This window comes from Capnocytophaga sp. oral taxon 412 str. F0487, from assembly GCF_000271925.1.
Lineage (GTDB): Bacteria > Bacteroidota > Bacteroidia > Flavobacteriales > Flavobacteriaceae > Capnocytophaga > Capnocytophaga ochracea.
Map to the genome: position 1 here is coordinate 1 of NZ_AJZR01000032.1, position 57,671 is coordinate 57,671.

At 40.8% G+C, this 57,671-nt stretch carries 52 protein-coding genes, 7 tRNA genes and 1 pseudogene (1 of these 60 running past the window's edge); 22 read left to right on the forward strand and 38 right to left on the reverse strand.

Features of this window, described 5'->3' with window-relative positions; translation table 11 throughout:
* The 7 genes from HMPREF1321_RS05290 to HMPREF1321_RS05320 form a co-directional block, all read right to left on the reverse strand.
* Positions 1–869, reverse strand: an 869-nt coding sequence (locus HMPREF1321_RS05290) for a hypothetical protein (RefSeq protein WP_009421769.1), incomplete at its 3' end; no start/stop codon positions are given.
* A 15-nt stretch (positions 870–884) separates the two neighbouring features.
* Positions 885–2,936 carry a fibronectin type III domain-containing protein gene (locus tag HMPREF1321_RS05295; RefSeq protein ID WP_009421720.1) on the reverse strand — a complete coding sequence of 684 codons (2,052 nt, stop codon included), beginning with the start codon at positions 2,934–2,936 and terminating at the stop codon, positions 885–887.
* Between the two features lie 6 nt (positions 2,937–2,942).
* Positions 2,943–7,394: a hypothetical protein gene (locus HMPREF1321_RS05300; protein ID WP_034575748.1), complete on the reverse strand. Its 4,452-nt coding sequence runs from the start codon at positions 7,392–7,394 to the stop codon at positions 2,943–2,945.
* A 366-nt stretch (positions 7,395–7,760) separates the two neighbouring features.
* Positions 7,761–7,836: transfer RNA gene (locus tag HMPREF1321_RS05305), tRNA-His, on the reverse strand.
* 177 nt (positions 7,837–8,013) lie between these two features.
* Entirely contained in the window at positions 8,014–8,562 is a 549-nt protein-coding gene (gene rfbC, locus HMPREF1321_RS05310) for a dTDP-4-dehydrorhamnose 3,5-epimerase (RefSeq protein WP_009420421.1), read from the reverse strand.
* On the reverse strand, positions 8,543–9,787 hold the full coding sequence (locus HMPREF1321_RS05315; RefSeq protein WP_034575750.1) for an alpha/beta hydrolase-fold protein: 1,245 nt from the start codon (positions 9,785–9,787) through the stop codon (positions 8,543–8,545). Before HMPREF1321_RS05315 ends, rfbC begins: the two co-directional genes overlap by 20 nt.
* Positions 9,788–9,991: 204 nt before the next feature.
* Entirely contained in the window at positions 9,992–10,816 is an 825-nt protein-coding gene (locus tag HMPREF1321_RS05320; RefSeq protein WP_009410566.1) for a thymidylate synthase, read from the reverse strand.
* 716 nt (positions 10,817–11,532) lie between these two features.
* On the opposite strand from HMPREF1321_RS05320, the gene HMPREF1321_RS05330 reads away from it, so the two are divergent.
* From HMPREF1321_RS05330 to purB, 4 genes are all read left to right on the forward strand, one after another.
* Positions 11,533–13,395 (forward strand): M1 family metallopeptidase, encoded by a 1,863-nt coding sequence (locus HMPREF1321_RS05330; protein WP_009421711.1) that lies wholly within the window; start codon positions 11,533–11,535, stop codon positions 13,393–13,395.
* A 1-nt stretch (position 13,396) separates the two neighbouring features.
* Positions 13,397–13,768: a hypothetical protein gene (locus HMPREF1321_RS05335; RefSeq protein WP_009421734.1), complete on the forward strand. Its 372-nt coding sequence runs from the start codon at positions 13,397–13,399 to the stop codon at positions 13,766–13,768.
* Positions 13,769–13,808: 40 nt separating this feature from the next.
* Positions 13,809–14,930 (forward strand): ATP-binding protein, encoded by a 1,122-nt coding sequence (locus HMPREF1321_RS05340; RefSeq protein WP_009421727.1) that lies wholly within the window; start codon positions 13,809–13,811, stop codon positions 14,928–14,930.
* 307 nt (positions 14,931–15,237) lie between these two features.
* Positions 15,238–16,569 (forward strand): adenylosuccinate lyase, encoded by a 1,332-nt coding sequence (gene purB, locus HMPREF1321_RS05345; protein ID WP_009421729.1) that lies wholly within the window; start codon positions 15,238–15,240, stop codon positions 16,567–16,569.
* Positions 16,570–16,648: 79 nt separating this feature from the next.
* On the opposite strand, the gene sufD is transcribed toward purB, so the two are convergent.
* The 8 genes and pseudogenes from sufD to HMPREF1321_RS05385 all read right to left on the reverse strand — a co-directional run bounded on the left by sufD (position 16,649) and on the right by HMPREF1321_RS05385 (position 23,083).
* Complete coding sequence (gene sufD / locus HMPREF1321_RS05350; protein WP_009421770.1) at positions 16,649–17,950, reverse strand: Fe-S cluster assembly protein SufD; 1,302 nt, start codon at positions 17,948–17,950, stop codon at positions 16,649–16,651.
* Positions 17,951–17,962: 12 nt separating this feature from the next.
* The gene (sufC, locus tag HMPREF1321_RS05355) at positions 17,963–18,703 is read right to left on the reverse strand and encodes a Fe-S cluster assembly ATPase SufC (RefSeq protein ID WP_002675160.1); all 741 of its coding nucleotides are present in this window, start codon (positions 18,701–18,703) and stop codon (positions 17,963–17,965) included.
* Between the two features lie 57 nt (positions 18,704–18,760).
* A complete protein-coding gene (locus HMPREF1321_RS05360) occupies positions 18,761–19,702 on the reverse strand; it encodes a hypothetical protein (protein WP_009421722.1) in 942 nt (313 codons plus the stop codon).
* A gap of 214 nt (positions 19,703–19,916) precedes the next feature.
* Positions 19,917–20,333 (reverse strand): EamA family transporter, encoded by a 417-nt coding sequence (locus tag HMPREF1321_RS05365; protein WP_009421714.1) that lies wholly within the window; start codon positions 20,331–20,333, stop codon positions 19,917–19,919.
* 56 nt (positions 20,334–20,389) lie between these two features.
* Positions 20,390–21,175: an SDR family NAD(P)-dependent oxidoreductase gene (locus tag HMPREF1321_RS05370; RefSeq protein ID WP_009421753.1), complete on the reverse strand. Its 786-nt coding sequence runs from the start codon at positions 21,173–21,175 to the stop codon at positions 20,390–20,392.
* Between the two features lie 24 nt (positions 21,176–21,199).
* Entirely contained in the window at positions 21,200–21,724 is a 525-nt protein-coding gene (locus tag HMPREF1321_RS05375; protein ID WP_009421755.1) for a hypothetical protein, read from the reverse strand.
* An 11-nt stretch (positions 21,725–21,735) separates the two neighbouring features.
* Positions 21,736–21,996 (reverse strand): annotated as a pseudogene (locus tag HMPREF1321_RS05380) (hypothetical protein); the annotation flags it as partial.
* A gap of 256 nt (positions 21,997–22,252) precedes the next feature.
* On the reverse strand, positions 22,253–23,083 hold the full coding sequence (locus HMPREF1321_RS05385; RefSeq protein ID WP_009421713.1) for a TerC family protein: 831 nt from the start codon (positions 23,081–23,083) through the stop codon (positions 22,253–22,255).
* A gap of 691 nt (positions 23,084–23,774) precedes the next feature.
* Between HMPREF1321_RS05385 and HMPREF1321_RS05390 the strand changes: the two genes are divergently transcribed.
* The 8 genes from HMPREF1321_RS05390 (at position 23,775) to HMPREF1321_RS05425 (ending at position 28,624) form a co-directional block, all read left to right on the forward strand.
* A tRNA-Arg gene (locus HMPREF1321_RS05390) sits at positions 23,775–23,846 on the forward strand.
* A gap of 98 nt (positions 23,847–23,944) precedes the next feature.
* Complete coding sequence (locus HMPREF1321_RS05395; protein WP_009421733.1) at positions 23,945–25,312, forward strand: SPOR domain-containing protein; 1,368 nt, start codon at positions 23,945–23,947, stop codon at positions 25,310–25,312.
* A gap of 4 nt (positions 25,313–25,316) precedes the next feature.
* The gene (locus tag HMPREF1321_RS05400; RefSeq protein ID WP_015782391.1) at positions 25,317–25,844 is read left to right on the forward strand and encodes an acyl-CoA thioesterase; all 528 of its coding nucleotides are present in this window, start codon (positions 25,317–25,319) and stop codon (positions 25,842–25,844) included.
* A 57-nt stretch (positions 25,845–25,901) separates the two neighbouring features.
* A complete protein-coding gene (locus HMPREF1321_RS05405) occupies positions 25,902–26,594 on the forward strand; it encodes a metal-dependent transcriptional regulator (RefSeq protein WP_002675151.1) in 693 nt (230 codons plus the stop codon).
* Positions 26,563–26,817, forward strand: a complete 255-nt coding sequence (locus HMPREF1321_RS05410) for a hypothetical protein (protein ID WP_002676515.1) — start codon at positions 26,563–26,565, stop codon at positions 26,815–26,817. The genes HMPREF1321_RS05405 and HMPREF1321_RS05410 overlap by 32 nt, the downstream gene beginning before the upstream one ends.
* The gene (locus HMPREF1321_RS05415; RefSeq protein WP_034575757.1) at positions 26,807–27,118 is read left to right on the forward strand and encodes a type II toxin-antitoxin system RelE/ParE family toxin; all 312 of its coding nucleotides are present in this window, start codon (positions 26,807–26,809) and stop codon (positions 27,116–27,118) included. The genes HMPREF1321_RS05410 and HMPREF1321_RS05415 overlap by 11 nt, the downstream gene beginning before the upstream one ends.
* 2 nt (positions 27,119–27,120) lie before the next feature.
* On the forward strand, positions 27,121–27,915 hold the full coding sequence (locus HMPREF1321_RS05420) for a DUF3298 and DUF4163 domain-containing protein (protein WP_009421767.1): 795 nt from the start codon (positions 27,121–27,123) through the stop codon (positions 27,913–27,915).
* A 4-nt stretch (positions 27,916–27,919) separates the two neighbouring features.
* Entirely contained in the window at positions 27,920–28,624 is a 705-nt protein-coding gene (locus tag HMPREF1321_RS05425) for a phosphoadenylyl-sulfate reductase (RefSeq protein WP_009421716.1), read from the forward strand.
* Positions 28,625–28,683: 59 nt separating this feature from the next.
* On the opposite strand, the gene HMPREF1321_RS05430 is transcribed toward HMPREF1321_RS05425, so the two are convergent.
* From HMPREF1321_RS05430 to HMPREF1321_RS05445, 5 genes are all read right to left on the reverse strand, one after another.
* Positions 28,684–29,487, reverse strand: coding sequence for a TrmH family RNA methyltransferase (locus HMPREF1321_RS05430; RefSeq protein WP_034575777.1), 804 nt, complete (start codon positions 29,485–29,487; stop codon positions 28,684–28,686).
* A 44-nt stretch (positions 29,488–29,531) separates the two neighbouring features.
* Positions 29,532–29,729, reverse strand: coding sequence for a hypothetical protein (locus tag HMPREF1321_RS05435; protein ID WP_002675145.1), 198 nt, complete (start codon positions 29,727–29,729; stop codon positions 29,532–29,534).
* 94 nt (positions 29,730–29,823) lie between these two features.
* Positions 29,824–31,596: a signal peptide peptidase SppA gene (gene sppA / locus HMPREF1321_RS05440; RefSeq protein ID WP_009421756.1), complete on the reverse strand. Its 1,773-nt coding sequence runs from the start codon at positions 31,594–31,596 to the stop codon at positions 29,824–29,826.
* 33 nt (positions 31,597–31,629) lie between these two features.
* Positions 31,630–31,764, reverse strand: a complete 135-nt coding sequence (locus HMPREF1321_RS12345; RefSeq protein ID WP_009421735.1) for a hypothetical protein — start codon at positions 31,762–31,764, stop codon at positions 31,630–31,632.
* A gap of 157 nt (positions 31,765–31,921) precedes the next feature.
* A complete protein-coding gene (locus tag HMPREF1321_RS05445; protein WP_009421749.1) occupies positions 31,922–34,648 on the reverse strand; it encodes a calcium-translocating P-type ATPase, PMCA-type in 2,727 nt (908 codons plus the stop codon).
* Positions 34,649–35,502: 854 nt separating this feature from the next.
* Between HMPREF1321_RS05445 and HMPREF1321_RS05455 the strand changes: the two genes are divergently transcribed.
* Positions 35,503–36,219, forward strand: coding sequence for a LytR/AlgR family response regulator transcription factor (locus HMPREF1321_RS05455; RefSeq protein WP_034575761.1), 717 nt, complete (start codon positions 35,503–35,505; stop codon positions 36,217–36,219).
* A gap of 32 nt (positions 36,220–36,251) precedes the next feature.
* On the opposite strand, the gene gldA is transcribed toward HMPREF1321_RS05455, so the two are convergent.
* From gldA to HMPREF1321_RS05540, 17 genes are all read right to left on the reverse strand, one after another.
* Positions 36,252–37,151, reverse strand: a complete 900-nt coding sequence (gene gldA, locus HMPREF1321_RS05460; RefSeq protein ID WP_009421730.1) for a gliding motility-associated ABC transporter ATP-binding subunit GldA — start codon at positions 37,149–37,151, stop codon at positions 36,252–36,254.
* Positions 37,152–37,280: 129 nt separating this feature from the next.
* Positions 37,281–39,050 carry an aminopeptidase P family protein gene (locus tag HMPREF1321_RS05465; RefSeq protein WP_009421736.1) on the reverse strand — a complete coding sequence of 590 codons (1,770 nt, stop codon included), beginning with the start codon at positions 39,048–39,050 and terminating at the stop codon, positions 37,281–37,283.
* A gap of 3 nt (positions 39,051–39,053) precedes the next feature.
* Positions 39,054–39,344: a type II toxin-antitoxin system RelE family toxin gene (locus HMPREF1321_RS05470; protein ID WP_009421728.1), complete on the reverse strand. Its 291-nt coding sequence runs from the start codon at positions 39,342–39,344 to the stop codon at positions 39,054–39,056.
* Positions 39,334–39,567, reverse strand: coding sequence for a hypothetical protein (locus tag HMPREF1321_RS05475; protein WP_009409936.1), 234 nt, complete (start codon positions 39,565–39,567; stop codon positions 39,334–39,336). The genes HMPREF1321_RS05470 and HMPREF1321_RS05475 overlap by 11 nt, the downstream gene beginning before the upstream one ends.
* Positions 39,568–39,570: 3 nt before the next feature.
* Positions 39,571–40,047, reverse strand: a complete 477-nt coding sequence (locus HMPREF1321_RS05480; RefSeq protein WP_009421746.1) for an S-ribosylhomocysteine lyase — start codon at positions 40,045–40,047, stop codon at positions 39,571–39,573.
* A gap of 86 nt (positions 40,048–40,133) precedes the next feature.
* The gene (locus tag HMPREF1321_RS05485) at positions 40,134–40,418 is read right to left on the reverse strand and encodes a virulence protein (protein ID WP_009421763.1); all 285 of its coding nucleotides are present in this window, start codon (positions 40,416–40,418) and stop codon (positions 40,134–40,136) included.
* Complete coding sequence (locus tag HMPREF1321_RS05490) at positions 40,406–40,615, reverse strand: hypothetical protein (RefSeq protein ID WP_009421741.1); 210 nt, start codon at positions 40,613–40,615, stop codon at positions 40,406–40,408. The genes HMPREF1321_RS05485 and HMPREF1321_RS05490 overlap by 13 nt, the downstream gene beginning before the upstream one ends.
* Before the next feature lie 446 nt (positions 40,616–41,061).
* Positions 41,062–41,132 (reverse strand) — tRNA-Trp (locus tag HMPREF1321_RS05495).
* A gap of 77 nt (positions 41,133–41,209) precedes the next feature.
* Positions 41,210–42,397: an elongation factor Tu gene (tuf, locus tag HMPREF1321_RS05500; RefSeq protein ID WP_034575764.1), complete on the reverse strand. Its 1,188-nt coding sequence runs from the start codon at positions 42,395–42,397 to the stop codon at positions 41,210–41,212.
* A gap of 65 nt (positions 42,398–42,462) precedes the next feature.
* Positions 42,463–42,534, reverse strand: a tRNA-Thr gene (locus HMPREF1321_RS05505).
* Between the two features lie 12 nt (positions 42,535–42,546).
* Positions 42,547–42,619, reverse strand: a tRNA-Gly gene (locus HMPREF1321_RS05510).
* A 21-nt stretch (positions 42,620–42,640) separates the two neighbouring features.
* Positions 42,641–42,722, reverse strand: a tRNA-Tyr gene (locus HMPREF1321_RS05515).
* Positions 42,723–42,758: 36 nt separating this feature from the next.
* Positions 42,759–42,832, reverse strand: a tRNA-Thr gene (locus HMPREF1321_RS05520).
* A gap of 554 nt (positions 42,833–43,386) precedes the next feature.
* Complete coding sequence (locus HMPREF1321_RS05525; RefSeq protein WP_009419836.1) at positions 43,387–44,310, reverse strand: M48 family metallopeptidase; 924 nt, start codon at positions 44,308–44,310, stop codon at positions 43,387–43,389.
* A 154-nt stretch (positions 44,311–44,464) separates the two neighbouring features.
* On the reverse strand, positions 44,465–45,028 hold the full coding sequence (locus tag HMPREF1321_RS05530; protein WP_034575766.1) for a LemA family protein: 564 nt from the start codon (positions 45,026–45,028) through the stop codon (positions 44,465–44,467).
* Between the two features lie 27 nt (positions 45,029–45,055).
* A complete protein-coding gene (gene rfbD, locus HMPREF1321_RS05535) occupies positions 45,056–45,892 on the reverse strand; it encodes a dTDP-4-dehydrorhamnose reductase (RefSeq protein ID WP_009421747.1) in 837 nt (278 codons plus the stop codon).
* A 6-nt stretch (positions 45,893–45,898) separates the two neighbouring features.
* Entirely contained in the window at positions 45,899–46,114 is a 216-nt protein-coding gene (locus HMPREF1321_RS05540) for a hypothetical protein (RefSeq protein WP_002675130.1), read from the reverse strand.
* Positions 46,115–46,406: 292 nt separating this feature from the next.
* On the opposite strand from HMPREF1321_RS05540, the gene HMPREF1321_RS05545 reads away from it, so the two are divergent.
* Positions 46,407–47,366 carry a ribonucleotide-diphosphate reductase subunit beta gene (locus HMPREF1321_RS05545; RefSeq protein ID WP_002675128.1) on the forward strand — a complete coding sequence of 320 codons (960 nt, stop codon included), beginning with the start codon at positions 46,407–46,409 and terminating at the stop codon, positions 47,364–47,366.
* 42 nt (positions 47,367–47,408) lie between these two features.
* Here the strand turns inward: HMPREF1321_RS05545 and HMPREF1321_RS05550 are convergent, their stop codons facing one another.
* A complete protein-coding gene (locus HMPREF1321_RS05550) occupies positions 47,409–48,269 on the reverse strand; it encodes a glycerophosphodiester phosphodiesterase family protein (protein WP_009421748.1) in 861 nt (286 codons plus the stop codon).
* Positions 48,270–48,883: 614 nt separating this feature from the next.
* Between HMPREF1321_RS05550 and HMPREF1321_RS05555 the strand changes: the two genes are divergently transcribed.
* The 8 genes from HMPREF1321_RS05555 to HMPREF1321_RS05590 all read left to right on the forward strand — a co-directional run.
* The gene (locus tag HMPREF1321_RS05555) at positions 48,884–50,137 is read left to right on the forward strand and encodes a sigma-54 interaction domain-containing protein (RefSeq protein ID WP_009421744.1); all 1,254 of its coding nucleotides are present in this window, start codon (positions 48,884–48,886) and stop codon (positions 50,135–50,137) included.
* A gap of 128 nt (positions 50,138–50,265) precedes the next feature.
* On the forward strand, positions 50,266–51,537 hold the full coding sequence (locus tag HMPREF1321_RS05560; protein WP_009421761.1) for a nucleotide sugar dehydrogenase: 1,272 nt from the start codon (positions 50,266–50,268) through the stop codon (positions 51,535–51,537).
* A gap of 56 nt (positions 51,538–51,593) precedes the next feature.
* A complete protein-coding gene (locus HMPREF1321_RS05565) occupies positions 51,594–52,538 on the forward strand; it encodes a transporter (RefSeq protein WP_009421723.1) in 945 nt (314 codons plus the stop codon).
* A complete protein-coding gene (locus HMPREF1321_RS05570) occupies positions 52,519–53,649 on the forward strand; it encodes a GNAT family N-acetyltransferase (protein WP_198003459.1) in 1,131 nt (376 codons plus the stop codon). The genes HMPREF1321_RS05565 and HMPREF1321_RS05570 overlap by 20 nt, the downstream gene beginning before the upstream one ends.
* A gap of 7 nt (positions 53,650–53,656) precedes the next feature.
* Entirely contained in the window at positions 53,657–54,346 is a 690-nt protein-coding gene (locus HMPREF1321_RS05575; protein ID WP_009421712.1) for a ZIP family metal transporter, read from the forward strand.
* A gap of 30 nt (positions 54,347–54,376) precedes the next feature.
* Positions 54,377–56,698 (forward strand): glycoside hydrolase family 20 protein, encoded by a 2,322-nt coding sequence (locus HMPREF1321_RS05580; protein ID WP_009421717.1) that lies wholly within the window; start codon positions 54,377–54,379, stop codon positions 56,696–56,698.
* A gap of 38 nt (positions 56,699–56,736) precedes the next feature.
* A complete protein-coding gene (locus HMPREF1321_RS05585) occupies positions 56,737–56,979 on the forward strand; it encodes a hypothetical protein (protein ID WP_002675120.1) in 243 nt (80 codons plus the stop codon).
* A gap of 289 nt (positions 56,980–57,268) precedes the next feature.
* A protein-coding gene (locus HMPREF1321_RS05590) for a dipeptidase (RefSeq protein ID WP_009421721.1) crosses the window boundary here: on the forward strand, positions 57,269–57,671 show its 5' end (the start). 998 nt of this gene lie beyond the right edge of the window; only the first 403 of its 1,401 coding nucleotides appear in the window; the start codon lies at positions 57,269–57,271; its stop codon lies off the right edge, out of view.

Sequence of the window (57,671 nt, forward strand, 5' to 3'; positions counted from 1 at the left end):
AACTTCGGCGCTTCACAATGAGAGACTAAATCAAAGTAAAAAGTCTCGGAATTGCCGTTGTTTTTAAAGTACGACTGTTCGTTAGGGTTATTGGGGTTATTTGTAAAAGCTCGTACCTGCCATACGTAGCGCTTGTTTTCCAACAGTATAGGCATCATATTAGTGTATGCCAAAGCTGGTGAAAAGGTTTTAGTTTGGTACACCAATCGTCCCGTCATAAACGCCTCTTCTGGCACCAATGCCGAGTCCCATACTTCTTTGAGGGTGAACTCATACTGCATAAAGGGGGCTACATCGCGAGGCATCCATTGGAAAACAATATGCTGAAAAGCGTTCTTTTTGGTAAGCACTTCGCCTTTTTGAGGCATCGTAAGCACAGGGGGTGAGTAGCGGCGCACTTGTATCATCGCGCGTCCTTTATTGGACACGGGGCGTCCAGTAGCTACATCGTAAAGCGACAAGCCAATAAAATAAGTACCCTCAGGAAGTAGTCCGTTATAAGTCGCCTCATTAATACCGTAGAGGTTTTCGTAGTGCAGTAGGGTTTTGAAATCTATATTGGTAAGTGTGCGTCGTACACCTGGGGAGAGGTTTACCAAATAGGGGGTAATATAGTCGGGTGTTTGGGCAATGACTTGTCCTTGGAAGTCCTCTAACGAGAAGCGAAGCACAAAGGGGCGTCCGCCGGTAGAGAGGTCTTTAAGCAGAAAGTGTGCTTGTATCTTCTGTTCAAAGGTGTCGGCATACCCTCTCAGACTCTGTGGATAAGGCGGAGTGACAAACACTTGCACGTCCACAGGGTACTGCTGACCTTGCAGAGTGAAACTCAGCAAGGTGCAGAAAAAGAGTATGTAACGACGTAAGAACACAGTAATTATGAATTGTTAATTATTAATTGTTTTGACTTCTATTTTTTCAGTAGGGGTAGGTGAATTGTCTTTTAATATGACTTTAAAAAGGTAGAGATAAGTGTTATCAGGTTGTATGTCGGAATCTTCAACCGAGGTAACAGGCGTAGTAAAACTTCGCCACAACATAGGTTTATCTCCATTGATAGCTTTGTAAATTATCATTTCATTAAAGCCATCTTTTATAGGTAACCACTGCAAAGTAACTTTTCCTTTTTTAACACGACTTTGAAGTCCTCGTAATACTCTATCATCGGTTTTAGGTTTGTGATTGATTTGTATTATAGGGGAGTAGTCGGAAAAATTATTGCTATCGTCTTTTGCACGTACGGTATACTCATAAACTCCTGATATATTAGGAGGAACAGTATAAGTATAGAATTCTTTTTTGCTATTATTTTCAGAGTGAATGAGTTTCCAATCGGTAACTCCCTTTTCTCTTCGGTAGAGCAAATATTGGGTTACATCGTCACTAAAGCTCTTACGCCAAGTAAGTTTCCACCCACTTTTGTCATCAGTATACTCAGTGAAAATAGGGGTGGTAGGAGGAACTTTATCGGGTTTGGTGAGTTCTAACAATACGGAGGGAGCAGATTCATTCTTACGAAAATCGATAGCAGTTACCCAATAATACACTTTAGCGTTTAAACTTTTGAGAACTACGGTATCTTTTAGGGAGGTATCAGTGATATGAGAGCCTGTGATACGCATCATCTCTTCACCTTTTTGGGTACCTCTAAATACGTAATACCCCATTAGGTCAGCATCTGTATTGGCTTTCCATTGCAAAGTTACGACCCCTAAAGTATCTATAGTCCCAGTGAGTTGTTGTACTCTTTCAGGAGGGGTTTCGTCATCGGGCTGCACTAACATCGCGAATGAATCGAAAGTAGTACCATTTTTGGCATACGTACGCACTTTGTAGTAATTAGAGGGCATTGTAGGGGTTATAAGTATTTGTCTATCACTTACAGCAATAGGAGTTTTTATCTCTTTATAAGCCTTGTCGTCAGGCGAGTGCAAGAGAGAAAAGTGTGTAATCTCATTCTCGTTTTCCTTAGAGAAATCCCAACGCAATCGGTATTGTTTTTCATCTATAGGAACTACCTCAGTAAGTTGTGCTATTTGAGTAATAGCCTTAATACCCTTGCCTTTTATCTCTTGAGAATACGGACTATAAGTTCCAAAGATTGTTTTTCCTTTTAGGCGATAGCGGTATTCCTTATCATTTTGAGCTAATGAATCTACATAAATCATCGCTGTGGAACGACTATTCTGATTCATATTTACCACGGGGTGTTCAGTTATTGGAGCAAAAGGAGCGTCGCCTTCTGCCTTTTCAATAAAGTAATAACTATAGAGTTGGCTAAGGGTTTGATAGTCCCACGTGAGAGTTACTTTCCTATCTTCAAAATGTCCTCTAAAACCGAAAGGAGCTGGTAATTCTTGAAAATCTTTGAGCCCTGCTACTACCCCTCCTTCTTTTACACTAAGCTTATCATTAGGTAATAGCTTTACTTTATAAAGGTAATTTTCATTGGGTAATACCTCATTGTCTACATATCCCCACCCTGCAAAGCAAGCTACTGAGAAGTCTAAATCGGCTGCCATTAGAGCAAAAGAAAAACGGTCATCTATTTCGCGCACTTTATTAGCAATGCCTTCTATAGGGTTTTGGTTATTAGAAATCTCAGTTTCAAAAGTTTCACCATAAATAGCTTGTGCTACAATAGCTGCATTATCGTTCTTTTCTACCCATTCTTGCCACTTTTCTAACGGAGGGGTTTTGAAGGTGCCTAACACTTTGGTTTCGGGGGTAGCGAGCACTTTACCATTGCGAAGATATGTAGTCCGTTCCAACTGAAAACCTATATTATTGGCTTTCTGCCACGCTACAGGAGCATCTACTGCCCAACGTAAGGCAATGCTGTTTTTTCGTACCTCCTTACTCATTTGCAAAGAAGGATTTTCTTGTGAAAAGGCAAGAAAAGTAATGCTATATATAACTATAAATAAAACTCGTTTCATTTTCTCTTAAAACTTATATTTGTAAGGTGTTTCGGAAGTAATCTTCCCGTCAGGCAATCGGTATTTTAACACTGCTTTGTAGTTCTTAGTAGGAAGCACAGGAAAATAGAGCTCCATAAACTCATTATACAAAGGATTTTTAGCCAGTTCATTTAAATGATTGGCAAAGTAATAATGCTGGGCATCCCAGTCTCTTTGATAATACATAAACACATCATATCGATAAGGGAATACCCGTTTTACATCGTAACTACTCCATTTAAGTTCCTCAGGATAGAACGGAAAAACAGTGATAGCCTCTTTAGGAGGATAGCCTACGGTGTTAGTATGTCTGCTAAACCAGGGTTGTCCTTGAGAGTTATTGTATAAATATTTAGTAAATAAAGCGTCAAACTTATCGTCTAATACAGCTTCAGCTTTTATGAGAGGAATTCCTGAATAAGTAGTTCCTATGAGTTCAGCTTCTTCAAAAGGTTCATCAGTATTCATATCGTTCTGTAGCAAGGCAACTGCCGAGTTGTATTTTATCCATAAGTGCTCAATTTTGAATTTTTTCATCTTGTCGCTCAGGCGCTCGTATTTACTAGTGTTAAATTGGTACGACAAACGTTCAAAGCCTCCTCTATCCACATTGGCTTGTGCTTTCTTGTTTTCAAAGGTGTAAGAAGTTTCATCTTCTCCTTTGTCAAAATCACCTTCTGAAACTTTAATGTTATTTTTCTTCTGCTGTGTTTTACCTGTGGCACTTACTTTTGCCCCTTGCTTACTATAGCTCACAATAGAAAGCCCATATTTAGTAGCTTTCGAGAGTTTAGGCATTGTAAAGGAAACTTTATTCTCTGCTTTTAAGTAAGTCGGGTTGAGCTCAAGAGTTTTTCCTCCTCCTTCGGGCTCTATAAACAAGCGGGTATTCCAATGCGCATCCTCAAACAAATAAGACTGTCCTTGCTTTAACTGCACAAAGCCCTCATTACTTTCTCCTATGAAATAATTCTTTTGGTCTAACACAGGATAAGCGTATTTTATATTCTTATTAGGGATATACTCAGGTGCTTCGCCTGTAGTAAAGGTTCGCTCTTCAGTTTCTACGGCTTTTTTACCATCTACCATCACAGTCTGGTAACTTCCTCCTTTAAGTTCTTTAAAGCTTACACTTACTACTGCTTTTAGTTTTTGATGAGAAGGAAGCACCTCTATTGGGGTAAAGTTGAGTTCATCCTGACTCTTCCCATAAGTTAGTTTTCCTTCTATGGTATTCCCTTGTGCATCGAGTACTTCAAATTTTTCTAAGTTCACGATATACGTATGGTCGCGGTCATCTTCGGGAATTACAATAGGTTTCTCTAATTCTAAGTTGAAAGTAGCTTGAGGCGATAGGAAGACATCTACCCCTTCACTACGGTCAGAAGGGGATACGTCCGAGATAATTTTCATACCTCCTAACACTTGATCGTTTGCCAATTCACATTGTTCTCCAAATTCCATTTTCAAACGGAAACGTCCTTTTACTAATCCTCCTAGTACGTTGTAGTAGCCTCCTAAATAACCTCGTGCCCAGAAAGGATTAGGTCCCGACCCTTGTAGTAAAGCCGCTACTCCAGCACTCAGTATTGGGATGCGTTTGCGAATAAAGAACAGTTTTATTTTAATACCTAACTCCCCTTGTAAGTAAACATACGTTTGTCCGTTAGCATACCATCCGTTGATTCCTAGTTCTCCGCTTCTGCCCTTGCAATGGGCATTGCCGTAATTCTTTAACATTAAGTCTGAACCAAAGCCTGCTGCAAAACTCGCATAGAGGAAACCTACATCAAATTTAGTATCGAAGTCCAAATGCGCTCCAAAAGCAAACCCTTTGCCTTCTTTTATCTGGTTAAGACTCTTCATATAACCGATCTCGTCAGGATTGAGTTTTAGTATTTCGGCTACCTTCGCAGGAGGCTGAGGTGCTTCGCCTATTTTAGTACCCACCATAAAGTAGGTTTGCGCTTTGATATTTAGGAAATCACCAAAACCCACTTGTAATCCCATCATCTCACGAGTAGTCCCCAAGTGATAATACCAATCTTGTGGGTCTATATGCAATACTGCACGTCCTGCCAATCCACTATTGCCAGTCCCTCGTATTACTCCACCTGCTACATTCACGTATACTTCCATATTAGAGTGATAGGCTTTTTGGACAAAGTCGTAACTCACATTTAGCTGTGCAAAGATAGGTGCTTTTTTGCTTTCATTGCTTTTATCTATGGTGAAATCATCAGGGATATCTGCTTTCCCTGAGTTATCTAAATATTTGTATTTCTCATTTTTAGCCAACTCTTCCATTTTTACCACTTTCTGCACATTGTCAGCAAAGCCTTTTTGTACAGTAGCAAATGGATTGGATAGCTTATCTTGTAAAGCGTACATTACCGTTGCATTGCCATAAAAACCAATTTTCGAGAGACCTCCTCCTTTATAGGTTTGAATGTCTAACAAGGCTATAAAGGAAATCACTCTTTTGTCCTGAAAAGCTCCTAATACTCCTGCTTTGAGTCCTAACCCTATCTTTTCATCGGGAACTAACGAAAAGGCTTCTAATGCCTCTTTATCTTTAGGATTCCCCAAAGGACGCATTTGGTAATACGCTCCTCCTATAAATCCTGTTATTTTTACGTATTGGGTGTTGATATTTAGTCCGTCTACCATAGCTTCAAAGCCCCAATAGCGGAAGTCTTTACTACCAAATACAGCGTTAGCATTAACATCTACATCTAAAGATGTAATCTTAGTTGAAAGTTTTGCCTTAAACCCATTGCCGTACACTGGGTCGTTCTTCATTAGGTTTAACTCTCCACTTACTTTAGCTACTACTATATCTACATCCTCCAATTTGAGTCGGTTGATTTCAAATTTGTCGTAACTCCAGTGTTCATCGGTATTTTTAGCGTAGATATTAAAATCACCTTCGGCTGAAAACTTATCTTTTTGTAAGCCCACCCGTATACCGAAATGTAATTGGGCTCGTTCTTCTCTGAAAGCTACACTTACATCTTTGATACTCACAGGAAAACCTGCTATTTTCTGCTCTCCTTCACAGCCAAAATACTCAGCTGATATGTAAGGTGCTTGTGTTTGTAAGGTGAATTTTTGGAAGTTAATACCTTCTAATCTGTAAAGGTTTTTATCGCTCTTAGGAGCTTCTAAAACCATCGAGCCATCAAGTACTACTTTAGGAAGAAATTCTTTATTTTTTACTTGCAATTCAACATAAGAAGAAGGGAGAATTACAGCCTTTGCTTTCCACATATCAAAGGAAATAGAGTCCAACGACGAAACGCGAAGCATATAGTTATCTTCAGAAAAACTACCGTCAAAATGAATCCCGCGTGAATCGTCTTTCTCTATCGGAATCCGAAAAGCCCCTGAGAGAGCCCCTCCTTTGAGTTTAGAAGCTACAAAATCAGCTTGTATATGGTGTATGGCATATTTCCAACCTTTCTTTTTATCCTCTGACGTACGTCCTTCTTTAAAGCTAATGATATTGTCTGCCGATAAGCTCCCCGAAAAACCATAAGCGTCCAAAAGGAAGTTAGTCGCCTTTAAACTTACTCTCCCCTCCGTTTTTTTGAACTCTTCAGGCAAGGTAACCGTGAGTTCTTGGATATAAAAACCTCGCCAACTCTCTTGTCCTGCTACTAAATACTCGTCATATCCTTGAGGGAATACCATTGCTGGAGCATTATTAGTATCACTCATATCCAAGACCATTCGCTCAGGGTGAAAGATAAAAGCTCCTTTATCTTTGTTTTGTATCTGCCTTGTGAGGGCAAAAGCAGGTAGTTTAAGCTCTACTAACAAGTTGTTAAAATCTTCAGCTTCTATAGCTACCTCGCTTTCTACATAGCCATTGGCTATAGGTTGTAACTTATTGTCAACTGGTACTATAAGTTCATTAGAGATGCGTATTATCCCTCTTAAAGCAATTTTTTTCAATCCGTTACAATCTACCTCCACGTATGTTTGGTCGTCTACCGTTTCCCCTTTTACATTTCTACCTCCTTTGAGTAAAAACGACCAGTTTTTGGTATTGCTAAGGGTTACATCACCCAATAACGACAAGTGTACATCGCCTACTAACTGACCTTCATACGAAAAAGGAATTTCAGTAGCTCCAAAGTACAGTTCCCTTTTGCCTGAAGGATTTTGGGTGTCAGGGAAAGTAATACGAGCGTAAATATTTACCCTCGTTTCGTTAGGAGAAAAAGTAGCTTTGGTAACCATCATTGCATACTCTACCCCATTCTTATTTTCCCTAATTCCCACAGGAAGTTCTGTAATATCTTGGATTTGGTTTACCCAATGGGTCTTATTTTCTAATGAAGTGAAATTTTCTTGCTCTTGTGCCATTAAACCACCATAGCACAATAGCAAAAGTAGTAAATAAATGCTTCTTATCTTCATAGCAATAGTCATTTTAAAGCTACAAAAGTAAATATTATTTTTCGAATTAGCAACTTTATTTATATCAAAAGCAAAAATGCACTTATATCCATCAGTGAATAGAGGTTTATTTTAACATCATTTCAATATATAATACTGATTTATAATAGTTGTGTTTACATTGTAATCTGTGCGAGACTTTCAGGTAGCTTGTTTCCTATTTGTTTGATTTGTGAAGATTTATAAGATTTCTGTAGCGTAAGCTACACTTTCCTTACGTCGAAATTAAGCTAATTAATAAAAAGCTAAAAGTCGTTTTTCAGAAATATACTAGCTTTGTATAAGCCATAGCGTATGAGCATAAAAAAAGCGCCTTAAAAGGCGCTTTTTTTATTAATAGGGTGGAATATGGGGCTCGAACCCACGACCTTCGGAACCACAATCCGACGCTCTAACCAACTGAGCTAAGACCACCGTCTGTATTTTCGGGTGCAAAAGTAACTCCTTTTTCCCAATCTACCAAATATTTAGACAACTATTTTTTAGCTAAGTGTTAAGTGTTAAGTGTTAGGAACATTTAGCTCTTTGATTTTCAATCTCTTTTCACCTTTCACTCACATACCCAGTTACGAGCCCTCACTGGCTTTCCCTTTTATCTTTTACCTTTTGCTTCTACCAGCAATGGCGCTTTCTTGTCTTTCTCCGAAAGTTGTATCACCTCAGCTGGTAGTCGCCAATCAATACCTATGGTAGGGTCGTCCCAACGCACACTACCCTCACTCTCGGGAGTGTAGTAATTGTCGCATTTGTATTGAAAAATAGCTTCTTCGCTCAATACAGCAAAACCGTGAGCAAAACCTCTCGGGATAAAAAACTGGCGCTTGTTTTCTTCGTTTAGTATCACAGACTCATACTGCCCAAAGGTAGGTGAGTCTTCTCGCAAATCCACTGCTACATCAAGAACTTCTCCTTTTACCACTCTCACCAATTTAGCCTGTGCAAAAGGTGGTTTCTGAAAGTGTAATCCGCGCAATACCCCATAGGTCGATTGCGATTCGTTGTCTTGTACAAATACAGTGGGGCTTACTAACTCATTAAATCGCTGTTGCGAGAACGATTCAAAAAAGTAACCTCTTCCGTCAAAAAACACCTGTGGCTCAATAATCACCACGCCTTCTATCTTAGTTCTGATTACTTTCATCGGTAGGATTTTGTTCTTCTTGTGCAGGTGCCACTTCTTCTGCTGGCTCTATAGGTTCTACTACTTTTGTGCGTTTGCTCTTGCGTTTAGTGGCTTGCAAATGCGTGATACGTTCATTTATCAAGTCTCCTGTGATGAAATCTATATTAGGCTCAGTATACGCTTTCTGATACGTTTTCAGTGCCTTTTTATCGTCGCCCATCTTTTCGTAATATTCAGCTAAAAAGAAGTTGGGCATAGCAGTTTTTAAGTAGCCATTGCTCTCTACGTATTTCGCCAATTTCTTAAGCGATTCCCAGTCTTGCGACGAATTAATAGCTGTATAAGTAGCCATCACATCGTTTAGTATAGGCACTTTCTTTACGCCTAACTGTTTATAAATAGTGTTATATTTGTTCTCCAAATATTCATAAATCCCCGTTTCAAGAGTCTCCATTTGGGTCTTAAACTCCTTGCCTCCTATGGGTTTATAAATGTCAAAACACATATCAAGTGCCTGCGCTATCCCTTGCAGTTTAGTAGCGTTTACTGAGCTTCCTTTAAAATCAACAAAGTGATATTCTACCGATTCGTGCACGGGCGCCGAGCGCATCGCTCTTTCAAACTGAATTGCCTTGTCGTACACTACTTTGTTTTCCACATCGGCAGTAGCCATATAGTAAAATAAACGGTTAGGTACTCCCGCTGCCAAAGCGTGCGAAAACTCTTCTCCCATACGTGGAAGAGCCACTGGATTAAGGCTTACTATCATATTAAAAGTAGGTTTCTTCTCGGCAAGCATATAGTAATTAGCCAAAAAACCCGCCTCTTCCGAAGCAATAACCCCTTTTAGGTCAGCTATCGGGTATTTCCCTTGTATGTAAGGCACTAATTCTGCCGATACAAACTCAAAGAAACGAGCCGACTCATTAATAGGGCGACCCACCTCTTCTACCACCGTTACATCTTCTTGTTTGGGTTCATACACACCCACCACTATACACTTAGGCATTTCACCAAACTGTTCGTAATAACGCACCATCGAAACAACAGGTTCCATCAGCGTTTCCGCATTGAGCACTACTATCAGCGGATATGCCTGTCTATCCGTGTACTTTTCAGGCTTGTAGATACCTATCTTCTGTTTTCTATTGAGTCTCCCTGACGAAAAAGTCTCCGAAATAACCTGTGAAAACGCACTTTGTAAGGTTACCAAAGCGATAACGATTGTAAGAAATTTCTTCATTTTTTTATAGTATTTACTTGTTAAAGTCATTTTTGCATCACCACATTCCCCCTTTGAAGGGGGCGTAGGGGGATGTTTTTAAAACAATTACTATAACTCTATTTAATTCTTGATTTATAGTATTTACTTTATTTTAAACGCACAAATGAAACAAAAAAGCTCCATATAGCAAAATTTTAAGCATTTTTTAACGAAATTTTAACTTTATACCGATACCTGCGCTTTAATCGTAGGGTAAGGGTCATAGCCTTCTAAACGAAAATCGTCATAATCAAAGGCAAACAAATCCTTCACTGCCCGATTCAAGTGCATCGTAGGCAAAGGGCGTGGCGTCCTGCTGAGCTGTAAAGCTACCTGCTCACGATGATTGTTATAGATGTGCACATCACCAAAAGTATGCACAAAATCTCCTAATTGCAAATCGCATACTTGCGCAAGCATCATCGTGAGTAACGCATATGAAGCAATGTTAAAAGGCACTCCTAAAAACACATCGGCACTGCGTTGGTATAACTGACAAGACAATTTCCCATCGGCTACGTAAAACTGAAACAGTGCGTGACAAGGAGGCAATGCCGCTTTACCATTGGCTACGTTCTCCGCAAACGATTTTCCTGTATCAGGCAATACCGACGGATTCCAAGCCGAAACGATAATTCGTCGGCTTTCAGGATTTTGTTTAAGGGTCTCTACCACCGTTTTTATCTGGTCAATCGCCTCGCCATTCCAGTGGCGCCATTGCGCTCCATAAACAGGACCGAGGTCGCCGTTCTCATCTGCCCATTCGTTCCAAATGCGCACCCCGTGGTCAGTGAGATATTTAATATTTGTATCTCCTTTTAAAAACCAAAGTAATTCATAGATAACCGATTTTAAGTGTATCTTTTTAGTCGTTACCAGCGGAAAACCCTTATTGAGGTCAAAGCGCATTTGGTAACCAAATACACTAGTCGTTCCCGTGCCGGTACGGTCATCTTTAGAATAGCCATTATCGAGGATATGGCGCAAGAGGTCGTGATATGTTTGCATTTTTAGTTAAGTGTTAAACCTAAGAAGTTAAATCGGTGCAAAGATACAACAATAATAAAAAATACCAATACCCTAACCCCTCTCATTCTATCAACCCACTTATTTCCAATTTTTTATATAGCTTATCTTTGTCTTATATATCACTGCGCTTCATCTTTCCGTCACCACACTCCCACTAAACTCCTCCCACAAATTTGCTAATTTCCAAATTTTCTAATTTATTAATCCTCTTTCCCGTCGCTACATTCCCCCTCTCCTTGGGAGAGGGACGGGGTGAGGATTCTTTTTCTTTCGCCTCGAAACCCCGTTTTTGCCATTTTTTGCATCGTCGTATCATATTATGAATCAACTTTTTATATACCCTTCCTATACCAATCGTCCAAGATTCGTATAAGCTTCCTATAAGCTCTCTATAAGCTACCCCCACCCATCTTACACCCTTTTTTCATCAAAATTTCTCTCAGTCCTCTTCCGAACTTTTCCGTTTCCTTCCGAATCCTCCAATGTGTCACTTTTTACGGCACACACTTTGCCAAAGTTTCAAACTTTGGCAAAGTTGATTAGTGGTATTATTGACATTTACTCCATTTATTAATCTGTTAATTTCCTCATTTCCTCATTTCCTCATTTTCCACCTGCCCGTCGTGCCACGACTTGTTAATTTGCTAATTACTTCGTACCTTTGCACTTTCAATAACTATCAATAGAATATAATAATGAGAAAAATACTCTTAGCACTCTCTGTTTTCGCTTTTACGCTGAATGCAATAGCCCAAGATAACCCTTGGCAACAACAAGCTGATTACCAAATGAACGTAACGATGGACGTGAAAAACTTTCAGTATAAAGGCACCCAAAAACTCACGTATACCAATAACTCTCCCGATACCCTCCGCGTAGTATTCTATCACCTCTATTTCAACGCTTTTCAGCCAAATAGCGAAATGGATAGCAAACTGCAATCCATCCCCGACCCCGATAGACGTATGGCTAACAATCTCGGCACCGATAAAAATCCCATTTACGAGAGTCGTATAGCCAAACTCTCACCTTCTGAAATCGGACTATTGCGCATTACGGCTATGAGCCAGGACGGACAAAAAGCTACCTTCTCTCACGAAAGTACAATCCTAAAAGTAACCCTCCCCACCCCTATTCTACCTCACAGCAAAACAGTACTCGATATGACCTTTGAAGGTCAAGTGCCCGTAATGATACGTCGTGCAGGTCGTAATAGCCCCGATGGCGTAGCGCTTTCAATGGCACAATGGTACCCTAAAATGGTAGCTTACGACCATCAAGGTTGGCATACTACCGAATACTTAGGTCGTGAGTTCTACGGCGTTTGGGGTAACTTCGATGTAAAAATCACCCTCGACAAAACCTATGTGGTAGCAGGTTCAGGCGTGTTGCAAAATCCTAACGAAATGGGCTGTGGTTATGAAGATAAGGGCGTAAAAATACCCCAAACCAAAGCTAAAACCAAAACGTGGCACTTTGTAGCCGAACGTGTACACGATTTCACTTGGGCTGCCGACCCTCAGTTTACTCACGATAAGCACACTCTCACCGACGGTAAGACCATACACTTCTTCTATAAAAAATATCCAGAGAATTGGAAGCGTATTCAGCCCGATATGCTCAAAGTATTCGATTATTTCAATACACTTATAGGCAAATATCCTTGGGCTCAATACTCTTTCATTCAAGGAGGCGATGGTGGTATGGAGTATGCAATGTGTACCCTTATGGAAGGCGGTAAGAAATACGAGAGTTTAATAGGCACCGCCACCCACGAACTGGCTCACGCTTGGTTTCAACACCTCTTAGCTACCGATGAGGCAGCTTATCCGTGGATGGACGAAGGGTTTACCTCCTATATCCAAACACTTGCCGAACAACAAGTGTTGCACCTCATTCCTGCAACCAACTATCCCTTTACTAAAGCCTACAACGGCTACCTAAACTTAGTAAAATCGGGGTTACAAGAACCTACCATCACTCATTCCGACCGTTATGCGACGAACTACGCTTATAGTATTGCCGCTTACTACAAAGGGCAGCTCTTCCTCACTCAGTTAGATTATCTAATGGGTAACGAAGCACTGATGAAAACTCTCAAACGCTACTACCGAGAGTATGCTTTCAAGAATCCAACCCCCAATGATTTTATTCGCATAGCCGAAAAAGTATCAGGAATGCAATTGCAATGGTTCCTCAATGAGTTTATGCAAACTGACCACGTAGCCGATTACGCTATCGACAAGGTAGAAGCCAAAGGAAATAAAACGGCAATTACCCTCAAACGCTTAGAACGCCTGCCTCTTTCTATCGACCTTTTTGTAACCGATAAAGCTGGTAAAACCCAATACGTATATGTGCCCTTGCGAATGACTTACGGCGAAAAACCAAACACTTACCCTAATTATCCCCGTACGGTAGTTCCTGCTTGGGGTTGGGGTAACCTTACCTACACTTTTGAACTCGATATGCCATTGAACAATATCCAGAGTATAGTATTAGACCCTAATAACAGAAGTGTAGATATCAATAGGGAGAATAATATTTATAAGAAATAGAATGTATACTGTTATTATCTTTTTAGGATTTTATAATTTGCTCTTTGCCCTCTTCCATTTGTTGTTTTGGAGACTTTTTAAATGGAAAGAAGAGGTACATAAACTCAGTTTTGCCAATCGCGGAATTATCCAAATTCTCAATATACAAATAGTTTATTATTTTGTAGCAGTAGCAATAGTTTGTTTTTGTTTTACTAACGAACTTCTCACTACTGATTTAGGTAAGGTTTTCTTACTTGGCAACTCGTTGTTCTGGGCAATACGTTTGGTACAACAATATATATTTCTGAGGAAAAATAGTTTTGTAATTCACTTTTTGGCAGTACTATTTTTGTTAGGAACAGTATTATTTTTATTACCTTTGCTTTATTAAAATCAGTATATACTAACTCCTAACATCTAACACCTAAACAATGGACAATATTTTAGGATACGATACAATAAAGAACTATTTACAAGCCAGTGTGGAAGCAGGTCGCATTCCACACGCTCAATTATTTGTGGCAGGCGAAGGACAAGGCGCTCTGCCAATGGCAATCGCCTACGCAACTCTCATTCTTTCGCACGATAACCCCAAGGCAAAGGCTCAATGCGCCCAACTCGCTCACCCCGACCTTCATTTTGCTTTCCCCACAGCTATTAATGACAAGGTGAAAAAAGACCCTATTAGTGCTCTCTTTATGGACGAATGGCGCGCTTTTGTAAAAGAACAGCCTTATGGTTCCCTTTTTGATTGGCTCGTGTTCTTAGGTATAGAGAAGAAACAAGCCAACATAGGGGTAAATGAGGCTAAAGAGATTACCAATAAGTTAGCTCTGAAATCATTTGAAGGTGGTTATAAGGTAATGATTATCTGGATGGCAGAGAAGATGAATGCCGAAGCCTCTAACAAGCTTCTTAAACTCCTCGAAGAACCCGCCGACAAAACAGTCTTTCTCTTGGTGGTAGAAGATGAAAATGCCCTATTAGACACTATCAAATCACGTTGCCAAATCCTGCGTTTCCCGCCCCTAAGTGAGAATGCTATCAAAGAAGCCCTCGTAGAACGTGGTTTAGCTGATGCCGAAGCGACCAAAATAGCTCTACGCGCTCAAGGAAACTTCAACAAAGCCCTCCAACTGATGAACAACAAAGAAAGCGAAGAAGCGATTTTTGAGCGTTGGTTTATTGCGTGGGTGCGTACAGCTTACCGCGCACGTGGCAACAAAGCCTCCATACAAGGACTTTTGCAGTGGAGCGATGAAATCAATACTGTTGGGCGTGAGGCGCAAAAACAGTTTTTGCAGTACTGCGCTGAGGTATTCCGTCAGGCATTCCTGCTGAACTATACCGCCTCTGGTTTGGTATATATACAATTCGCCGACCCTACTTTTCAGCTTGCCAAATTCGCCCCTTTTATTCACGGCGGTAATATCGAGACAATACACAACCTCCTCGAAGAAGCCCAGTTACACGTAGAGCGCAATGGCAATGGCAAAGTTATTTTCACCGATTTAGCCATCAAACTCACCCGACTATTACACACTAAGCAATGAGACAATTTACTAATTTTCTAATTTAACGTCAGTTCTATATATACAATACTGATTTACAATTGTCTTTTCATTACTATTCTGTGAAATCCAGCAACGCAGTTGCCAATTCGTGCCCATCACATTTGTCAATTATCAATTTTCAATTGAAAGACTATCTGTGTAATCCGTGAGATCTGTGCGAGACTTTTAGGTAGCTTACTACCTATTTGTTTGATTTTTTTTTAAGATTTGTAAGATTTCTATAGCATAAGCTACATTTTTCTTACATCAAACTCACGTTAATTCACTAATTTTCTAATTTGAAATTATGTTAACCGCAATTTCCCCCATCGATGGTCGTTATGCCGATAAAACGACCTCCCTTGTGCCTTTCTTCTCCGAAATGGCACTTATTCGTTATCGTGTGCAAGTGGAAATAGAGTACTTTATCGCTCTATGCGAACTCCCCTTGCCTCAACTCGCCAATTTCCCTAAGGAAAAATACACCGATTTGAGGAAACTCTACCAAAATTTCACTGAAGAGGAAGCTCTAAAAGTAAAAGAAATAGAGCAAACTACCAATCACGATGTAAAAGCGGTTGAATATTTCATTAAAGAGGCTTTTGATAAACTGCAATTAGAAAAATACAAGGAGTTTATCCACTTTGGTCTCACCTCTCAGGATATCAACAATACCGCTATTCCACTTAGCATCAAGGAAGCTGTACAACAAGTGTATTTGCCTGACTTGGAGCAATTGCTCAGCAAACTGAGAAGTTTAGTAACCCAATGGAAAGATATCCCTCTACTGGCGCGCACTCACGGTCAGCCGGCATCCCCTACACGTTTAGGCAAGGAGTTCGAGGTGTTTGTCGTTCGTATAGAACAGCAGTTACAAACCCTTATAGCAGTGCCTTATGCTGCCAAGTTTGGGGGAGCTACCGGTAACTACAACGCTCATAAAGTAGCCTATCCTAATATCGATTGGAAGGCTTTCGGCACCCGCTTTGTAGAGGAAATATTAGGCTTACACCATTCTTTCCCCACTACCCAAATCGAGCATTACGACCATTTAGCCGCTCTTTTCGATGCTCTCAAACGCATCAATACGATTCTCATCGATTTGAACCGCGATATTTGGACGTATATCTCTATGGATTACTTTAAACAACAGATAAAAGCAGGCGAAGTAGGCTCTTCGGCTATGCCTCATAAAGTAAACCCTATTGATTTTGAAAACTCTGAAGGTAATTTAGGCATTGCCAATGCTCTTTTAGAGCATCTATCGGCAAAATTACCTATTTCCCGCTTACAGCGCGATCTCACCGATAGTACTGTATTGCGCAATGTAGGGATGCCTTTTGGTCATATACTCATAGCCCTGCAATCTACCCTCAAAGGACTCAATAAACTCCTTTTAAATGAGGATAAAATCCGTGAAGACTTGCAAGACCATTGGGCAGTAGTAGCCGAGGCTATCCAAACGATTTTGCGTCGTGAAGGCTATCCTAATCCGTATGAAGCCCTCAAAGCCCTCACCCGCACCAATACCGCTATCACTGCCGAGACTATTAGCAGTTTTATCGATACCTTGGAAGTAAATGAAGATATAAAGGCAGAACTAAAAGTTATAACGCCCGAAAACTATACGGGAGTTTAAAACAACAGCCACAATATCCAATAAAAAAGCCTACTTAAAATTTCAAGTAGGCTTTTCTTTTTTATTAATACTTCATCTATTAAAAATCTACTGTTACCCCTAACTTCTCAGCAATAATCGCATTAATATACTCCGAAAGGGCTGGAATGCTTACGCTCTCCAATACGGTATTTGCAAAAGCATAGGTGAGTAAGGCAGAAGCTTCTTTTTTGCCTATCCCACGTGTTTGTAAATAGAATAAGGAGTCTGCGCTGAGAGAGCCTACGGTACAGCCGTGTGAGCACTTCACATCATCGGCGAAGATTTCGAGCTGAGGCTTGGTGTATACCGTTGCCTTATCGGAGAGGAGGATATTGTCGTTCTGCTGATAAGCATTTGTTTTCTGGGCGATTTGCTCTACCATTATCTTACCGTTGAACACATTGGTTGCTTCATCACTTACGATACTCTTATAATCTTGATGACTCTCACAGTTAGGATATGCGTGGTTCACCAGCGTATAATGGTCGGTGTGCTGTGTGCCTTGCAAAATGCTCAACCCTTTGAGAGTAGATTCTAAGTGCTCGCCTTGGTGATAGAAATTGAGATTGTTGCGAGTGAGTGTGCCCCCAAACGAGAAGGTATGCACGCTGGCGTGACTGTTTGCCTCTTGCGAAATATAGGTGTTATCAATAAGGGAAGCCGTCAGGCTATCGTTTTGCAATTTGTAATAATCAAGGAAAGCATCTTTGGCTACAAATGCCTCGGTTACTACATTGGTAAGGATAGCCGTAGCAGTATCTGATAAGTTTTGGTGTACTTCAATGACTTTGAGCTGTGCATTCTCACCCACTGCAATAATATTGCGCGGTTGGTAGCAAGTGGTTTCTTTTCTGTCGTTGAAATACAGTAACTGTATGGGTTTATCTACTACTTTTGCCTTGGGTACTTCTATATAAATCCCTTCTGAGGCAAAAGCCGTGTTGAGGGCTGTGAATACATCACCCTTTTCGGTATTGGCGTTGAAGTATTTTTTGATAAAGGCTTCTCCGCCCTTGTGCAACGCCTCTAATAGGGGCGTAATGGTAGCGCCGGCAATCTCTTTGCTCGACATTTCGGGACTGTAATAGCCGTTTACAAATACAAGCACATAACAATCCGCGATAACGTACTTGTGTAACACTTCGGGTGAGAGGGTTGTTTTATTGTGAATAGGTTGCCACAAGCTGTAATCAGTAGCTTGGAGGTTAGAGAGTGAGGTGTATTTCCACGCTTCTACTTTCTTATGTGGGAAACCTTTTTCAGCAAAGAAACTAAGGGCTTCTTTGCGAATATCTTTTAATATATCGCCTTTATGTGGGAACTGCTCAAAAGTAGCTACCCATTTGTCTTTTAAATTCATAGTCTAATTTGCTTATCCTTTCAGCCAATCATAACCTTTTGCTTCCAATTCTAAGGCGAGGTTTTTGTCGCCTGTTTTTACGATTTTACCGTCGGAAAGCACGTGTACGTAATCGGGGACGATGTAGTCTAAGAGGCGTTGGTAGTGGGTGATGACAAGAACCGCATTGTTTTCGTTTTTGAGTTTATTCACCCCATTAGCTACAATGCGTAGGGCGTCGATATCAAGACCAGAGTCGGTCTCGTCTAAAATAGCTATTTTAGGTTCGAGCATTGCCATTTGGAAGATTTCGTTGCGTTTCTTCTCACCGCCAGAGAATCCTTGGTTGAGGGAACGCGAAAGGAAGTCAGGATTGATTTCTAGAAGGGCGGCTTTTTCGCGTATTTTTTTGAGAAGTTCAGCAGCAGGCATATCGGGTAATCCTTGTGCCTTGCGACTCTCATTGATAGCAGTTTTGATGAAGTTGGTTACTGATATTCCAGGTATTTCCACTGGGTATTGGAAAGACATAAAAATGCCTTTATGTGCGCGCTCTTCGGGGGCATCTTCTAACAGACTTTCGCCATTGAGGAGGATATCACCCTCTGTTACCTCAAAGTTTTCGTTACCAGCAATCACCGCCGAAAGGGTAGATTTGCCCGCTCCATTAGGTCCCATAATAGCGTGTACTTCGCCTGCTTTTATTTCTAAGTCAATTCCTTTAAGGATTTCTTTGCCGTCCACACCTGCGTGGAGATTTTTTATTATTAACATTCTTAATTGAGTTTAGTGATACTTCTCTTCTAACTATAAAGTATGACACAGCTTGTATTAGTACTCATATTTCTCAATAGTACCATCATTTCCGTCCGTCACTTTGGTAATTTTAGTAGCGTAACCTTGCGGGTTATTAGCTTCATTTTTATATTCTGTACTTAAGTATGGGCTACCTTTAGTAAGTCCTAAGCTAGGGTTGTTAGAGTCTTCTAGTTGTTGGGTTCGTTCGAATACTTTCACTACAAGGTTTTTGCTATTAGTGGCTTCATAAAGCTCATAAAAGGTGTAATTTTCTAAAGGAGTGTTTGCTAACGTGATAAGTTGTATTTGCAAGTTTCTCTTGGGGTTTTTCTTCTGTAAGTCATACTCATATAGATAGGTCTTTCTAAAAGAAACTACTCCGTTTGTGAGATTATCGTATACCTTCTTTATCAAGTTGCCTTCTGGACTAAAAGTATAGATATATGTGTCGTATCCAGAATCACCCGTTGCCACCACAGTATGGGCATCTGGGTAGGTAAGATTGTAAACTACTGAAGGGATAGGGGCAAATTTACTTAGCTTCCCATCTTTGTAGTCAAAAGTAATAGACATAGAAAACTTTCCTAATTCACTTTTTTTAATTTCAGTAACTTGGTCTTGGTCATTAAAGCTAAATTCTACAACTTCTTGAGCTATACCGTCTTTATCAATATCTATTCTGGCAGGAAGCTTTTTACCTTTTAGGGGTTTAATAATCAAATGTTTGACCTCCTTTCGTTCTGATCCTGAAATTTCGTACTCTTTTGCTTCTTTAATAAAACCATCCTCTACGGTGTAAACCATTTCGGTGGAACTATCTGCTGAATATTCTATGATGTACTTAGTAGGTAATATAACCTTTTCTTCCCACGGGTCAGGAGTTTTTTTATTGTTATTATTGTTATTGTCATCATCACTTTTGTGGCAAGCAACTCCAATGAGAGCAAGGCTTGCTAAAATTAACAGCTTTCTCATAACGGTTTTTTTAATTAAATTAGGGAGCAAAGGTAGTCTTTTTTGACGTAACGAACAAAAAATATTTCTCCTATCTCCTCCTTATATTCGTGCCACATACGTGGTTTAGGTGTGGTACAGACACCCTATACCTATCGTAAATAACCTAATTTCTTTAAAAACCTCTCTATGGGAAAATTTAGCCCGCCCTGCTAGTGGCGTTTCGTTCCTACTCTCACCATATCATCACTAAGGTACCTATGGTAATGAGTGAGGCACCTATCACCGATTTAAGGGTGAAGTCCTCGTGTAGGAAGATAATAGCCAAAACAAAGGTAATGGCGATACTTAGTTTATCTACCGAAACAACTTTGGTAGTTTCACCCATTTGCAGGGCTTTGTAATAGCACAACCACGATGCCCCCGTAGCAACTCCTGAGAGGATAAGAAAGAGCCAACTGCGCTGGCTTATCTGGGCAATATTATGCTGACTTTGGGTGATAAAAACCATTGCCCACGCCAGCAACACAACTACCACTGTGCGGATAGCGGTCGCTACATTAGAATTGACCCCTTCAATGCCTATTTTGGCAAGAATAGCGGTAAGAGCAGCAAAGATAGCCGAAAGTAGTGCAAAAACGAACCACATCATACGTTATTTTGTGACAAAGGTAAGTATAATTTACTAATTAGCAATTAGCAAATTATCTAATCTGCTAATTTATAAATATGTAAGGCATCCGCTTGGTGGAGCGGGGTAACAGTAATATCGGTGATTTGAACTTTATCTGGCAGATTGACGATATAGGCTATGGTGTCGGCTATATCTTCGGCATATAGGGGCGTGATACCCTTATACACATTCTCAGCTTTTTGTTCGTCACCTTTGAAACGCACCTTGCTGAAATTGGTCTCTACCAACCCTGGTTTTACGGTCGTTACCTTCAGCTTCTTGTCCATTAGCTCTATGCGCATCGCATCGCTGAGGGCTTTTACGGCAAACTTGGTCGCACAATAAACACTGCCATTGGGGTAAGCTATCTCACCCGCTACCGACCCGACGTTCACTATCGTCCCTACCTTGTCGGTGGCAATCATTAGCGGGATCACACTGTTGGCTATATAGGTAAACCCTTTGATGTTGGTGTCAATCATCTGGTCTATATCTTCTATGGCGTAAGTATAGAGGTGTTGCAATCCTATTGCCAAGCCCGCATTGTTGATGAGTATATCTATTTGTCGCCATTTTTCGGGTAAGGACTGGATATTTTTCGCCACCTCTTGATAGTTTCTCACGTCGAAAGCTAAGGTAATGACCTCCACAACGTGTTCTTTTTCGAGTTGGGCTTTCAGTTCCGCCAATATCTCAGTCCGACGAGCACAGAGAATCAAATTGACGCCCATTTGTGCCAACTTTTCAGCTACTGCTTTACCTATCCCGCTGCTTGCACCCGAGATAAAAGCTATTTTTCCTTTGATACGATTTAGTTCCATTTGTTTAGATATTTAAGTGTTAGGTTATCTCCATATCTTTTTCATTACCTCTTCTACAGTAGGTTGGTGATAATTACCCTCTTTATCTTTTGTGGTATTGAACACAGTAGGGTCAAAGTGCGGACAGTTGAGTGCTAAAAACTGAAAGAAGTAGCCATCGCTGTAAAACATATAAGGCATAAACTCCCTTTGAAAATCGTTTTCGAACTCAAATTCATTGTTTATGATGATACGCACAAAAGCTGCGATGTCCTCTCGGGTGAGGTTGTTGTGTTTTACAGGGTCAGGCATAGCCAAATCAAAGGCAAAGACTTCAATGCCATTGCTTTCCCACCATTCCCATAGCCAAGTGTTGGAAAGGTCTTTACCGGTGAGCTCACTGAGGTATTGCTCCATCGCCTTGTATTCTTTATCAAATACTTCCTCAGGAGTGTCTTCACTTTGGGCATCATAAAAGGCTTCGTAATCTTGCAGACGTTTTAGCACGAGGGGGTATAACCTTTCTGCGGTTGCAAAATCGGGGCGCAGTTCTTTTCTAAGGTTTTTCATATTCGTTAGTTTTAATCATCATACGAAGTGTAATCCCATTGCAGACCATAACTTCTTAAATCATTTAATAGTTTATCAAAAAGAGCTTTTTGGGTAGTCCCTATAAAGATAGCTGTGGGTTTTCCAGTATCTCGGTGTATAGAGAGTATTATCACAAGCTTAAAATCCTCATCGGTAAAGGTGCGTTGTCCTTCCCAACTGAGAGAGGTAAGTTCGGTATATTGTTTTTCTATATGGGCAACTGCTCCTGTGAGTACTTCAAAGTCTTCCATTGTAGCTCGCACCCTGTCTTGGTACGACCTTTGTAAAAGTTGATTACCTTATAATCACTCGCCTTTTCGGTATGCGTAGGGGCGATTGGCAAATCGTCCTCTAAGAGATAAGCCCATTCATTTACAATCTATTTTCGTTTGACTCTAAAAGGACAAAGCCTTTATTTTTGCTTATTTTTTATCGAATTTCTATAACCTAAGCTATACTTCCTCTTATCACTAATTTCGTGCATTTGCATTAATCACTAACCATTCATCATTTTTCTACCTCTTTTTCACTTTGCTCCTCTGTACTTGGGAGAGAGGCTGGAGGTGAAGCCTTCCTCATTCTCATATTCAGAAACTCTACCCCTAACGAAAACGCTATCGCAAAGTACAAGTATCCCTTAGGCACAGCACCCACCGTTTGCCCTGCCAATACCGCTTCCGATAGGTGCATACTCTCAGTAATAAGCATAAAACCAATGAGTATCAAGAACGAAAGTGCCAATATCTGAATCGAAGGATTGCGGTTTACAAAGTTGCCCACAGGGTTCGCAAAAAGCATCATTATACCCACCGAAAGCACTACCGCTGTAATCATTATATAAATTGCTCCTGTCAGCCCGCTGGTCATTCCCACCGCTGTAAGAATACTATCCATCGAGAAAATAAGGTCTATCAACAGTATTTGTACAATAGTTCCCCCGAAAGAAGCGTGTTGTCGCCCCTTAGGGTTATCCGATTGTGTAACGTGTTCTATATGATTCACTTTCGCGTGAATTTCCTTAGTCGATTTATAGAGCAGGAAGATACCCCCCGCAAGCAGTATGAGAGCCTGCCCGTTAAAATGAGCTGAAAACCACCCCCAGTCAAGGCTGATAAGCGGGTCTTTCAACCTAATCAGAAACGAAATGCCCAATAAAAGAGCAATGCGCAAAAACATCGCCAAAAAAAGCCCTAAGCGTGTAGCGCGCTTACGTTGATGTTCGGGCAGTTTACCCGTAACGATAGAGATAAATATCACGTTATCAATCCCCAATACAATTTCGAGGAACGTAAGAGTAATAAGCGCCACAAGGGCATCAGCAGTAAAAAGAAAATCCATTTTATTCTTAGTTTTTAAAACGCAAAGATAAATCAAAAATTGAATATGAATACAACCCAAAGCCTAAAATGATAAAATTCTTATTCAATTAGACCTCATTATAAGAAAAGTTTCCTATCGCCACACTCCCCCTAAACTCCTCCCACAAATTTGCTAATTTCCCAATTTTCTAATTTTCTAATTCTCTTTTCTGTCACACTTCCCCCTAGTGCCTATGGCCTAAGGCCTATCACCTCTTCCTCTTTCTTTCGCCTCGAAACCCCGTTTTTACCATTTTTAGCCTTGTTGTATCACACTATTAATCAACTTTTTATACACCCTTTCTATACCAATCGTCCAAGATTCGTATAAGCTTCCTATAAGCTCTCTATAAGCTAACCCCACCCTCCTTACACCCTTTTTTCACCAAATCTTCTCTCAGCTCTCTTCCGAACTTCTCCGTTTCCTTCCGAATACTCCAACGTGTCACTTTTTACGGCACACACTTTGCCAAAGTTTTTGCCTGTGTGGCTCGCACCTTTGGCAAAGTTGAATAAACTGACAAACTCTCTGCTAGCGCGTTTCTTGTAGCCAATACCCTATTCTCTCATTCTCTCATTTTCTAATTTTCTAATTTCTTAATTTTCTCATCTTTCATCACATTTTTTCGTAGTTTCAAAAAAAGTCGTACCTTTGCAAAAAATTAATCACAGGTCTTGTAGTTCAACGGATAGAATAGAAGTTTCCTAAACTTTTGATCCAAGTTCGATTCTTGGCAAGACCACTTTTTTATCAAAAAACTTGGTCGGTATAAAAAATTATCGTACCTTTGTTGTTTCAAAAGGCAAATCCATCATTTTAATAACTTAAAATATCGGAATTATGAAAGACCTAAATGTATACATCGAAGAATTGCTCTACAAACACCAATGCGTGATTATCCCTAAGTTTGGAGCATTTATATCTAATAGAAAATCAGCCCAAATGGCTGAAGATAAAACGTTCGACCCTCCTAAACGAGAGCTCAGTTTCAACCCAAGCCTCACTTCTAATGACGGCTTGCTCATCAAGCATATATCCGAACAAACAGGTATCGAGTATAACTTGGTAGAAGATTACGTAAACTTAGCCGTCGAAGGGTGGAAACGCATCTTGCAACAAGACCAAACCTTAAACCTCGAAAAAATCGGGGCTCTTAGGTTAGTCGGCGAAAATCGTATCTCTTTCGAACCCGCTGACGACGTGAATTTCCTTACCGATTCTTTCGGTATGGCGCCTTTCGTACCTCACGAAGTAACCGCCTCCGATTTGAAAATAGAAGAAAATCAAATCCGTCCTACACTCGACCATTCAAATACCGATACCGGCATTCCTAACCTTCCCCCAGAAGAAGATGCCGTAGTAACTCCTACTGAAAGTCCTGTGAGTCAAGTTACAGCTCCTGTGGTAACCAATACTCCTAAAACCCACAGAGGGACTACCCCACCGCCAGCTAAGGAAAAGAAACCTGCTAAAATAATGCCGTATGTAAAATATACAGCAGTAGCCTCAGTAGGCTTAGCCTTTTTGGCTTATGGAGCTTACCTGCTCTTCGGCGAAAGAGTAGTAAACGATGGCAATAACGAACAACAGTTTGCAATTACTGACAGCTTAGTACAAGAACGTCTTAACCAAAAACTCAGCGAAGCAGCCGTGTTCACCCCGCCTATTACTATCCCTGCAATTCCTTTGCAAGTAGAAAAAGTAAAGGCTAAAAAGCCCGAACAAGTAAAACCTGAGCAAGTAAAGCCTGAACAAAAACCTACTCAGTCCACTAATCAAGCTGCCACTACGGTAGCGACAACCAAGCCCGCTAACACGCCTGTACAAGCTACTGCTACGCCTAAGCCAGCGCAAACCAGCACCGCGCCCAAACCTGCACAAACCACTACAACACCTAAGCCCGCTCAAACCAATACCTCAGGTGTAGCCTCTACCCCTGTACGTACAAATTCGGCAATGGCAGCTAAAAAATATCAAGTGATTGCAGGGGCTTTTAAGGACGAGAAAAACGCAGAAACCCGAGTGAAACAACTCCAAAAGTTAGGGTATAAAAACGCTTTCGTATTAGGAATGAATGCCAGAGGTTTGTACCAAGTAAGTTATGGCGGTTTCGATTCTATGGACGAAGCTAAACTACAACAAAAAGAAGTACAAAACTCTAAAGAAGAGAAAAAACTCGACGGTGGCTGGATACTAACTCAACCCTAAAATAATGATGAAACTCAAGAAAAAACCTTCTGACTCACGTACTATACTCACCGACCTCGTGCTCCCAGGCGAAACCAATCACCTCAACGCCCTGTTTGGGGGTGAACTCCTCGCCCGTATGGATAGAGCTGCTAGTATTGCCTCACAACGCCACTCTGGGCGTTTAACCGTTACCGTATCGGTAAACCACGTGGCTTTTACTCACAGCATACGCATAGGAAGCATCGTAACGGTCGAAGCCGCCATCTCACGTGCTTTCTCTACTTCTATGGAAGTATATATCGATGTGTGGATGGAAAATATCTATGGCGAACGCACCAAAGCTACCGAGGCGATTTACTCTTTCGTAGCGGTAGACGAAAATGGTCGCCCCGTAAAAGTACCTGAGATAGAACCAGAAACCCAGCTCGAAAAAGAACGTTACGACGGTGCCCTACAACGTCGCCAACTGAGTCTTGTGCTTGCAGGTAAACTCAGTCCGCACGACGCTACCGAGCTAAAAGCTCTCTTTACTGAATTAGAAAATAGCTGATGCATTTAGTAATAGAACCGCTGTAAAAGGCGGTTTTTCTCTTAAAAACAAAGCAAAATGACCTTATCTGAAGAAAACCACTTGAAAGCTATCTTTCACCTTTATAACGAAAAGAAAGAAGAGGTGAATACCAATGCTATTGCCGAAGTGATGAATACCAAAGCTTCATCAGTAACCGATATGCTTAAAAGGTTAGCCGATAAGGGGCTCATCAACTATGTGAAATATCAAGGGGTAACACTCACTAAAAAAGGTACGCAAAAAGCTATTGCTATCATTCGCAAACACCGTCTTTGGGAAGTATTCTTAGTCGAAAAACTCAATTTTTCTTGGGACGAAGTGCACGAAATAGCCGAAGAGTTAGAACATATACAGTCAGAAAAACTTATAGAGCGCCTCGATGCTTTCCTCGATTTTCCTAAAAAAGACCCCCACGGCGACCCGATTCCTAACAAAGAAGGCGTTTTTACCACCACTATTCAAACCCTATTAAGCGAGCTCAAACAAGGCGATAAAGGTATATGTGCAGCGGTAAAGAACACCTCTAAGGAATTTCTCGTTTACCTCAACAAAATGAATATAGCTCTTGGCGACGAAATAGAAGTACTCAGCAAAGAACCCTTCGACGACTCTATGACTCTACTGGTAAACGACAAACAAATCAACCTATCAGCAATGGTATGCCGAAATATCTATGTTAATGGAAATTTTAAAAAAAATGAATACAACAGTACAATACATCAAAGATAAGCAAGGAAAAGATATTTTAGCTGTCATTCCTGTTGAACAGTACAATCAGATGCTTTATAATGAAGCTGATATTGAAAGTGTATATGAAATTTCAGAAAAGCAAAAAGAAATCTTGGCACAGGATTTAAAAGATCTTGAGGAAGATATACTTACAGGAAATGAAGCCAACAACTTCTCTTGGGAAGATATTCAAAAAGAAGTAAAATTGAGGTATGGCTATTGATAAATTGATTTTAAGACCCAACGCCAAACTTCGATTCTTGGAAGTTTTAGCTTTTTATACTGATATAGATGAAAATCTTGGGAGACGCTTTAACGAGCAAGTAGAAAAATGTTTGAATTATATTAAAGACAATCCTTATTTATTTCGTAAATGCTATGGAGAAATTAGAGTTTGTTATACTAAAACATTCCCATATGCAATATTCTATATAGTCAAATTTACCCCAAGAACTTTGAAAGAGAGGGTCTATGTTATCAATATTCTTCATACAAAAAGAAAAATAAGATATAGAAATAATTAAATATGAACAAGAAAAAATTAAGCCTTATTTTAGGTCTTATATTCATTATAATAATCGGTTACTGCGGTTATTGCATTTACCGTCACTATACCCGTACTCAAAAAATCAGCTTTGAAGAGAAAACTATAGAACGTAGCGATGAGAATTGCGAAGATAACTGTTTCTCTGTAAGCCTAAACTATCTATATTGCAACGGTAATAGCGAGTTTGCTAAGAATTTCAATCAAGAAATAGAGCTACAACTCTCCAATTTTCTCCTTTCCAACGACGACTCTCTACAAGTGGAAGGTATCAGTATAGAAAAAGCTTTAGATAGCCTTACAAAAGATTACTATAAGCTTCACGAACATTTCCCTGAGCTCCCTGCTTTCGAGTTTATCGCTACCGATAGCATTATGTGGCAAAACAGCAAGATGCTTTCTTTAGTGTCCAACCGTTATGCTTTTACCGGTGAAGCACAACCTATACAAACCAAAGTTTTCACTCACTTTGCATTAGATAATGGCGAAGTAATTACCAATGAAAACCTCTTTACCGATGAAGAAAAAGTAACCCAAATAGCCAAACGTTATTTTGAGAAAGCACAACAAAACGCCACCATCACTCCTTTAGATGATAAGAAGTTTGATTTTGAAGATGGAACCTTTCGTCTTCCTAACCAAATGGGTGTAGCAGCCGATGCTCTCATTTTGTTCTATGAACCTTTTGAGATAGCTCCTTATGTAGATACGCCTTTTGAAGTGAAAGTTCCTATAAAAGAAATTATGCCTTACCTCACTTTTGCTGACAATAAATAACACTATGAAAGAACGATTAACAACATTACATAACGCTCTCTTACAAAAAACAGAAGTAGAAGGTCTCGCTTTTTTAGCTGAACAATTTCCTAATGAGATAGTTTTTTCAACCAGCTTTGGGTTAGAAGACCAAGCTATTACTCACCTCATTCTCGCAAACCAAATTCCTATCAGTATTTTCACCTTAGATACTGGTCGTTTGTTCAACGAAACTTACTCAGTTTGGGAAAGCACTGAACAACGCTACAATACACATATTTTGCCTTATTATCCCAAAACACACGATATAGAAGAATATGTACACAAAAATGGACCTTTGTCTTTTTATCGCTCAGTAGAACTGCGCAAAGAGTGCTGTCATATACGCAAAGTAGAACCTCTTAGCCGAGCGCTAAAAGACAAGAAAGTATGGGTAACAGGTTTGCGTGCCGACCAAAGTAATGCTCGTAAAGACCTCCCTATACTCGAATGGGACGATACTTACCAGCTCTTTAAATACAATCCTATCCTCCATTGGACGTTTGAAGATACCAAAGCCTTTATCAAAGCACATAACATTCCTTATAATGTGCTACACGACAAAGGTTTTGTGAGCATAGGCTGTGCCCCTTGTACTCGTGCTATCAAAGAGGGTGAAGATTTTCGCGCAGGTCGTTGGTGGTGGGAAAGCAATAGTAAAAAAGAATGCGGACTACACGAACACAAATAATAATAAAGAGCTCCACTTAGCAAGCTAAGTGGAGCTCTTTATTCTCTATAAATATTTTATTAATTAAGTTTTACCCTTTGTCTTTTCGCTTCAAAAATAAGCACAGCAGCAGCAACTGATACATTCATAGAGTCGATTACACCTTCCATCGGGATAATAATGTTCTGAGTGCTATGAGTAAGCCATTCCTCTGTAAGACCTTGGTCTTCCGTACCTACTACGATAGCACTGGCTTTCTCAAACGATACTTCGTAATAAGGTTTAGAGGCAGTAAGAGCAGCGCAATAGCTATTGATACCTTTGGCTTTGAGAAAAGCAATCACTTCAGTAGTACTACCCGTTGCGATAGGAACAGTAAACACACACCCCACGCTCGAGCGTATAATATTAGGGTTGTACAGGTCAGTTTTAGGATTGGCAATAATCACCGCGTCTATATTAGCAGCATCGGCAGTGCGAAGGAGTGCCCCTATATTCCCTGGTTTTTCAGGGGCTTCAGCTACCAATAACAAAGGAGAGTCAGTTGCAAAAGCCAGCGTGTCTAAACTGTGCTTTTTAGTCTGTATTAAGGCAATAACCCCCTCAGTAGAACTGCGATAACTAATCTTTTGGTATACTTCTTTGCTAATAGCGATAGGATTTACTCTTTGAGCTGTATAGCTAAGGAGTTTTAGCAAGTGTTCTTCTGCAAAAATCTCAGGCTGATATAGCAGTGTTTCGAGAGTGTAGCCTCCTTCAAGGGCTAAGCGTATTTCGCGGGCACCTTCTACTACACATATTCCTTCTTTTTTACGCTCACGCGATTTCTCGCTGAGGAGAACTATTTTCTTTATTAGGGGGTTTTGAGTACTGGTGATATTCATTTTTAAGAAATAAAGCTGCCTACTCTCGTAGGCAGCTTTTGTTATCATTTATCCATAAGCACCATACATTGCATCAGCTCGGGCTTATTTTTGGTGTAGTCATCTAACCAAACTTTCAGTTCTTCTATTTCATAAGGTAATAACCTATCAATAGCTTTTTTTAGTTCCTTACAAAATAGGTTAGGGTCGAAACTCACTTTCGATAAAATCATTGTGGTATATTCAAACGTAGCTCGTTTCATAACTTCATCTATTTAGAATTTCACTGTACAAATGTACTTCTTTAAAATGAACTAAGCAAGTTTTTAGGTGTTAATATTGTGTTAATTTTTATAACTATTTCAGTTTCACGTCGTATTCTAAATGGGCTTGCACTCCACGTTGCTGAGCGATACGTTTCACCTGCTGATAGACTTCATAAGCTTCTACACCCATCTCATTTCGCAAGTCTTCACCTCTCAGATTCGCTCCAAAACGACGGAACATTGCTTTAAAGTCCATTTCGAAAGTGGGGTAAGAAACGGTGCGATATTCTTTAAGTCCGTTGTCTTTAGCAGCGTAGGCGATAGCATCGTTTAGCGAGCCGATTTCATCTACCAAACCATTAGCAAGAGCTTCTTTACCGCTCCATACTCTTCCTTGTGCAATGGAGTCTATTTGGGCAACAGTTTTACCACGCCCTTTGGCTACACGGTCTAAAAATACAGTATACACTTGCTCGATAGATTCGGTCATTTCTTTTTTGAATTGTTCAGTAGGTTTTTGGAATACACTATAAAACTGAGCGTTGGGGTGAGTGCTTACAGTTTCGGCATTTATACCCCAGTTGGTAGCTAAGGCATTTACATTGGGAATTACGCCAAATACCCCAATAGAACCGGTGATAGTACCTGCTTCTGCAAAAATGCGGTTAGCATTGCACGCAATATAATAGCCACCAGAAGCGGCATAGTTGCCCATAGAGACATATACCTTTTTCTTCTTTTTAGTAACTTCGATTTCTCGGTGCATCAATTCAGAGGCTAAGGCATCGCCACCAGGGGAATTGATACGAAGCACAATAGCTTTTATATCTTTATTATCAGAGGCTTTGCGCAAGGCACGGATAATGGTTTCATTACCTACGATTTCGGCACGTCCTTCGCCTTGCATAATCTCACCATCGGCATAGATAACAGCTATCTTGTTTTTGAAGTGTTTGCCCGTTGCTTTGCCTACTACGGCTTCGGCATAATCTTCAATTTTGATAAAATCAACCTTATCAATACTTTTACTACCGGTTTTATCACAGATGATTTGCTCGAATTCATCACGGAAAAGAATGCCGTCTATGAGTCCGTTGTTTTTAGCTAACTGTGCTGTGCGTCCACCTACATTGGTAGCTATTTCATTGAGTTTTTCTACGGAAATATTACGACTTTTAGCGATATCGGTAACGATGACGTTCCACATAGCAGAGAGTAATTCGGTGAGTTGCTTGCGGTTGTTATCGCTCATCTTATTGTCTAAGAAAGGTTCTACAGCGCTTTTGTATTTGCCGTGGCGAATCACTTCCATTTGTACACCGCTTTTTTCTTGGAGCCCTTTGAAGAAAAGGACTTCAGAAGAGAGACCTCGGAGCGCAACACTTCCGAGCTGACTAATATACACCTTATCGGCTACGGTTTGGAGATAGTAATCGAGTTGGGAAATTTCATCGCTATAAGCTAAGACGAATTTGCCGGAAGTCTTGAAATCCTCCAAAACCTTGCGAAGTTCTTGAGCGAAAGCTAATCCGCCGATGTTACCCGTACTTTTGAGGTAAATACCTTTGATACGCTTGTCGGTTTTGGCGTTCTCAATAGCTTTGAGAGTTGCATTAAGTCCGTTATAGGATTCAGAGGTATAGTCGAAATCCTTAAAGGTTATGCGCTCGCCGTAGTCTACTAATGGTTCTTCAAAAGAGAGTTCGAGTACAGAGTTGTCCTTCACACTCACTTCTTCACCTTTGGCACCACCTACCACTGAGCTTATCATCACAGAAATAAAGATGAGGAAAAGAATAAAACATATCCCCATAGAGATAAAGAATCCGAGGATAGTGGCTAAGAGAGTCTTAAAAAAAGTCATATTGTTGATGTTTTAATGATTATTTTTTAGGTTTTAATTACCTCCTCCATCAGAGGAGCAAGCTGTAAAGGTTACTAATGTTACCGCAATAGCAATAAGGCTGTAAAAAGCCTTTTTCATTTCTTTTATTTGAGTTAATACAGGGGCAAAGATAGGAGAAATTGGCAAATCAGCAAAGTTTTAATACAAAAAAAGAGCTTATCTGAAAAGTTTTGTTTTGTAGGGGCGATTGGCAAATCGCCTCTACAATGTAACTAAAGGAATTTGATTATCAAGGTAATCAACTTAGCCAAAGTTTAAAAAACTTTGGCTAAGTATGTAACTATTACTTTTCTGTTTTTATGGCTCTGAGAATTTCTCCTGTCCAGAGTACGAGGCTGGTAGCACCAATGATGATTGTCCAATCGGTGAGCTTGAGTGGGGTTACATTGAACATCTGTCCACCAAAAGTAGTGATAAACACTTGACCGATGACAATCACCGTAGCAATAAGTATAAAACCTTGGCTCTTGCCTATATTATAAAAAGTACTCTTGCCGGTACGATAAGCTTTGGCATTGAACATATTCCAGAATTGCAAGAACACGAATATCGAGAAGAACAAGGAAAGTTCATAAGCCGATAGTCCGTTTTTGGGTGTTCCGAAGTGAAAGAAATGACTGAAATAATCAGTAATTGAAAATTGAGTGAGACTGGTGATTTCCTCATTTTTAAAGTACTGAATGAAACCAAAAAGCAACACTACAAAGAATCCTCCTACACCAAAAATGCCTTTCGTCATTGGTTTTGTAATGATATTAGCACCACGCGCACGAGGTTTATCGTTCATTACGCGGTTGCTCGGTGGTAAGGACGCTAACGCTAATGCCGCAAAGGTATCCATAATGAGGTTCACCCAGAGCATTTGGGTTACGGTAAGCGGTGACTCTACCCCTAAGAATGCCCCAATGAGCACGATGATACACGCTGCCACATTGATAGTCATCTGGAAGAGGATAAAACGCTGAATGTTTAAATAGAGCGAACGCCCCCACATCACGGCTTTACCGATACTACTGAACGAGTTGTCCAAGATAGTGATATCGGAAGCTTCTTTGGCTACTGAGGTTCCGTCGCCCATTGAAAGACCTACTTGGGCAGCTTTGAGGGCTGGTGCATCGTTGGTACCATCACCGGTTACGGCTACAACTTCGCCTTTTTGTTGCAATAGGTTCACGAGGCGTGCTTTGTCGAGCGGACGTGCCCGTGAAATCACACGTAGGTCGGTAATGCGATCTAAGAGTTCGGTATCGCTCATTGCGGCAAATTCTACGCCGGTGATTTGGTTACGCTCGGTGCAAGTATCGTCCCACAAATGTATTTGGCGGGCGATTTCGCGAGCGGTACCTGGTGTATCACCGGTTACAATCTTCACCTGAATGCCTGCGTGCAAACACTCTTCAATAGAAGCAGGCACATCAGGGCGTACGGGGTCAGAAATAGCAGTAATACCTATAAAATTTAAGCCATTTATCACTAACTTACCATTTTCGAATATTACCGTATTCGGGTCGTCGATTACTTTATATGCAAAACCGATAGTGCGCATCGCTTGGTTTTGGTATTGTAATAGTTTTGCCTCGAAATCGGCTTGAGGAATATCGGAAAGGAATTTACCACCTTCGTGACAAAAAGTCATTACGATTTCGGGCGCTCCTTTTAGGTACAATACTGGTTTGCCCAACGCTGGTGATTGCACCAAAGTAGCCATATACTTGCGTTCGGTAGAAAAAGTGAGTTGGTTAAGCACTTCACTCCCTTCGCGTATGGGCAAGTAGTTGGTTCCTTTGCCGTAGAGCCACAATAGGAGTGCTCCTTCGGTAGGATTCCCCAGTACGTTTGGTTTTTCTTTATCAGTAAAATCGAGGTAAGCCGTAGAGTTCACCGCCATCGATTCGGCGATGAGTTTTTCACCTAATTGTTCATCTGTAAAACGATTGAAATAAGTTTCGTAGATAGTCATTTGGTTTTGGGTGAGTGTACCCGTTTTATCGGTACAAATGACGGTAGTAGCACCCATCGTCTCACAAGCGTGCATCTTGCGCACGAGGTTATTGGTAGCCATCATACTGCGCATACTGTAAGCCAAACTGAGGGTAACACTCATCGGTAAGCCTTCGGGTACCGCAACTACCACCACAGTAATAGCAATCATCGCTGTATTGAGAAGATAGTGGCCAAAATCAATCCAATCGATTTGGTTTATGTTATGAGCAGGAAGCGTAAAATATAGAATAAGGCGACCTACAATCACCAAAATTGCAATGGCGTAACTGATTTTGGTAATTATTCCTGCGAGTTTATCCAACTGTTCGTTGAGGGGAGTTTTCACTGTGTTGTCTATCTGAACCCCTTCGAACACTTTGCCATATTCGGTAGCATCGCCGACCTTTTTCACTTCAAAAATACCGTGACCATCGCATACCGAAGTACCGCGACAAACGTAGTTAGAAGGGTAAGTAGCTTCTGCCTCAAAATCGGCTGGATTGGTGGTTTTGTGTACCAAAGGTTCTCCGGTAAGGGTAGACTCGTTGATATGCATTGATACGGCTTCGAGGAGCTCGCCATCGGCGGGTACTTCTTCTCCGGTTTCCAAAATCACTATATCGCCTACTACAATATCCTTTTTGAGTACTTGTGTAATGTGTTCGTTGCGAATGACTTTATAGTAAATCTCGTCGTTTACCTGATTGAGAATTTCGAATTGTTTATTGGCTTTATGTTCAAAATAGAAAGCGACACCTGTAGCCAAGAGTACAGCAAAGAGAATCCCTATGGGCTCTAAGAAAGCATCGAAACCTTCATTATGCACCACATACTCATAAGTAGATACTCCAAAAGAGAAGACGAGGGCAACAAGAAGAATGATGATAATGGGGTCGGTGAACTTTTCTAAGAATTGTTTCCAAAGCGGTTCGCCTTCTACTGATGAGAGGGAGTTTTCACCGTATTTTTGGCGACTTTCAAGGATTTGCGCATCGGTAAGACCTTTGTAATGGTGTTTATCTGCCATAGTTTTTTGAGTAATTAAAATGCAAAGATAGCTATAATTAGCAAATTAGGAAATGAGAGAATGAGAAAAATGAGGAAATGAGAGAATTTGGAAATAAGGAAATGAGGTGCGAGCCGCACAGGCAGTCGTAGCACGACAGGCTATTAACTTTGACAAAGTTTGAGATGAAAAAGCGATGTGTTGATACTGTTAGGAGTATTCGGAAGATATCGGAGAAGTTCGGAAGAGGGTTGAGAGAAGTTTTGGTGAAAAAAGGGTGTAAGGAGGGTGGGGGTAGCTTATAGAGAGCTTATAGGAAGCTTATACGAATCTTGGACGATTGGTATAGAAAAGGTATGTAAAAAGTTGATTAATAATATAATACAACAAGGTTAAAAATGTTAAAAACGGGGTTTCGAGGCGAAAGAAAGAGAATCCTCACCCCGTCCCTCTCCCAAGGAGAGGGGGAATGTAGGGACGGAAAGGAGAAGGGATAATTAGGGAATTAGCAAATTTGAAAATGAGAAAATGGGGTGGTGAGGAGTCTTAGGGCATAGGCACTAGGGGGAAGTGTGGCGGAAAATCAAAAGAAACCTCCCCCGAACCCCCGAAGGGGGACAAGCTGGGAAAGGTGACAAACCTCCCCCTTTACACATACTCCGCTATAGCGGTGCACATACCCAGCTATTGCTGGCTATTTTCAAAGGGGGAATATAGCGACGGAAAAGAGAATTAGCAAATTAGAGAATTTGGAAATTAGCAAATTTGTGGGAGGAGTTTAGTGGGAGTGTGCGGGAGAAAAAAATATTATTATTTGGGTATATAACAGAAAAATAAGTGTATCTTTGCCTTTGGAATTTTATATCTGTGGCAAAATGCAACTTACTTGTATCATTGTAGACGATGAGCCTATGGCGCTCCAACTGCTAGAAAGTTATGTGATAAAGACTCCTTTTCTGAGGTTAGTCGGCAAATTTAGCAATGCTATTGATGTATTGACGTTCTTATATGAAGGTAGCGCGCCCGACCTTATCTATATGGATATCCAAATGCCTGAACTTACAGGGCTCCAGCTTTCTAAAAAGATACCCACCTCTACTAAAATTGTTTTCACTACGGCTTTTGACCAATACGCTATTGAGGGATATAAGGTAAACTCTATTGGATACTTATTGAAACCTTTTGATTATGCTGAGTTTTTGGAGACGGCTCAAAAGGCTTTGCTATTAAGCACTCCTTCTGTCACTGAAAAACCGCTCGAAGTAGCGCAGGATTATATGTTTGTAAAGGCAGATTACAAGCAAATAAAGGTGATGTATGATGATATTTTGTATATAGAAAGTCTTAAAGATTACGTAAAAATATACCTCAACAGTCAGCCACAACCTATTGTAACGCTGATGAGCTTGAAGAAATTGGAAGAGGAATTACCGGAAGAACGGTTTATGCGAGTGCATAGGTCGTTTATAGTAGCTCTGGACAAAGTAGAAGTAGTGGAGCGCAACCAAATAGTATTTGGCAAACAACGCATTACGATTGCTGAGAATTGTAGGGAGGCGTTTCTGAATAAAATAATGCCTAATGGTCAATAAAAAAAGTTGCTTGAAAAAATCAAGCAACTTTTTTAATTATTAGCCGTTAGTTGAATAAAGGTTTGTTCTAAGTCTTTATGCTTGTGATTAATTTGTAGTATTTTCAATCCGTTTTCTTTGGCAAAATCGAACACAGTGGGGCGCATATCTTCTGAGGTATCGAACTGTAACTGATATAGAAAATCATAGACATTATGCACTGATACTATGTTAGGCAAAGCGCGTAAGAGGCGTTCTTCGACACGAAAATCAAAAGCTACTTCTATAATTTGTTCTTTGTTTTGCAGTTCGGTCATTTTCTTATCTAACACGATGTTACCTTTATGCAATACAATCACACGGTCGGCCAAAGCTTGAATTTCTTGCATAATATGAGAAGATAGCAACACTGTTTTACGCTTACCTAACTCTTTGATAATATGGCGTATTTCTACCAGCTGATTGGGGTCGAGCCCTGTGGTAGGTTCATCGAGTATAAGAATTTCGGGGTCGTGAATAAGCGCAGAAGCCAAGCCTACACGCTGGCGATAGCCTTTGGAGAGTGCCTCTATTTTCTTATTGCTTTCAGAAGAAAGCCCTGTAAGAGCAATTACCTCTTCAATTCTATCGGAGGGAACTTTGGGGTATAGTTCAGCCATAAAGCGCAGATATTCTCGCACGTACATTTCGGTATACAACGGATTGTGTTCAGGTAAATACCCTATTGTTCTCTGTGCTTCAATAGGATTTTTTAGTATATCAATGCCATTTACTGTTATTGTTCCATCAGTAGGGGTAAGCGCTCCTGTAATCATTTTCATAGTGGTAGATTTACCTGCGCCATTAGGTCCTAAAAAGCCGGTAATTTCACCTTTTTCAAGTTGAAAACTGATAGCATTGACAGCCACTTGCTGTCCGTATATTTTTGTTAGTTGTTGAACTTCTACAGACATCTTATTTTATTTTGGGCTCAAAAGTACAAAATAATAAACAATTGGCAAGCGTAATAATTAAAAAAGGCTACCCAAATAGAGCTTTGGATAGCCTTCCTTCACTATATTTAAAAACAAATAGAAGCTAAACTACAAAGGTTTTACAAGAGTTAAGAACCATTCTTTTACTTCGCCTTCCAAAAGGGAAGCGAGTTTTTCTTCACAAGTTTTATGGTAGGCATTAAGCCATTTACGCTCTACATCGGTGAGGAGAGCCACATTAATACCTGAAGGCATAAACGGACAAAGGGTGAGGGTCTCAAAATCGTAGAAAGTGCCAAACTCGTTGCTCGCTACTTCACGCACCGTAATGAGGTTCTCGTGACGAATACCGTATTGGTTTTCGAGATATACCCCAGGTTCGTCGGAGCATACCATACCCGCTAAAAGCACTTGTGGGTTGAGGTCTTTGCGGATATTTTGAGGTCCTTCGTGTACATTCATAAAGCTACCTACCCCGTGACCAGTACCGTGACCGTAGTCCTTGTGGTTTTTCCAGAGTGCCATACGCGCATAGGCGTCGAGCTGAACACCACGAGTACCTCTTGGGAATTGTACCATTGCGAGTTGTATCATTCCTTTGAGCACGAGAGTGCTGTCGTCTATAAACTGCTGACTTACTTTGCCTAACGGAATGGTACGAGTGATATCGGTAGTGCCTTCAAGATACTGTCCGCCAGAGTCTACCAAAACACTACCTTCGGGATGTACCTCTTTACTGCCGTGCTCAGGAGCTGAATAGTGCACAATGGCGCCATTGCCTTGGTAACCAATGATACTACCAAAACTTTCGCCTACGAAGTTTTTGCCTTCGGCACGAAAGTCGCGTAGCTTCTTGCCGATACTATATTCGGTCATTGGTTCTTTGCCTACTTGGTGGGTGAGCCAGTAGAGGAACTTCACCATTGCTACCCCATCGCGTACCATTACAGTACGGAAACCTTCGAGCTCAGTAGCGTTCTTCACGGCTTTCATCAGGTTGCCAGGAGCAGGGGCTTGCACGAGTTTGTTGTCCTTTTGGAGGGCTTCAAATATCGCCTGATTGGTATTAGCAGCGAGGAGTATATTTTGTCCTTTTACGGTAGCCAAATAGTTGTAGAACTCATCATAAGCACGTACGTTTACTTTGGCTGCTGCCAAATGAGCTTCTACCTCAGGAGTGAGTTTAGCTTTTTCTACGAAAAGAGTAGCTTCTTTATCGGTGAGGGCGATATAACCGAGGAATACAGGGTTGTAAGCCACATCGCTACCGCGGAGGTTGAGTGTCCAAGCTACATCGTCTAAGGCAGTAATAAGGTGCAAGGTAGTGCGGTGGGTAGCCATTGCTTTGCGAATAGCAGTAAGTTTCTCGGCTACGGTTTGTCCTGCCCATTTATCGGGGTGTACGAAAATGTGATGAAGAGGGTCTTTTTCGCGGTTTGTCCAGATAAGGTCGATGAGAGGTTTATGTACCAATTTGATATTGTGAGTGGCTAAGGTAGCTTGTAGTTTTTCCCAAGCGATGTGAGAGGTTGCCAAGGCGTTGAGTGCCACAGTAGCCCCAGCAGGAAGTACTGATACGAGCCAATCGGCATAATCGGGAGTGCCTTCTACACCGTCCTTGAAGAGGTCGATGCCAGAGCCTTTAAGCTCGATAGCCGATTGTACAAAGTAACGAGAGTCCGTCCACAAGCCGGCTTTATCTTTGGTAACGACTACAAAACCCGCAGAGCCTGTAAATCCAGAGAGCCAAGCGCGTTCGAGCCATTCTTTGGGTAGGTATTCACTAAGGTGAGGGTCGGCGCTGAATACCACAAAAGCGTCGATGTGGTTTTCTTGCATTTTAGAGCGCAAGAGGGATAATTTTTCGGGTGTATTCATTGTTTATAGTTTTGAATTTTTGTAAATCTCTTTTCTATGACCTATATTGACAACTTCTACAGTGAGTATTTTATCAAAAATGTCATAGATAATTCTATAGTTTCCTACTCTTATTCTATAGGCATCAGAACCTGATAGTTTGATATAACCAAAAGGTCTTGGATTGTAAGCCAGAGAGAGAATAGCAGTCTTAACAGCAGAATAATTAGGTTCAGAAAGTCCATCTAAAAACTTCTCTGCTTTTTTCTTCAATACAACAGTATATTCTTTTTCTGTTTTGGTTTTAGTTTTCATTTTGATTACGGCGAGCTTCTATTCTTTTAAATACTATATCAGCAGGCTCAGCAGGAGTTGGGTCGGCTTTAGATTCGTAATAGAGTTGTAAATCTTCTAACTCTTCATATAATTCAGCAATTCTCAAAAGCTCGTAGTATTGTTCAATAGGAACAACTGCCGAGAGTGTATTGCCTTGTCTATCGGTTAGAAAAGTGGGTTCTTGTAAAATCATTGTATTCATATTTTACTTGGGATAATTCAGATTTTTATCAGTGAGGTGGTGAAGAGTTTCTAAATATTTCTTAGCTTCATACTTCGCCATTGGGAGGTTATTGTTGTAGAAATTGCCACATTCTAAAGCCGATGCACCAGGAATGTCACCTTCAAAATTAGCGATATACTCAAAGAGTTCGGTAATCAAGGGGGCGATATCTTTAGAGGTATAGTCACCAGCGAGAATGAGGTAATTACCGGTCATACAGCCCATAGGCCCCCAATAGATAATCTTGTCTTTCCACTCGGGATTGTTGCGCAACCAAGTAGCGGCGAGGTGCTCGATAGTATGTGTTTCGGGACTACCGAGTACGGGCTCACGGTAGGGGAGCTTCATACGGATATCGAAAGAGGTAAGCACTTCCTTGCCTACATAGTCTTTACGCGATACATAAATGCCACGCTCGAGTTTGAGGTGGTCGATACAAAAACTTGCTATTCTTTCCATTTTGTTTAGTTAAGAGGTAAGAGATAAGAGATAAGAGATAAGAGATAAGAGGTAAGAAATGGTACCTTTTACATTCTAACTCGTTGTTAATTGATATTTAATTGAAATTCTTGAGTGAAATCGGAGTAGTCTTCTATTTTGAAAGCGAGAATATCTCTTACAGAGAGGCAAAACCATTTGATATTTTTTAGGCTTTGTATAGCACGAAAAAGGGTTCGCAAATCGCCTTCAGTAGCATAAGTACTCCCTTGTATCCAATAAAAATTATTTTGCTTAAGTACTTTTCTAATTTCAGCATAAGCGTTGTGATATGGATCTTTATAATGTTTCTTTAGCTCAAAAACTATTAAGTCAAAAGCTATAGCGTGCATAATTCTTCCTCTTCAACGGGTTTAAACATATCTTCTTTTTCAAAGAATAATTCGTCATTGTCCGTTTTTACTTCAATGACAATTCCTATAAAGGGATTTTGTTCTATTTCGGTAACGGTAGCTTCTACCCAATCGGGTTTTTCTGTGAGTTGAGGAGAAACCCACACGCGTTGTCCTATGTTAAATTTACTTTCCATTTTGTTTATGTAAGAGATAAGAGGTAAGAGATGATACCTTTACTTCTTGTTAATTGATATTTAGTTGAAATTCTTGAGTAAAGTTGTTTAGGAGTGTCTGAATTTTCGGAGAAGCTCGGAGAGTTTCTGAAAAAACTCTAACGTCTGATGCCTAATAAACTACCCCGCAAAGGTATTAAACCTGTCATTAAAAAACAAATGTTTTAAGGAAATTGTTTTAAGAATCTATAATTCCACTAGTAGAGATATTACTCTTAATCACCATTTTCTTATGTGTTTTAGTCGTTTTAATAATACAAAAAAGACGACTCAACTTTTTTACTTATCATCAAAAATATGGAGTATATTCAGGTAAAAGATAAAAAATAATGTGATACAAAGATATGATTTTTAGAAGATAAAAACAAAAAAACATTGCCAAAGTTTGTAACTTTAGCAATGTTAAGCACGGGTGGAGGGATTCGAACCCCCATCAACGGTTTTGGAGACCGCTATTCTACCCTTGAACTACACCCGTATTTTAAAAAAGTTTTGAGTTTTTATGCTCAAAACTTTTTTGTATTAAATAATATTTAACCTAACCTTCTAAGCTAATTAGTCAAGAATTTCAGTTACTTGACCAGCACCTACGGTACGACCACCTTCGCGGATAGCGAAACGAAGACCTACGTTAAGAGCGATAGGTTGCAACAATTCTACTTCGATAGTTACGTTATCACCTGGCATAACCATATCAACACCTGGTTGCAAGTGGATAGTACCGGTTACGTCGGTAGTACGTACGTAGAATTGAGGACGGTAGTTGTTGTGGAATGGAGTGTGACGACCCCCTTCTTCTTTAGAAAGGATATACACCTCAGCTTTGAATTTAGCGTGTGGAGTTACAGAACCTGGTTTACAGATTACCATACCACGTTTGATGTCTTTTTTGTCGATACCACGAAGCAACAAACCTACGTTGTCACCAGCTTCACCACGGTCGAGGATTTTGCGGAACATTTCAACCCCAGTAATAGTAGAGGTCAATTTTTCAGCACCCATACCGATGATTTCAACTGCATCACCTGTTTTAGCTTCACCAGTTTCGATACGACCAGTAGCAACGGTACCACGACCGGTGATAGTGAACACGTCTTCGATAGGCATCAAGAATGGTTTATCGATGTCACGAGTTGGAAGTTCGATCCATTTATCAACAGCGTCCATAAGGGCGAGTACAGTATCAACCCATTTTTTCTCACCGTTAAGAGCACCAAGAGCTGAACCTTGTATGATAGGAGTGTTATCGCCATCGTATTGGTAAGAGCTCAAAAGCTCGCGCATTTCGAGTTCTACGAGTTCCAACAATTCTGGGTCGTCTACCATATCTACTTTGTTCATAAACACAACGATACGAGGAATACCTACTTGGCGACCGAGGAGGATGTGCTCACGAGTTTGAGGCATAGGTCCGTCGGTAGCGGCAACTACGAGGATAGCACCGTCCATTTGGGCAGCACCTGTAATCATATTCTTTACGTAGTCGGCGTGGCCAGGACAGTCTACGTGTGCGTAGTGACGAGTAGCTGTTTGGTATTCTACGTGAGAGGTATTAATGGTAATACCACGTTCTTTTTCTTCGGGAGCGTTGTCGATTGAATCGAAGCTACGAACTTCTGAAAGACCAGCGTCGGCTAATACTTTAGTAATAGCGGCTGTCAAAGTTGTTTTACCGTGATCCACGTGTCCAATAGTACCAATATTCAAGTGGGGTTTGGAACGATCAAATGTTTCTTTTGCCATTTTTAAATAAATTTTAAATCTTAGTTATATAAATGAGTGTTTGATGTGTGTACAAAATACGTGAGAGCTGATGACGAGATTTGAACTCGTGACCTCTTCCTTACCAAGGAAGTGCTCTACCCCTGAGCTACATCAGCATACAAAAAAAGAGCGGGAGACGAGGTTCGAACTCGCGACATTCAGCTTGGAAGGCTGACGCTCTACCAACTGAGCTACTCCCGCAAAAAAATAAAAATATGACAGTGGGGAGAACAGGATTCGAACCTGTGAAGGTAAAACCAGCAGATTTACAGTCTGCCCTCGTTGGCCGCTTGAGTATCTCCCCCGAATATTTGAACTATTAAAATATGTACTTTTTTTGAGCCGGCAGAGGGATTCGAACCCACGACCCCGAGATTACAAATCACGTGCTCTGGCCAACTGAGCTATGCCGGCGTCTATCTTTTTACAGAGCGCAAAAGTATAACATTTTTTTTTATCGACAAAATTTTTAGCACTTTTTTTTACGAAAATATTTTGACTGTAAATACAAACATTTGAATATCAGATGTATTTTCTGAATAATATGTTTTAACCTTATTGCTATTTTTTTAGCTTACGTGAATAATTAGCCAATTAGGGTTTGGCAAAGCTTTGTGATGTAAAAGTAAACAAAAATACGATGCGAACCGCACGAGCAAGGGTGGGGCATACGGACAAGTAATAAGGTTTAAACGGGGGATAAGTGGGGTTACAGTGGCTCTACAGTGGCTCTACAGTGGCTCTACAGTGGCTCTACAGTGGCTCTACAGTGGCTCTACAGTGGCTCTACAGTGGGTCTACAGTGGGTCTAGAATGAAGAAAAGACAAACAAAAGACGAAGAATGAAGAAAGAAAACTTCTGTGATTGATACATAGGGGAGGTACGTTTACTGAAAGAATCAAGGGGAGTTGTAGAAGGGAAGCTTATGCGCAAGAATGTTTGGGTTGTTTTGAGCCAAAATAAGTCATTAAAATTGCTCTAATACTTGTATGCGTTTGCGAATAGGTGGGTGGGTGGCGAACATTGCAAAAAAGCCTTCGGCTTTATAGTCGATGAAGAGTTCTTTTACTTCGTCGTTATCTACACCTTCGATGGTGGAGTGCCCTGAGATTTTCTTTAAGGCATTGGCTAATGCCAAAGACTTATGGGTCATTTCAACAGCTCCTGCATCAGCCATATATTCGCGACTGCGAGAAAGTGCCAACTTAAAGAGTATTGAAAAGAAATAGACAACCCCTGCTACCAATAAGACTACCAGCACAACAGCTCCTCCCCCACCCTTTTCGTTTCGCCTATTGCGTGAAGAATACAACTGACTGTTGAGCATCGTGCGGAAAGCGATATTGGCAATCGTGGCAAAAATACCTACAAACACAATGGTAATAATAAGCAAACGGACATCGCGGTTGCGGATATGGGTAAGTTCGTGAGCTATCACCCCTTCGAGTTCGTCGTCGTTAAGCGTGTTGATAATACCACGTGTGAGGGTGACGGCAAAGGTTTTTTGGTTGATACCAGAAGCAAAAGCATTGAGCGCATCGCTTTCTATAATATAGAGCTTAGGCATAGGCATTCCGACACTCATACAAAGGTTCTCGGTGAGATTATACACCCGCATATTCTCACGGCGTTCTAAGGGACGAGAGTGAGTGGCGGTTTGTATCATTTGGGTATTGAAGAAGTAGGAGATTACAAACCATATAGCTACCCCTATCAGCACCACAGGGACTACTGAAAGGAATTGAGCATTCACAGCCTCTATATCTTGGTCGTTAAGCATATACAATACCGCATAGGTTCCCGCAAGGATTAGCAAGGGGAAAGCTAATAAATACAGAACAGACTTGGTGTTATTTCGTGCGATTTGTTGTCGGATACCAAGATATTGCATAATTTAAGTTTTTATTATTACCCATTTTTCTTTACTTGCAAAGATAGGAGTGGCAAAGATATTAGTTTTATATGAGAATACCAAACAATGTTCAAAAAAACAAATAAAGGAGACGCTATAAAACATCTCCTTTATATATCTTCTGTGCATTCGATTAGCTAAACGAAATCTCTGGAGCTTTATCCAACTGCTGGCGTTGTTCTGTACCCAAATCGAAGAAGGGTTGTGGAGTCATTTTCTTGAAACCTGCTACGATGTTAGTAGGTATCGATTGGATAGCGGTATTCAGCTCTTTGGTAGTAGAGTTGAAGAAGCGACGCACTGACGCCAATTTATTTTCTATATCGGCAATTTCTTGTTGGAGGTGCATAAAGTTAGTATTCGCTTTCAAATCAGGATAAGCTTCTACTTGGATATTGAAAGCGCCCATAGCAGAAGAAAGTTCTTTCTCAGCTGCAATCTTATCGTTTATATCAGTAGCGCTCATAGCACGACTGCGCGCTTGAGTGATTTTGGTGAGCACATCGGACTCGTGAGTCATATAGCCTTTTACGGCTGCTACGAGTTGAGGAATAAGGTCGTGACGTTGCTTGAGTTGCACATCGATATCAGCAAAGGCATTCTCACGATTATTGGCTAATGCTACCAATTTATTATTGGCACTAATGTACCAAAATACTACAATCACTATGATTGTGATGGTTATTATAAGTCCCATATTTAATTTAATAATTTACAATTAATATTAACAATTAAAACTATGCCTCCAATGAGGAATTGGATAATTAAAGTCTTTTTTTAGCTTGGTTTTATCTAACACTGAGTAGGCAGGGCGCGTTACTTTGCTTGGAAACTCATCAGAACGACAGGGCAATACTTTACAATTATTACCCGATTGTGCTACAATAGTTACTGCAAAGTCATACCACGAGCAAACCCCTTCGTTAGAGAAGTGATAGACCTCACGTTTGCCTTTATACCAAAGGTTTTCGACTGCTTGCACAATAAAATCGGCTAAATCAGAAGCGTTGGTAGGGGTGCCTACTTGGTCGAACACTACTTTTAGTTCAGTACGTTCGGCACTGAGACGCTGAATAGTCTTTACAAAGTTATGACCGAAACGCAATGAGTACAACCACGCTGTACGGATAATGAGATGTTCAATGCCTGCTTGTTGTATTGCTTGTTCGCCTGCTAATTTAGTACGCCCATACACCCCAAGAGGTGTGGTTGGGTCGGTTTCGGTATAAGGAGTGTTTTTACTTCCTCCGAATACATAATCGGTGGAGATATGAATAAGAGGCAAGTTGTGTTCTTTACAAACAGTTGCTAAATTCTCGACAGCTGTATGATTGATAAGAGTTGCGAGAGCTGAGTCGTCTTCGGCCTTATCTACATTGGTATAAGCTGCACAATTAACAATGACACCAATATTATTGAGTTGCACAAAAGCACGAATAGCTTGGACATCACAGATGTCCAAGCTATTTATATCCGTGAAATAGTAGCAACTTTTCTTGTGAGGATTAGCCTGAATTTCAGAACCTAATTGCCCACTACCTCCAGTTACTAAAACATTCATTTACTATTAGCTAACAGCGTAAGCGTTACTATCTACCTCTACGCTTTGTTTATCGCGAAAGCTATTATATAATCTGTTTACGTCTGCTTTATACTTATCGGGCACATTATTGCCATAAGTTCTGTTAAGCTCTATAAACTTTTGTTTTAAATCAGGAGTAATTGCAGTGTTGAAATTCTCCATATACAAAATGTGTTCTACTAATTTTACAAATTCTTCCATAGTTCTATAAATGTTTAATCATTGTTTGACGAGGCAAAAGTACGAATAAATTTATTATTGACAAAAAAATAGTTATCAATTTAAATTAACAGGTTATTAACAGAGTTATCAACAGGGGGAATTTAGATAAAAGGTAAAAGGTAAAATTAGAGAATTAGAGAATGAGAAAATTAGAGAATGAGAGAATGTGGGGATTAGCAAATTAGAAAAATTATTGGAGTTTATAGTATTTTTATTATCTTTGCGCTCTGTAAAACATCATTAAAACATTCATAAAAAAACATTTATCATTATGGGAATTTTTGACAAACGCGAGAACTACAAACCTTTTGAATATCCTGAGGTTATGGAGTTTGTGAACGCTATGCACAAATCGTTTTGGGTACACTCAGAAGTGGAGTTTACTGCCGATATTCAGGATTTTAAATCGGAGTTAACACCTGTGGAAAAAGAGGCAGTGAAGCGCGCCCTATTAGGTATCGCCCAAGTGGAAGTATCGGTAAAGACTTTCTGGGGAGACCTCTATGACCTCTTCCCTAAACCTGAATTCAACGGATTAGGGGCTACTTTTGCCGAATGTGAGTTCCGCCACAGCGAGGCTTACGCACGCTTATTGGAGGTTTTGGGCTACAACAACGAGTTTGAAAACTTATTGGAGGTACCTGTTTTTAAAGAACGCAGTAATGTATTAAAAGAATACTTGGCTAAAAATCGTGAGAACGCTATGGAGCGGATTCTGTTTTTCACATTGATTATTGAGAATGCTTCGTTGTTCAGTCAGTTTGCTACTATTCTTTCATTTACGCGTTTTAAAGGGTTCTTGAAAAACGTAGCGAATATTATTGCGTGGACATCGGTAGACGAACAGTTACACGCCAATGCAGGTATTTATATTCTCAAAAAGATATTTGAAGAAAATCCAGAAATGAAAGCTAAAGCCGAAGAAGATGCGACTACTTTTATCCGTAGTTATATCACTTTGGAAGACAAGATGCTAGACTGGATTTTTGAACAAGGTGAATTGGAGTTCTTTAGCAAAAAAGACTTGTCGAACTATATGCGTTATCGTTTGGACGACTCGCTTACACAATTGGGATTAGGAAAACCTTTTGGAATTTCGGGAGAGGAAGCTAAACCGATGATGTGGTTTGAGGAGGAAGTGTTCAGCAATGAGCTTGATGACTTCTTTGCCAAACGCCCTACTGCTTATACTAAACACGACAAGAGTATTAGCGAAAACGATTTGTTTTAGATAAAATAAGAGGTAAGAAGTAAGTTTCTTACCTCTTATTTTTTAGTTGAATGCCAAAGGTCTATCGGTAGAGAAAACTTGTATACCTTTCTTTGCCCACTCGGTATATAGGTGGTCGCCTTTGGTAGCAGCACGCTTATCTAAGTTACCTAACGTACCTAATATAGCAGGTATTTTTAGTTGGTTTAAACGTTCGTACAGCTGATCAGGAGCTAAACGAATACCGGTGAAAGCCAACAACTTCTGTTTAGGAATGCCGGTTTGCAAAATACGGTTCAGTTCGTCTTCATTGCGGGCGCTCACCGAAAGGAGCATCTCAGGAGCTACCTTATGCAAGGCTTCGGCTTGTGCAGTATTATAACTGATAAGCACCACTTGCGCTTCCATCTTCTCTTCGCGCACTAAATCTACCACTTTTTGATAAGAAATACCCTTTTTAAAATCTAACATTAAGTACCCCTTATTGGTTTTACACCACGAAAGTACGTCTTTTAAAAACGGAATCTGAAAAGCAGTTACATTACCGAACTCATCTTTGAGTTTTTCAGTGCGCAACTGTGCGGTAGTAAGCGCTGATACGACCCCTTGACCTGTGGCGGTACGCCCTAACTTATCGTCGTGCATCAGGAGCAAATCGCCGTCGGCACTCTCGAAGATATCTATCTCAAAGCTGTGTATTCCTTTCTTGGAAAGGTACTGAATGCTTTCCAAACAGTTTTCGGGATAGCCTTTAAGTTGCTCTCCTCCCCCACCCCGATGAGCAGAAACAATGGGTTTGGAGGTGAAATACATTTGGTTAGTAATCTCCTCTTGGGGGATTATCTGTCCGGTTGAGGGGCTTTTGCAAGCCATTGCGAGGCACAAAAGCGATAAAGTGATGATATATTTCTTCATTAAAAACATATTTTTTTTGCAAAGATAAATAAAATGTGGAAATAAGGAAATGAGAGAATGAGAAAATGAGAAAATTTGGAAATTAGCAAATGAGTAGTGATAAAAATAGTTTTTTGACAGGTCAGACAAGTCAGACGATTCAGATGAGATTAAAGGCTTTATTGGAGAGACTGAGGAGATAGAAAGATATCGGAAAAGAACGGAAGGGAAAATTTAGGCAAAAGGTAAAAAATGAGCTGTAAGGAGGGTGGGGTTAGCTTATAGAGAGCTTATAGGAAGCTTATACGAATCTTGGACGATTGGTATAGGAAGGGTGTGTAAAAAATTGATTCATAATACAATACAACAAGGCTAAAAATGTTAAAAACGGGGTTTCGAGGCGAAAGAAAGAGAATCCTCACCCCGTCCCTCTCCCAAGGAGAGGGAGAATGTAGTGACGGGAAAGAGAATTGGTAAATTAGAAAATTTGGAGATTAGCAAATTTGCAGGAGGAGTTTAGGGGGAGTGTGGTGGCGGAAAGGCGGAGGAAAAGCGATTGAAAAATAGCATTTTGTTATATCGAACTGACATAAATTCAAAAAAATATTCGTACCTTTGCCGTTCATAAACTCTCAACTAAAAAAGTGGAAAATATACAAGCTATAAAACAGCGATTTAGCATTATTGGCAACGACCCTAAGTTGAATCGCGCTATCGAAAAAGCCACACAAGTAGCCCCTACTGACATTTCGGTACTCATCACCGGAGAAAGTGGGGTGGGGAAAGAGGCTATACCGCGCATCATTCACTCGTTGTCCCTACGCAAACACGGCAAATACATAGCCGTGAACTGCGGAGCAATCCCCGAAGGGACTATCGATTCGGAACTTTTTGGTCACGAAAAAGGCGCTTTTACGGGAGCTACCGCTACCCGTAGTGGGTATTTTGAAGAAGCCGATGGCGGGACTATCTTCTTGGACGAGGTAGGTGAATTACCCCTCACTACCCAAGTGCGCCTCTTGCGGGTGCTCGAGAATGGCGAGTTCATAAAAGTAGGTTCGTCGGTAGTGCAGAAGACGAATGTGCGCATTGTGGCGGCTACCAATGTGCAAATGCAAGAAGCTATTAAAAAAGGACGTTTTCGCGAAGACCTTTACTACCGACTCAGCACAGTAGAGATACATTTGCCTCCTTTGCGCGAACGCAAAGACGATATCCACTTGCTTTTCCGCAAGTTTGCTTCGGATTTTGCCGAGAAATACAAAATGCCTCCTGTGAAGCTCAGCGAAGATGCGGTACATCTGCTCACGAACTACCGTTGGAGCGGGAATATCCGTCAGTTGCGGAATGTAGCCGAGCAGATTTCGGTACTTGAACAGCGCAGGGATATTACGGCGAGCATTTTGCGCACCTACTTACCTGATGAGGGTAGCAATCTACCACAGGTTGTACCTCAGCAAGCGCGCCAGGATAGTGATTTTAGCAACGAACGCGAATTGCTTTACAAGGTGCTTTTCGATATGAAATCTGACCTCAACGACTTGAAAAAGCTTACCCTTGAATTGCTACAACACGGTAATTCAGCACAAGTACAACAGGACAACGAGGGACTTATTCACCGCATCTACGGCAATGATTCGCACAAGAATGAGGCGAGCTCTCCGGCTTATTCTATTATTCCCGTACCTCCTACCGAGAAGGAAATCCTGTCTCACGAAGAGGTGTACGACTATGAGGAAGCTGCGGAAGAAGAGCGTTTTTCACTTCAAGAGCAAGAGCGAGAGATGATACGCAAGTCGTTAGAACACAACGGTGGCAAGCGCAAGGAAACCGCCAAAGCCTTGGGGATTTCGGAGCGGACGCTATATCGCAAACTAAAACAGTATAATATGATTTAGGCACTAAGCTTTGGGGCATAAGCCTTAGGCAATAGGAGGTCAGAGGAGAGGACTTTCTGCCCAGCCGGACGAGGCGGAGTTTTGGGAAAGGATTGTTAATTATTAATTGTGAATTGTTACTTATTTAGATGAAATCATATAAAATAGGCATTATTGGGCTGGGTTATGTGGGCTTCCCCTTAGCTTGTCTGTTTGCCAAAAAATATCCCACAGTGGGTTACGACCCCTATACGGCGCGAGTGGAGAGCCTCAACACGGGTATTGACACTACGGGCGAAATCGGTAGTGAAACCCTTAAAGAGCGATTGGCTACCCACCTCATTTGCACTGCAAACCCTGAGGACGCTAAGGATTGTAATGTGTACATAGTGGCAGTACCTACACCTATCGACCTCTATCAGCAACCTGACCTTACCGCTTTGCGCGAAGCGAGCCAAACAGTAGGCGCATTGCTAAAAAAAGGAGATATAGTGATTTACGAATCGACGGTTTACCCAGGAGTGACGGAAGAGGTGTGTGTGCCTATCTTGGAAAGCGTGTCGGGGCTTGCATACAACTGCGATTTCTTTGTGGGTTACTCGCCCGAGCGCATCAACCCTGGTGATAAGCACCATACCGTGGAGACTATCTGCAAGATTACCTCAGGCTCTACCCCCGAGGTAGCACAGGAAATAGATATGCTCTACAATTCAGTGCTGAGGGGAGGCACTTACCTTGCCCCGTCTATAAAAGTAGCCGAAGCCGCCAAAGTGATAGAGAACGCTCAGCGTGATGTGAATATCGCCTTTATGAATGAGATAGCGAAGATATTCAATATTTTAGAGATTGACACTAATGCGGTGATAGATGCAGCGAGTAGCAAGTGGAACTTCTTGCCCTTCCGCCCTGGTCTGGTAGGAGGACACTGTATAGGGGTAGACCCTTACTACCTTATACAAAAAGCTAAACTGCACGGCGTATCGCCACGCTTAATGATGGAAGCTCGCAAGACGAACGACTCGATGGGAGGCTATATCGCCTATCAGATTATCAACCGCTTGTGTTTACAAGGTATGCCTGTGAAGGACAGCCGAATCCTACTCTTAGGTTTTACATTCAAAGAAAACTGCCCCGACACTCGCAATACGAAAGTAGTGGATATCTACCGTACCCTTGAAAACTTTACTAACAATATTACAGTGTATGACCCTTGGGCAGACCCTAAGCGCGCTCTTGAAGAGTACGGCATTACAGTAGCTACTAAACCACAAAACCTCCCTACAAACAACGATGTAGTGGTGCTTTGCGTGGCGCACCAAGAGTTTCTGCAGATGAATATAGGAAATTACTTAAAAGAAGACGGTATCGTTTACGACGTAAAGGGGAAATTGAAAGTGAAGAAGAATGTGTTTAGGTTATAAAAGTTGTATAGTAAAAAACTTTTTCCTACCTTTGTCGCCTAAAATATTCACATACAATGAAGAAAATATACTTGCTAATGCTTTGTGCTTTTCCGTTTTTGGCAAAGGCACAATACACTGAAATTATTAACTCAAACCTCCCAGGTACTTCACAAAGTGCTTATGCAGTAGGAGCGAGAGTATTACAATTTGAAGGAGGTTTATGGTACGAGCACAACCACCACAAAGAGACAGGCACTTCTATGGATTTTACTGGAATGAACTATGCAGTGCGTTATGGTTTTTATAAAGAAGAATTGGAAGTGATGCTCAATGGTACTCTTGCTTATGACCGTACAATTGCACCTAACGGTACGACTTCGCACTTTGGCTTTGTGAACAATACTATCGGAGCTAAGTATTTACTCTTTAAACCTGCTTTTTTAGATGAAGAGCCGAGTATTTACAGTTGGAAGGCTAATAACTCTTTCAGATGGCGCAATCTCACACCTTCCATATCTCTTTATGCAGGGGTGAATTTCTTACCAAACAAGCGATATTACTACGAGTCAATACCGGCACTCTCTCCCAAAGTAGCAGCTATCTTTCAAGCAGAGCCTATCCCCCGTGTGGTGTTGGTAGCAAACGGTATCATTGATAGGTTCTTAAGCGGAAAAAACACCGAATACAGCTATTTGTTCACCGTTACTCATAACTTAGACAATGGTTGGTTTAGTATCTTTGCAGAGCATCAAGGTATTCACAGCCAGCATTACAACGACCAGATTACGCGCCTTGGCGTTGCCTTCTTGCTTTCCGATAAAATACAACTCAATGCCGATATGGGCTTTGGCTGGAAAGATACCCCACAACGCTATATGGGATTGTTCGGGGCTTCTTATCGCATCGATAACCACAACAGCTATATCAAGAAGGTATTGAGTGAAACAATAGAAACCACCAAAATACAACACAAGAAAAAACCTAAAAGAAACAGACGTAATGCCATTGATCCTGATTAAAGAACTCACCACTAAAAAGGAACTTACCGAGTTTGTGAAGTTCCCTTTGTCTTTATACAAAAACAACCCTTATTGGGTGCCACCTCTCATCAGTGACGAGGTAGCCTCTTTTGACAAAACCAAGAACCCTGTATTCGACAATGCCGAAGCCTTCTTTTACGGAGCTTACAATGAGAAAGGTAAAATGGTGGGGCGCGTAGTAGCTATTATTAATCAGCACGACCTTAAACAGAACATAAAGAAAGTGCGGTTTGGTTGGCTGGATATGGTAGACGACATTCAAGTAACACAAGTTCTCTTGGATAAGGTAGCTGAAAAAGCTCGTGAGTATCAATTGGAGTATATGGAAGGTCCGATAGGTTTTTCGAATATGGACAAAGTGGGATTGCTTACTGAAGGTTACGACCATCTCTCGAATATGATGACGTGGTATAACTATCCTTATTATAATCGGCATTTAGAGCAATTAGGCTTTACTAAAGAAAAAGGTTTTGTAGAGATGAAATTCCCAGTAAAGAACTCTAAACCTGAGCTCTTTAAGAAAACTGCTGAAGCTATAAAAAAACGCTATGGGGTAAAGTTTATTGATACGCCTACTACTAAAGAAGTGCTCAAACACGTAGATGCAATGTTTGACCTTTACAACGAAACTTATTCTAAGTTAGCCTCCTACGTGCCTATAACCGAACGTCAGCGCGAGTACTTCAAACAAAAGTATATCCCTTTTATCAATCCTGAGTATGTACGTTTTATTGAAGATAAGGACGGTAAACTGATATGTTTTGCCATAGTGATGCCTTCGTTCTCTAAAGCATTACAAAAGGCGAAAGGCAAACTCTTCCCTTGGGGTTGGTGGTATTTGTTACAATCGAAACGACATCACGATACGGTGGAGTTCTACCTTATTGGGGTAGCGCCCGAATACCAAAGTAAGGGTATTCCCGCCTTGTTGTTCGACTATTATTATGATATATTCACCCGCAATGGAGTTACTCATTGCGTGATTACTCCTGAACTCGAAGAAAATATTGCTATTCAACAACTCTGGAAGAGCTTTGACCCGGTTATCTTTGCTCGCCGTGCTACCTTTAAAAAACAGGTAAGAGATTAAATGTAAAATGAATTATCTTCTCCCTTTTCTGGCAGTGGTATTAGGCTACTCATTCGTTACCTTTTTTAAACCTGCCCAACAGCAATACACCAAACTACTACTCTCTTTCAGTGGCGCTTACCTATTGGCACTCACTGTATTCGTGCTGATACCCGAAGTATATCACTCTCACGATGAGCAGCACGATTTTAAATACATAGGGCTATTTGTGATAGTAGGAGTACTCTTGCAAATTGTCTTAGAGTTTTTTTCGCACGGAGCCGAACACGGTCACACCCAGCACCCACACCAGCATAGTGCTTTCCCGCTCTCACTGTTTACCAGCCTTAGTATTCACTCCATTTTAGAAGGTTTCCCGCTATCTCACGGGCATAATCACGACCTTGTGTATGGTATATTCGTACACAAACTGCCTGTGGCTATTGTGCTTACTACCTTTTTTATTAATTCAGGAGTGAACAAGTGGAAGACAGCACTGTTTTTACTCTTTTTTGCTCTAATGACGCCATTAGGCACTTTTTTAAGCAACACAGTACCAAGCCTTATCAGTTACCACACGGAGCTTTCGGCTATTGTAATAGGTATTTTCTTGCATATTTCTACCGTTATCTTATTTGAAAACTCCGAAGGACATCGCTTTAACCTATTAAAGTTTTTAAGCGTTTGTGTAGGATTTGCGGTAGCATATCTTACATAAAAGAAAATTAGCAAATTCGTAAATTAACCAATGAAGACAATAAAAAAATTCTTATGCATTAGTGTTTTATGGGTAGTAGCCTGTCAGTCGCAAAGAGAGGCAGTTTTTACGATGAAAGACCTCGCTGTTATTCCGCAACCTGAATCGGTGGTGCCAGGTAAGGGTAGTTTCCGGTTTACTAAGGAAACTGTTTTTGTAATTGACCCTGCTTTGATGCCAGCTCGGTTGCCTTTTCTCGAACAATTTGAGAAGGCTTCGGGATTTAGGTTTTCTGTACAAAAAGTAGCTCTCTTGACTAATTACGTAGTGATTGACACTGATACATCTCTTCCTAAAGAAGGTTACACCCTCACTGTAAATCCTAAAGAAATTATCATTAAGGCAGGTGGTTACAACGGGGCGCTTTACGCCCTCGAAACGCTCCGTCAGCTACTGCCTAAAGAGTTTGAAAGCACTACACCCGTGAAGACTGATTGGACGGTGCCCGCAGTTACCATCACTGATGCTCCTCAGTACGCTTGGCGCGGATTGATGCTGGACGTCTCTCGCCATTTCTTCCCCAAAGAATATATACTGAAAACCCTCGACCGTATGGCAATGCTCAAGCTCAATACCTTCCACTTCCACTTAATAGACAATGAAGGTTGGCGCATCGAAATTAAAAAGTATCCTAAACTTACCGAAATAGGTGCGTGGCGTGTAGACCAAGAAGATAAACTATGGAATGAGCGCACTCCTAACTCCGCCAACGCCTTTGCCAATCCTGCGACAGCTCCTAAAAAATATGGAGGTTTCTATACCCAAGAATATATTAAAGAGATTGTAGCCTACGCCTCTGCACGTGGCATTACGGTAATCCCCGAAATAGAAATGCCTGCCCACGCAATGAGTGCCATAGCGGCTTACCCCGAACTGTCTTGTCACAAACGCCCCATAGGAGTACCCTCAGGCGCGGTGTGGCCTATCACCGATATTTATTGTGCGGGGCAAGAAGAAACTTTCACTTTCTTGGAAGATGTACTTACCGAAGTGATGGAACTCTTCCCCAGCAAATACATTCACGTAGGTGGCGACGAAGCCACTCACACCGAATGGGAAAAGTGCCTCAAATGCCAAGCACGTATGAAAGACCATCATTTAAAAGATGTGCACCAATTGCAGAGTTATTTTATCAAGCGTATAAATGATTTCTTAGTATCCAAAGGGCGCACTTTGGTAGGTTGGGACGAGATAATGGACGGGGGTTTGGCTAACAATGCAGTGGTGATGAACTGGCGCGGTATCGAGGTAGGTAAAAAAGCCCTCGAACAAGGTAACCCTGTTGTCCTCACTAGCGATTGCTATATAGACAACTATCAAGGTCTTCCCGACTATGAGCCTCAAGCCAATGGCGGTTACTTACCGCTCAAAACCCTTTACCATTACAGTCTTGAAAAAGAAAACCTCAGCCCAGAACTACAGAAAAAAGTTTTGGGTACGCAAGTCAACTTATGGGCTGAATACATAGCTACCCCTGAACATTCGGAATATATGCTCTTTCCGCGATTGTTGGCGCTTGCTGAAATCAGTTGGACAACCGATAACTTGAAGAATTGGGACAACTTTATAAATCGCACTCAAGCCTTTATGAAGCGTTTGGACGTGATGAAGGTGAACTATGCCCGCTCTATGTACCAAGTAGTGCCTACCGTTGAAAACCAAAAGGGGAATATCTTTCTAAAATTAGACTGTGAAGTCCCCAACGCCGACATTCGCTACGCTTTGGGAGATACTCCTATAGAAAAAGCTACGAAATACCGCCAGCCTATTGCGCTGAATAGAAGCACAACCTTTAAAGCAACTGTTTTCAGTGGAAAGGCGACCAACACCATTACCACTGGCGAGGTAACATTCCACAAAGCGATAGATAAGAAAGTAAGTTACAGTCCACTTTATCACAAGAGTTACCAAGGGCAAGGAGAAGCGACACTCACCAATGTCATTCGCGGTACCAAAAACTTTCACGATGGGCAATGGCTCGGTTGGTTAGGTGACGATGTAACCCTTACCCTCGATTTGGAGCAAGCTACTGAGGTGAGAGAAGTGCGTATAGGCGCAATGGATGCCCAAGCATCTGGTATTTACTTTCCCGTAGAATTTATAGTATCCCTTTCAAACGACGGTAAAAACTACCGTGAAGTAGCAACTCACAATGAGCCTTGTGTAGTGAGAGGGAAAGCCACCTTAAAAGATTTTGTATTGAAGTTTAGTCCAACGGAAGCACGCTATATCAAGCTCACTCTCAAAAACGTAAAAACACCCCCAAAAGGAGGTGATGCTTGGCTTTTTATAGATGAAATTTTGGTATTTTAGAAAAATAATGTACCTTTGTTGCGTAAAAGAAGAAAAATATGGAAACAATTACAGTTGCCTTACCCAAAGGACTTTCATTGAAAAATGCTAAATCTGTACTTGAAAGTCTCAACTTTAAAATAGTAGAGACTTTTGAAGAAACTCCTCGTTTACGAAGGGGAGAAAACATTCCAAATGAGACTACTCAAAAAGCCTTAGAAGAAGCTGAAAGACTTATAAACGATCCCAACACAAAATACTTTACAAATGTAAAAGAATTAATAGCCTCTTTAAATGATTAAGTTATGGATAATATTAACAGAAATGTATATGAAATAACTTATACTGGACAGTTTAAAAAAGACTATAAAAAGAACCTGATTTACTTATCATTTGGTTACAATACGATGAAGAGAGGAAAAGAATACTTTTAGTTAGGTTAGGTTCTTCTCATTCAGAATTGTTTAGCAAATAATTTTACTAAAGGATATAACTACATATTTTTAAAAACACACAACAATAACACAAAAAAAAACACCCTGCTACGGTTGCAGAATTGTAAATTATTAATTGTAAATTGTTAATTGACATATGGATTCAGTAAAAAATTATATCAATGAAAACAAAGACCGCTTTATTGCGGAACTGATAGAACTGCTTAAAATGCCTTCTATTAGTGCTGATGCTGCCTATTCTCAGGACGTGCTCAACACTGCCGATGCTGTAAAAAATGCCTTAGAGAAGGCTGGTTGCGACAAGGTGGAAATATGTGAAACCCCTGGCTACCCTATCGTATATGGCGAAAAAACTATCGACCCTGCCCTACCTACCGTATTGGTATATGGGCACTACGATGTACAACCCGCCGACCCTATAGAGCTTTGGGAATCCGACCCCTTTGAGCCTGTTATCAAAAAAACCGATATTCACCCTGATGGAGCTATCTTCGCTCGTGGGGCTTGCGACGACAAGGGGCAAATGTTTATGCACGTGA

Bases quoted from the DNA above. Each gene is read 5' to 3' on its own strand.
- HMPREF1321_RS05295 (WP_009421720.1), bottom strand. From the start codon at position 2,936: ATGAAACGAGTTTTATTTATAGTTATATATAGCATTACTTTTCTTGCC.
- HMPREF1321_RS05300 (WP_034575748.1), bottom strand. From the start codon at position 7,394: ATGACTATTGCTATGAAGATAAGAAGCATTTATTTACTACTTTTGCTA.
- rfbC (WP_009420421.1), bottom strand. From the start codon at position 8,562: ATGAAAGTAATCAGAACTAAGATAGAAGGCGTGGTGATTATTGAGCCA.
- HMPREF1321_RS05315 (WP_034575750.1), bottom strand. From the start codon at position 9,787: ATGAAGAAATTTCTTACAATCGTTATCGCTTTGGTAACCTTACAAAGT.
- HMPREF1321_RS05320 (WP_009410566.1), bottom strand. From the start codon at position 10,816: ATGCAAACATATCACGACCTCTTGCGCCATATCCTCGATAATGGCTAT.
- HMPREF1321_RS05330 (WP_009421711.1), top strand. From the start codon at position 11,533: ATGAGAAAAATACTCTTAGCACTCTCTGTTTTCGCTTTTACGCTGAAT.
- HMPREF1321_RS05335 (WP_009421734.1), top strand. From the start codon at position 13,397: ATGTATACTGTTATTATCTTTTTAGGATTTTATAATTTGCTCTTTGCC.
- HMPREF1321_RS05340 (WP_009421727.1), top strand. From the start codon at position 13,809: ATGGACAATATTTTAGGATACGATACAATAAAGAACTATTTACAAGCC.
- purB (WP_009421729.1), top strand. From the start codon at position 15,238: ATGTTAACCGCAATTTCCCCCATCGATGGTCGTTATGCCGATAAAACG.
- sufD (WP_009421770.1), bottom strand. From the start codon at position 17,950: ATGAATTTAAAAGACAAATGGGTAGCTACTTTTGAGCAGTTCCCACAT.
- sufC (WP_002675160.1), bottom strand. From the start codon at position 18,703: ATGTTAATAATAAAAAATCTCCACGCAGGTGTGGACGGCAAAGAAATC.
- HMPREF1321_RS05360 (WP_009421722.1), bottom strand. From the start codon at position 19,702: ATGAGAAAGCTGTTAATTTTAGCAAGCCTTGCTCTCATTGGAGTTGCT.
- HMPREF1321_RS05365 (WP_009421714.1), bottom strand. From the start codon at position 20,333: ATGATGTGGTTCGTTTTTGCACTACTTTCGGCTATCTTTGCTGCTCTT.
- HMPREF1321_RS05370 (WP_009421753.1), bottom strand. From the start codon at position 21,175: ATGGAACTAAATCGTATCAAAGGAAAAATAGCTTTTATCTCGGGTGCA.
- HMPREF1321_RS05375 (WP_009421755.1), bottom strand. From the start codon at position 21,724: ATGAAAAACCTTAGAAAAGAACTGCGCCCCGATTTTGCAACCGCAGAA.
- HMPREF1321_RS05385 (WP_009421713.1), bottom strand. From the start codon at position 23,083: ATGGATTTTCTTTTTACTGCTGATGCCCTTGTGGCGCTTATTACTCTT.
- HMPREF1321_RS05395 (WP_009421733.1), top strand. From the start codon at position 23,945: ATGAAAGACCTAAATGTATACATCGAAGAATTGCTCTACAAACACCAA.
- HMPREF1321_RS05400 (WP_015782391.1), top strand. From the start codon at position 25,317: ATGATGAAACTCAAGAAAAAACCTTCTGACTCACGTACTATACTCACC.
- HMPREF1321_RS05405 (WP_002675151.1), top strand. From the start codon at position 25,902: ATGACCTTATCTGAAGAAAACCACTTGAAAGCTATCTTTCACCTTTAT.
- HMPREF1321_RS05410 (WP_002676515.1), top strand. From the start codon at position 26,563: ATGAATACAACAGTACAATACATCAAAGATAAGCAAGGAAAAGATATT.
- HMPREF1321_RS05415 (WP_034575757.1), top strand. From the start codon at position 26,807: ATGGCTATTGATAAATTGATTTTAAGACCCAACGCCAAACTTCGATTC.
- HMPREF1321_RS05420 (WP_009421767.1), top strand. From the start codon at position 27,121: ATGAACAAGAAAAAATTAAGCCTTATTTTAGGTCTTATATTCATTATA.
- HMPREF1321_RS05425 (WP_009421716.1), top strand. From the start codon at position 27,920: ATGAAAGAACGATTAACAACATTACATAACGCTCTCTTACAAAAAACA.
- HMPREF1321_RS05430 (WP_034575777.1), bottom strand. From the start codon at position 29,487: ATGAATATCACCAGTACTCAAAACCCCCTAATAAAGAAAATAGTTCTC.
- HMPREF1321_RS05435 (WP_002675145.1), bottom strand. From the start codon at position 29,729: ATGAAACGAGCTACGTTTGAATATACCACAATGATTTTATCGAAAGTG.
- sppA (WP_009421756.1), bottom strand. From the start codon at position 31,596: ATGACTTTTTTTAAGACTCTCTTAGCCACTATCCTCGGATTCTTTATC.
- HMPREF1321_RS05445 (WP_009421749.1), bottom strand. From the start codon at position 34,648: ATGGCAGATAAACACCATTACAAAGGTCTTACCGATGCGCAAATCCTT.
- HMPREF1321_RS05455 (WP_034575761.1), top strand. From the start codon at position 35,503: ATGCAACTTACTTGTATCATTGTAGACGATGAGCCTATGGCGCTCCAA.
- gldA (WP_009421730.1), bottom strand. From the start codon at position 37,151: ATGTCTGTAGAAGTTCAACAACTAACAAAAATATACGGACAGCAAGTG.
- HMPREF1321_RS05465 (WP_009421736.1), bottom strand. From the start codon at position 39,050: ATGAATACACCCGAAAAATTATCCCTCTTGCGCTCTAAAATGCAAGAA.
- HMPREF1321_RS05470 (WP_009421728.1), bottom strand. From the start codon at position 39,344: ATGAAAACTAAAACCAAAACAGAAAAAGAATATACTGTTGTATTGAAG.
- HMPREF1321_RS05475 (WP_009409936.1), bottom strand. From the start codon at position 39,567: ATGAATACAATGATTTTACAAGAACCCACTTTTCTAACCGATAGACAA.
- HMPREF1321_RS05480 (WP_009421746.1), bottom strand. From the start codon at position 40,047: ATGGAAAGAATAGCAAGTTTTTGTATCGACCACCTCAAACTCGAGCGT.
- HMPREF1321_RS05485 (WP_009421763.1), bottom strand. From the start codon at position 40,418: ATGCACGCTATAGCTTTTGACTTAATAGTTTTTGAGCTAAAGAAACAT.
- HMPREF1321_RS05490 (WP_009421741.1), bottom strand. From the start codon at position 40,615: ATGGAAAGTAAATTTAACATAGGACAACGCGTGTGGGTTTCTCCTCAA.
- tuf (WP_034575764.1), bottom strand. From the start codon at position 42,397: ATGGCAAAAGAAACATTTGATCGTTCCAAACCCCACTTGAATATTGGT.
- HMPREF1321_RS05525 (WP_009419836.1), bottom strand. From the start codon at position 44,310: ATGCAATATCTTGGTATCCGACAACAAATCGCACGAAATAACACCAAG.
- HMPREF1321_RS05530 (WP_034575766.1), bottom strand. From the start codon at position 45,028: ATGGGACTTATAATAACCATCACAATCATAGTGATTGTAGTATTTTGG.
- rfbD (WP_009421747.1), bottom strand. From the start codon at position 45,892: ATGAATGTTTTAGTAACTGGAGGTAGTGGGCAATTAGGTTCTGAAATT.
- HMPREF1321_RS05540 (WP_002675130.1), bottom strand. From the start codon at position 46,114: ATGGAAGAATTTGTAAAATTAGTAGAACACATTTTGTATATGGAGAAT.
- HMPREF1321_RS05545 (WP_002675128.1), top strand. From the start codon at position 46,407: ATGGGAATTTTTGACAAACGCGAGAACTACAAACCTTTTGAATATCCT.
- HMPREF1321_RS05550 (WP_009421748.1), bottom strand. From the start codon at position 48,269: ATGTTTTTAATGAAGAAATATATCATCACTTTATCGCTTTTGTGCCTC.
- HMPREF1321_RS05560 (WP_009421761.1), top strand. From the start codon at position 50,266: ATGAAATCATATAAAATAGGCATTATTGGGCTGGGTTATGTGGGCTTC.
- HMPREF1321_RS05565 (WP_009421723.1), top strand. From the start codon at position 51,594: ATGAAGAAAATATACTTGCTAATGCTTTGTGCTTTTCCGTTTTTGGCA.
- HMPREF1321_RS05570 (WP_198003459.1), top strand. From the start codon at position 52,519: ATGCCATTGATCCTGATTAAAGAACTCACCACTAAAAAGGAACTTACC.
- HMPREF1321_RS05575 (WP_009421712.1), top strand. From the start codon at position 53,657: ATGAATTATCTTCTCCCTTTTCTGGCAGTGGTATTAGGCTACTCATTC.
- HMPREF1321_RS05580 (WP_009421717.1), top strand. From the start codon at position 54,377: ATGAAGACAATAAAAAAATTCTTATGCATTAGTGTTTTATGGGTAGTA.
- HMPREF1321_RS05585 (WP_002675120.1), top strand. From the start codon at position 56,737: ATGGAAACAATTACAGTTGCCTTACCCAAAGGACTTTCATTGAAAAAT.